This is a genomic window from Streptomyces sp. NPDC059785, assembly GCF_042732375.1.
Classification (GTDB): Bacteria; Actinomycetota; Actinomycetes; order Streptomycetales; family Streptomycetaceae; genus Streptomyces.
This window is the reverse complement of the sequence record NZ_JBHWHV010000017.1, coordinates 1-57671: the sequence shown is the minus strand read 5'-3', so window position 1 is coordinate 57671 and position 57671 is coordinate 1. Positions and strand designations below refer to the sequence as shown.

42 protein-coding genes and 3 tRNA genes (1 of these 45 running past the window's edge) are annotated in these 57671 nt (G+C 73.7%); 17 read left to right on the top strand and 28 right to left on the bottom strand.

Annotated elements, in window-relative coordinates:
• Positions 1 to 756 carry the 3' portion of an aldo/keto reductase gene (locus tag ACFV6E_RS15740; RefSeq protein WP_385159235.1) on the top strand. 249 nt of this gene lie to the left of the window's left edge, so 756 of the gene's 1005 nt are visible here — the last part of the coding sequence; its start codon lies beyond the left edge, outside the window; the stop codon is at positions 754 to 756.
• Positions 757 to 782: 26 nt separating this feature from the next.
• On the top strand, positions 783 to 1370 hold the full coding sequence (locus tag ACFV6E_RS15735; protein WP_385159233.1) for a TetR family transcriptional regulator: 588 nt from the start codon (positions 783 to 785) through the stop codon (positions 1368 to 1370).
• A 99-nt stretch (positions 1371 to 1469) separates the two neighbouring features.
• Here the strand turns inward: ACFV6E_RS15735 and ACFV6E_RS15730 are convergent, their stop codons facing one another.
• Positions 1470 to 1676, bottom strand: a complete 207-nt coding sequence (locus ACFV6E_RS15730) for a hypothetical protein (RefSeq protein WP_385159231.1) — start codon at positions 1674 to 1676, stop codon at positions 1470 to 1472.
• Positions 1677 to 1809: 133 nt separating this feature from the next.
• Positions 1810 to 3255, bottom strand: coding sequence for an MFS transporter (locus ACFV6E_RS15725; RefSeq protein ID WP_385159229.1), 1446 nt, complete (start codon positions 3253 to 3255; stop codon positions 1810 to 1812).
• 117 nt (positions 3256 to 3372) lie between these two features.
• Here ACFV6E_RS15725 and dusB point away from each other — a divergent pair, with 117 nt between their 5' ends.
• A complete protein-coding gene (gene dusB, locus ACFV6E_RS15720) occupies positions 3373 to 4527 on the top strand; it encodes a tRNA dihydrouridine synthase DusB (protein WP_385462051.1) in 1155 nt (384 codons plus the stop codon).
• A 61-nt stretch (positions 4528 to 4588) separates the two neighbouring features.
• On the opposite strand, the gene ACFV6E_RS15715 is transcribed toward dusB, so the two are convergent.
• From ACFV6E_RS15715 to ACFV6E_RS15705, 3 genes are all read right to left on the bottom strand, one after another.
• Positions 4589 to 5020 carry a spore-associated protein A gene (locus tag ACFV6E_RS15715; RefSeq protein ID WP_385159225.1) on the bottom strand — a complete coding sequence of 144 codons (432 nt, stop codon included), beginning with the start codon at positions 5018 to 5020 and terminating at the stop codon, positions 4589 to 4591.
• Positions 5021 to 5175: 155 nt separating this feature from the next.
• Complete coding sequence (locus ACFV6E_RS15710) at positions 5176 to 7113, bottom strand: glycogen debranching N-terminal domain-containing protein (protein ID WP_385159223.1); 1938 nt, start codon at positions 7111 to 7113, stop codon at positions 5176 to 5178.
• Positions 7110 to 8624: a hypothetical protein gene (locus ACFV6E_RS15705; protein WP_385462048.1), complete on the bottom strand. Its 1515-nt coding sequence runs from the start codon at positions 8622 to 8624 to the stop codon at positions 7110 to 7112. The genes ACFV6E_RS15710 and ACFV6E_RS15705 overlap by 4 nt, the downstream gene beginning before the upstream one ends.
• Positions 8625 to 8770: 146 nt before the next feature.
• Between ACFV6E_RS15705 and ACFV6E_RS15700 the strand changes: the two genes are divergently transcribed.
• The 3 genes from ACFV6E_RS15700 (at position 8771) to ACFV6E_RS15690 (ending at position 14336) form a co-directional block, all read left to right on the top strand.
• Positions 8771 to 9982, top strand: coding sequence for an ROK family protein (locus tag ACFV6E_RS15700; RefSeq protein WP_385159219.1), 1212 nt, complete (start codon positions 8771 to 8773; stop codon positions 9980 to 9982).
• 441 nt (positions 9983 to 10423) lie between these two features.
• Entirely contained in the window at positions 10424 to 13165 is a 2742-nt protein-coding gene (gene ppdK / locus ACFV6E_RS15695; protein WP_385159217.1) for a pyruvate, phosphate dikinase, read from the top strand.
• 229 nt (positions 13166 to 13394) lie between these two features.
• The gene (locus tag ACFV6E_RS15690; RefSeq protein WP_385159215.1) at positions 13395 to 14336 is read left to right on the top strand and encodes an oxidoreductase; all 942 of its coding nucleotides are present in this window, start codon (positions 13395 to 13397) and stop codon (positions 14334 to 14336) included.
• A 34-nt stretch (positions 14337 to 14370) separates the two neighbouring features.
• Here the strand turns inward: ACFV6E_RS15690 and nirD are convergent, their stop codons facing one another.
• From nirD to ACFV6E_RS15675, 3 genes are read right to left on the bottom strand one after another with little or no spacing between them, the layout of a single operon-like run.
• Positions 14371 to 14751, bottom strand: coding sequence for a nitrite reductase small subunit NirD (gene nirD / locus ACFV6E_RS15685; protein WP_385462045.1), 381 nt, complete (start codon positions 14749 to 14751; stop codon positions 14371 to 14373).
• Entirely contained in the window at positions 14748 to 17390 is a 2643-nt protein-coding gene (gene nirB, locus ACFV6E_RS15680) for a nitrite reductase large subunit NirB (RefSeq protein WP_385462043.1), read from the bottom strand. Before nirB ends, nirD begins: the two co-directional genes overlap by 4 nt.
• On the bottom strand, positions 17390 to 18634 hold the full coding sequence (locus ACFV6E_RS15675) for an NAD(P)/FAD-dependent oxidoreductase (RefSeq protein ID WP_385462040.1): 1245 nt from the start codon (positions 18632 to 18634) through the stop codon (positions 17390 to 17392). Before ACFV6E_RS15675 ends, nirB begins: the two co-directional genes overlap by 1 nt.
• Positions 18635 to 18773: 139 nt before the next feature.
• On the opposite strand from ACFV6E_RS15675, the gene ACFV6E_RS15670 reads away from it, so the two are divergent.
• The gene (locus tag ACFV6E_RS15670) at positions 18774 to 19556 is read left to right on the top strand and encodes a sulfite exporter TauE/SafE family protein (protein WP_385159207.1); all 783 of its coding nucleotides are present in this window, start codon (positions 18774 to 18776) and stop codon (positions 19554 to 19556) included.
• Positions 19557 to 19575: 19 nt separating this feature from the next.
• Here ACFV6E_RS15670 and ACFV6E_RS15665 read toward each other — a convergent pair whose 3' ends face one another.
• On the bottom strand, positions 19576 to 20208 hold the full coding sequence (locus ACFV6E_RS15665; protein ID WP_385159205.1) for a class F sortase: 633 nt from the start codon (positions 20206 to 20208) through the stop codon (positions 19576 to 19578).
• A 133-nt stretch (positions 20209 to 20341) separates the two neighbouring features.
• Complete coding sequence (locus ACFV6E_RS15660) at positions 20342 to 20884, bottom strand: hypothetical protein (protein WP_385462037.1); 543 nt, start codon at positions 20882 to 20884, stop codon at positions 20342 to 20344.
• Between the two features lie 331 nt (positions 20885 to 21215).
• On the opposite strand from ACFV6E_RS15660, the gene ACFV6E_RS15655 reads away from it, so the two are divergent.
• Positions 21216 to 21833, top strand: coding sequence for an NADPH-dependent FMN reductase (locus ACFV6E_RS15655; RefSeq protein ID WP_385462035.1), 618 nt, complete (start codon positions 21216 to 21218; stop codon positions 21831 to 21833).
• Positions 21834 to 21893: 60 nt separating this feature from the next.
• Here ACFV6E_RS15655 and ACFV6E_RS15650 read toward each other — a convergent pair whose 3' ends face one another.
• The 3 genes from ACFV6E_RS15650 to ACFV6E_RS15640 form a co-directional block, all read right to left on the bottom strand.
• Complete coding sequence (locus ACFV6E_RS15650) at positions 21894 to 23561, bottom strand: M4 family metallopeptidase (RefSeq protein ID WP_385462032.1); 1668 nt, start codon at positions 23559 to 23561, stop codon at positions 21894 to 21896.
• Positions 23562 to 23692: 131 nt separating this feature from the next.
• Entirely contained in the window at positions 23693 to 25864 is a 2172-nt protein-coding gene (locus ACFV6E_RS15645; protein WP_385462030.1) for a molybdopterin oxidoreductase family protein, read from the bottom strand.
• A gap of 99 nt (positions 25865 to 25963) precedes the next feature.
• Positions 25964 to 26575 carry a vancomycin high temperature exclusion protein gene (locus tag ACFV6E_RS15640; RefSeq protein ID WP_385462122.1) on the bottom strand — a complete coding sequence of 204 codons (612 nt, stop codon included), beginning with the start codon at positions 26573 to 26575 and terminating at the stop codon, positions 25964 to 25966.
• Between the two features lie 589 nt (positions 26576 to 27164).
• On the opposite strand from ACFV6E_RS15640, the gene ACFV6E_RS15635 reads away from it, so the two are divergent.
• From ACFV6E_RS15635 to ACFV6E_RS15615, 5 genes are all read left to right on the top strand, one after another.
• Entirely contained in the window at positions 27165 to 27959 is a 795-nt protein-coding gene (locus ACFV6E_RS15635; RefSeq protein ID WP_385159186.1) for a sirohydrochlorin chelatase, read from the top strand.
• A gap of 135 nt (positions 27960 to 28094) precedes the next feature.
• Positions 28095 to 29498, top strand: coding sequence for a deoxyguanosinetriphosphate triphosphohydrolase (locus tag ACFV6E_RS15630; RefSeq protein WP_385462027.1), 1404 nt, complete (start codon positions 28095 to 28097; stop codon positions 29496 to 29498).
• 94 nt (positions 29499 to 29592) lie between these two features.
• Positions 29593 to 30861, top strand: coding sequence for an NAD(P)/FAD-dependent oxidoreductase (locus ACFV6E_RS15625; RefSeq protein ID WP_385159182.1), 1269 nt, complete (start codon positions 29593 to 29595; stop codon positions 30859 to 30861).
• Positions 30862 to 30996: 135 nt separating this feature from the next.
• A complete protein-coding gene (dnaG, locus tag ACFV6E_RS15620) occupies positions 30997 to 32907 on the top strand; it encodes a DNA primase (protein WP_385462024.1) in 1911 nt (636 codons plus the stop codon).
• Positions 32908 to 33134: 227 nt separating this feature from the next.
• Positions 33135 to 34439: a sigma-70 family RNA polymerase sigma factor gene (locus ACFV6E_RS15615; protein WP_385462021.1), complete on the top strand. Its 1305-nt coding sequence runs from the start codon at positions 33135 to 33137 to the stop codon at positions 34437 to 34439.
• A 34-nt stretch (positions 34440 to 34473) separates the two neighbouring features.
• Here ACFV6E_RS15615 and ACFV6E_RS15610 read toward each other — a convergent pair whose 3' ends face one another.
• The 4 genes from ACFV6E_RS15610 to ACFV6E_RS15595 form a co-directional block, all read right to left on the bottom strand.
• Positions 34474 to 36402, bottom strand: a complete 1929-nt coding sequence (locus ACFV6E_RS15610) for an ABC transporter ATP-binding protein (protein ID WP_385462018.1) — start codon at positions 36400 to 36402, stop codon at positions 34474 to 34476.
• A complete protein-coding gene (locus tag ACFV6E_RS15605; protein ID WP_385159174.1) occupies positions 36402 to 38135 on the bottom strand; it encodes an ABC transporter ATP-binding protein in 1734 nt (577 codons plus the stop codon). Before ACFV6E_RS15605 ends, ACFV6E_RS15610 begins: the two co-directional genes overlap by 1 nt.
• A gap of 186 nt (positions 38136 to 38321) precedes the next feature.
• On the bottom strand, positions 38322 to 39776 hold the full coding sequence (locus ACFV6E_RS15600; protein ID WP_385462016.1) for an FGGY family carbohydrate kinase: 1455 nt from the start codon (positions 39774 to 39776) through the stop codon (positions 38322 to 38324).
• Between the two features lie 98 nt (positions 39777 to 39874).
• Positions 39875 to 40189, bottom strand: coding sequence for a YtxH domain-containing protein (locus ACFV6E_RS15595; protein WP_385159170.1), 315 nt, complete (start codon positions 40187 to 40189; stop codon positions 39875 to 39877).
• Positions 40190 to 40328: 139 nt separating this feature from the next.
• On the opposite strand from ACFV6E_RS15595, the gene ACFV6E_RS15590 reads away from it, so the two are divergent.
• From ACFV6E_RS15590 to ACFV6E_RS15580, 3 genes are all read left to right on the top strand, one after another.
• Positions 40329 to 40401 (top strand) — tRNA-Asn (locus ACFV6E_RS15590).
• A gap of 6 nt (positions 40402 to 40407) precedes the next feature.
• Positions 40408 to 40480: transfer RNA gene (locus ACFV6E_RS15585), tRNA-Asn, on the top strand.
• Between the two features lie 167 nt (positions 40481 to 40647).
• A tRNA-Ile gene (locus ACFV6E_RS15580) sits at positions 40648 to 40721 on the top strand.
• Between the two features lie 80 nt (positions 40722 to 40801).
• Here ACFV6E_RS15580 and ACFV6E_RS15575 read toward each other — a convergent pair.
• The 3 genes from ACFV6E_RS15575 to ACFV6E_RS15565 all read right to left on the bottom strand — a co-directional run bounded on the left by ACFV6E_RS15575 (position 40802) and on the right by ACFV6E_RS15565 (position 42925).
• Positions 40802 to 40987 (bottom strand): 4-oxalocrotonate tautomerase family protein, encoded by a 186-nt coding sequence (locus tag ACFV6E_RS15575; RefSeq protein WP_385462013.1) that lies wholly within the window; start codon positions 40985 to 40987, stop codon positions 40802 to 40804.
• 108 nt (positions 40988 to 41095) lie between these two features.
• A complete protein-coding gene (locus ACFV6E_RS15570) occupies positions 41096 to 42052 on the bottom strand; it encodes a LysR family transcriptional regulator (protein WP_385159167.1) in 957 nt (318 codons plus the stop codon).
• A 54-nt stretch (positions 42053 to 42106) separates the two neighbouring features.
• The gene (locus tag ACFV6E_RS15565; protein WP_385462011.1) at positions 42107 to 42925 is read right to left on the bottom strand and encodes an aminoglycoside N(3)-acetyltransferase; all 819 of its coding nucleotides are present in this window, start codon (positions 42923 to 42925) and stop codon (positions 42107 to 42109) included.
• A 327-nt stretch (positions 42926 to 43252) separates the two neighbouring features.
• Here ACFV6E_RS15565 and ACFV6E_RS15560 point away from each other — a divergent pair, with 327 nt between their 5' ends.
• On the top strand, positions 43253 to 44107 hold the full coding sequence (locus tag ACFV6E_RS15560) for a DUF4231 domain-containing protein (RefSeq protein WP_385159163.1): 855 nt from the start codon (positions 43253 to 43255) through the stop codon (positions 44105 to 44107).
• Positions 44108 to 44198: 91 nt separating this feature from the next.
• Here the strand turns inward: ACFV6E_RS15560 and ACFV6E_RS15555 are convergent, their stop codons facing one another.
• The 8 genes from ACFV6E_RS15555 to ACFV6E_RS15520 all read right to left on the bottom strand — a co-directional run bounded on the left by ACFV6E_RS15555 (position 44199) and on the right by ACFV6E_RS15520 (position 57537).
• Positions 44199 to 44675 (bottom strand): hypothetical protein, encoded by a 477-nt coding sequence (locus ACFV6E_RS15555; protein ID WP_385159162.1) that lies wholly within the window; start codon positions 44673 to 44675, stop codon positions 44199 to 44201.
• A 116-nt stretch (positions 44676 to 44791) separates the two neighbouring features.
• Positions 44792 to 45829 (bottom strand): rod shape-determining protein, encoded by a 1038-nt coding sequence (locus tag ACFV6E_RS15550; protein ID WP_385159160.1) that lies wholly within the window; start codon positions 45827 to 45829, stop codon positions 44792 to 44794.
• A gap of 159 nt (positions 45830 to 45988) precedes the next feature.
• Entirely contained in the window at positions 45989 to 50833 is a 4845-nt protein-coding gene (locus ACFV6E_RS15545) for an SAV_2336 N-terminal domain-related protein (RefSeq protein ID WP_385462008.1), read from the bottom strand.
• Positions 50833 to 51849 carry an AAA family ATPase gene (locus ACFV6E_RS15540; RefSeq protein WP_385159156.1) on the bottom strand — a complete coding sequence of 339 codons (1017 nt, stop codon included), beginning with the start codon at positions 51847 to 51849 and terminating at the stop codon, positions 50833 to 50835. The genes ACFV6E_RS15545 and ACFV6E_RS15540 overlap by 1 nt, the downstream gene beginning before the upstream one ends.
• 21 nt (positions 51850 to 51870) lie before the next feature.
• Positions 51871 to 53610 carry a trypsin-like peptidase domain-containing protein gene (locus ACFV6E_RS15535; RefSeq protein ID WP_385159154.1) on the bottom strand — a complete coding sequence of 580 codons (1740 nt, stop codon included), beginning with the start codon at positions 53608 to 53610 and terminating at the stop codon, positions 51871 to 51873.
• Positions 53607 to 53954 (bottom strand): CU044_2847 family protein, encoded by a 348-nt coding sequence (locus ACFV6E_RS15530; RefSeq protein WP_385159152.1) that lies wholly within the window; start codon positions 53952 to 53954, stop codon positions 53607 to 53609. Before ACFV6E_RS15530 ends, ACFV6E_RS15535 begins: the two co-directional genes overlap by 4 nt.
• Before the next feature lie 684 nt (positions 53955 to 54638).
• Positions 54639 to 55985 carry a carboxyl transferase domain-containing protein gene (locus tag ACFV6E_RS15525; RefSeq protein WP_385462005.1) on the bottom strand — a complete coding sequence of 449 codons (1347 nt, stop codon included), beginning with the start codon at positions 55983 to 55985 and terminating at the stop codon, positions 54639 to 54641.
• Positions 55978 to 57537 carry an acyl-CoA synthetase gene (locus ACFV6E_RS15520; RefSeq protein ID WP_385462002.1) on the bottom strand — a complete coding sequence of 520 codons (1560 nt, stop codon included), beginning with the start codon at positions 57535 to 57537 and terminating at the stop codon, positions 55978 to 55980. Before ACFV6E_RS15520 ends, ACFV6E_RS15525 begins: the two co-directional genes overlap by 8 nt.
• Between the last annotated feature and the right edge of the window lie 134 nt (positions 57538 to 57671).

The window sequence follows — 57671 nt, the reverse complement described above, 5'->3', positions numbered from 1 at the left end:
GTGAAGTTCGGCGCCCTGCGCGACCCGGACGGCGGCTGGTCCGGCTACGACGGCCGCCCGGCGGCGGTGAAGAACTTCGCGGCGTACTCGCTCCAGCGGCTCGGCGTGGACCACATCGACGTCTACCGGATCGCCCGCGTCGACCCCGGCGTGCCGATCGAGGAGACGGTCGGCGCCATCACGGAGCTGGTCGAGGCCGGACACGTGCGGCACATCGGCCTGAGCGAGGTCGGCGCGGAGACCATCCGCCGGGCCGCGTCCGTCGCCCCGGTCTCCGACCTCCAGATCGAGTACTCCCTCATCTCCCGGGGCATCGAGGACAAGATCCTGCCGGTCACCCGGGAACTCGGCATCGCCGTCACCGCGTACGGCGTGCTGTCGCGCGGGCTGATCTCCGGTCACTTCACACCGGACCGGCAGCTGGGGGCGGGCGACTTCCGCGCCTTCAGCCCCCGCTTCCAGGGCGAGAACCTGCGGCACAACCTCACCCTCGTCGAGGCGCTGCGCAAGATCGCCGAACAGAAGGGCGTCAGCGTCGCGCAGATCGCCATCGCCTGGGTGCTCTCGCGCGGCGACGACATCGTGCCGCTGGTGGGCGCCCGTACCCGGGAGCGGCTCGGCGAGGCGCTCGGCGCCCTGGACGTCACGCTGGACGCGGCCGACCTGGCGGCGATCGAGGAGGCGGTGCCCGCGGACGCGGCGGCCGGGGAGCGCTACCCCGAGGCGCAGATGGCACACCTCGACAGCGAGCGCTGACCGCGCCGCCGGGTACGGTTTCGGACATGGCACCGACCACCGAGACCCTGACCGCCGAGCGCATCCTCGAAGCGACCGAGGAGGTGCTGCGCCGGCACGGCCCGGCGAAGGCGACCGTGGTCGACGTGGCCCGCGCGCTCGGCGTCAGCCACGGCAGCGTCTACCGCCACTTCCGTACCAAGGCGGCGCTGCGGGAGGCGGTCACCGAGCGCTGGCTGCACCGTACGTCGGAGCGGCTGGCCGGGATCGTCGCCGAGGACCGGGGCCCGGAGGACCGGCTGCGGGACTGGCTGGCGGCGCTGTTCGCCGCCAAGCGGCACAAGGCGGGCGACGACCCCGAACTGTTCGCCACCTACCAGGTGCTGATCGGTGAGACGAGCGAGGTCGTCGACCGGCACATAGCCGACCTCACCGGACAGCTCGCCCGCGTCATCGGCGACGGCGTCGCCGACGGCACGTTCGCCGCCGGTGACGTCCCGGCCGCGGCGCGCGCCGTCTTCGACGCCACCAGCCGCTTCCACGACCCCTGTTACGTCCGCGACTGGCGGCAGCCCGGCATCGACGAGGCGTTCACCGCGGTAGTGGAGCTGACGCTGCGCGGCCTGCGCGCGTAGGCACCCCCGGGGCCCGCGCCCGCCTCAGGGGGCGCAGGACGCGCGCCCGCCGGGCCGAGGGCGCTCGACCGGTACCGGGGAGAACCGGTCCACAGGCTCTCAGGTCTCCGCCGGGTCCACCGTCGCCTGGTGGGCGTCGGCGAGGTGTTCCTCCGCCTTCAGCCAGGGCAGGAACTGCGCCGCCTTCCGCCAGCCGCACGTGTCGCATCTGATGGTCCGCTGCACGCCCGTGCGCTGCACCCGGACCACGTGCTCGCGCCCGTGCTGGTCCCAGCGGCTCACCTTGCTCGTGTTGATCTGCACCATGACGCCCGACTGCCCCCTCCGCACGCGACCGCTCGGCCCGCGCAGCAAGGAGTGTGCAGCAGAACCAACATCAACGGGGCGGTTTGCGCGGAGGCCGGTCCGGCCGGTGGTGGCGGGGGAGCGCCGGCGCGGTCTACGCCTGGACCTTCGCCGCCTCGCGCACGTCCGTCGCCCGGAGGCGCTGCGCCGTGTGCTCGGCGGTGCGGCGGGCCCACGTGCCGCTCGTCAGGATGCCGAGGACCAGGACCAGCAGACCGCAGCCGGTCAGGATCCACCAGCCGGGACGGGACGCGGAGACGAAGGCGTCCCGGTACGAGGAGGAGCCGACGCCCGAGGCGATGACCGCCCCGATCACCGCGACGCCGAGCGTCTGGCCGATCTGCCGGCTGGTCGAGGCGACCGCGGCGGCGACCCCGGCCTGGGTGCGGGGCATGCCGGAGACCGCGGTGTTGGTGATCGGGGCGTTCACGAACCCGAAGCCCAGGCCGAACAGGACGTAGCCGATGACGAGCGTGACGTTCGACGTCTCCGCCTCGAAGGCGGCGAACAGCACCCCGCTGACGGTCATCGTGACCCCGGCGATCAGCAGCGGCAGGCGCGGCCCCCGGCTGCCGACCAGGCGGCCCGACAGCGGCGCGGACAGGAAGCACATGAGGGCCATCGGCAGCATCCACAGGCCCGCGTGCAGCGCGTCGAGTCCGCGTACGTTCTGGAGGTAGAGCGAGGAGAGGAAGAGGAAGCCGGCGAGCGCCGAGAACGCGCTGACCGCGATCACCGTGGCCCCGCTGAACGGTGCCGAGCGGAAGAAACGCAGCTCGATGAGGGGTTCGGCGCGGCGCGGCTCGTAGCGCAGGAGGGCCAGCAGGGCGGCCAGGGCGACGGCGCCGAGCAGGCAGGTGCGGGCCGCGGGGGAGTTCGGCGCCTCGATGATGGCGTAGGTCAGGGAGCCGAGGAGGACGATGACCAGGACCTGGCCGACCGGGTCGGGGCGGCGGGCCTTCGGCGCGCGGGACTCGGGCACGAAGCGCAGGGTGAGCAGCAGCGCGGCCAGGCCGACCGGGAGGTTGAGCCAGAAGATCGAGCGCCAGCCGACCGACTCCACCAGCAGTCCGCCGACCACCGGGCCCGCGGCCATGGCTATGCCGACGACGGCGCCCCACACGCCGATCGCGCGGGCGCGCTCGCGGGGGTCGGTGAAGGTGTTGGTGATGATCGACATCGCGACCGGGTTCAGCATCGAGCCGCCGACCGCCTGCACCATGCGGAAGACGACCAGCGAGCTCAGGTCCGGGGCCAGCGAGCACAGGACCGAGCCGAGGGTGAACAGCACCAGGCCCGCCGAGAAGACCTTGCGGCGGCCGATCCGGTCGGCGGTCGAACCGGCGAGCATCAGCAGCGAGGCCAGCACGAGCGTGTACGCGTCGATCGTCCACTGGAGGCCGGACACATCGGCGTCCAGGTCCTTCTGCATGGAGGGGAGGGCGACGTTCAGAACCGTGTTGTCCAGGCTCACGATCAGCAGGCTCATACAGCAGATCGCGAGCACCAGCATGCGGCGGCGGTGACTCAGCTCGGGCATCTCCCCAGCCTACGCCGCTTTCGGTAGTGCGCCTAACTAATGACTGCTACACGATCTTCCCCCGGGCTCCGCCCGCCTCGCGTACGAGCACCCGCCGCCGTACGCGACAATGGAGAAATGTCCGCGCCCACCCTCGCCCCCGCGTCCCCGCTGTCGATCGGCCCCCACGTGGTGCAGCCGCCCGTGGTCCTCGCGCCCATGGCCGGGATCACCAACGCGCCCTTCCGCACCCTCTGCCGGGAGTTCTCCGGCGGCAAGGGCCTCTTCGTCAGCGAGATGATCACGACCCGGGCGCTGGTCGAGCGCAACGAGAAGACCATGCAGCTCATTCGCTTCGACGCGAGCGAGCGGCCGCGCTCGATCCAGCTCTACGGCGTGGACCCGGTCACCGTCGGCAAGGCCGTCCGCATGATCGCGGAGGAGGACCTCGCCGACCACATCGACCTGAATTTCGGCTGCCCCGTCCCCAAGGTCACGCGCAAGGGCGGCGGCTCCGCCCTGCCGTACAAGCGCAACCTGCTCCGCGCCATCCTGCGCGAGGCCGTCGGCGGCGCCGGGGACCTGCCCGTCACCATGAAGATGCGCATCGGCATCGACGACGACCACATCACCTACCTCGACGCCGGGCGGATCGCCGTCGAGGAGGGCGTGACGGCCATCGCGCTGCACGGCCGCACGGCCGCCCAGCACTACGGCGGCACCGCCGACTGGGACGCCATCGCCCGCCTCAAGGAGCACGTGCCGGAGATCCCGGTCCTCGGCAACGGCGACATCTGGTCGGCGGAGGACGCGCTGCGGATGGTGCGCGAGACCGGCTGCGACGGAGTGGTCGTGGGCCGCGGCTGCCTGGGCCGCCCGTGGCTCTTCGCCGACCTGGTCGCCGCCTTCGAGGGGCGTACGGACGAATTCGCGCGGCCGGCGCTGCGCGAGGTCGCCGCCGTCATGGTGCGCCATGCCACGCTGCTCGGCGAGTGGCTCGGCGACGAGGCGCGCGGCGTCATCGACTTCCGCAAGCACGTCGCCTGGTACCTCAAGGGCTTCGCGGTCGGCTCCGAGATGCGCAAGCGGCTCGCGATCACCTCGTCCCTGGCCGAGCTGGCAGCGGGCCTCGCCGAACTGGACCAGGACCAGCCCTGGCCGGCCGGCGCCGACGGCCCCCGCGGCCGCACCTCCGGCAACAACCGGGTGGTCCTGCCGGACGGCTGGCTGAAGGACCCCTACGACTGCGCGGGCGTCGGTGAGGACGCGGAACTGGACACGTCCGGCGGCTGAGCCTTTCCTGCTGCGAGCCCGCCGCCGGACGCGCGGAGCATCGAGCCTGTCCCGCAGGCTCTCAGCCGCAGTGCCCGTGCCCGCTGCCCAGCGCCCCGTCGATCGAGCCGAGCCAGAGGATGCACTCGCCGCGCGCGTCCAGGTACACCGGACCCGCGTACGTCGTGTACACGTCGTTGTCCATGACGTACGGGGCGCCGCGGCCCGCGTCGATGCCCAGGGTGATGGCCATCCGCACCGGCTCGCCGGGCGCGTTGCGGACGGTGACCGCGCAGTTCTTGCCGGTCGACTTGTTGTAGGTGACGTAGACCGTGCCCTTGTCCTCGACCGGCGTGGAGTCGATGACGGTGTAGCCGGTGCCGCAGACGCCGTTGTACTCGGCCTGGGCGGCGGCGACGGGCGCCGCGGAGGCCGGTCCGGCGACGGCGACGGCTCCGCCGAGCGCGGCGGCGGTCAGGACGGCGGCCGTGGTGAGACGACGCGAAGACTTCATGGTGTTCCCCCGTGATTGCGGTCAACTGGTGTGCGCACAGCGGTGTTTGCCGTGCACACGAGATGAGACCCGTCGCCCCCGGGGGAAGTTGTGGCCCCTTTCGTCACTGTTCTGTCACCACGCACCGGCCGCGCACCGCACGTGCGGCAGCCGGATCAGGCGCCGCCCACCGCCGTCAGCAGCGCCAGCGGGGCCGCCGCCGAGCGGGACTCGCGGACGCACGCGTGCGGGTACGGCACCGGCTCCGCGTACAGCCCGCGGCCGTAGCCCGCGATCACCTCGGGCAGCCGGTGCCCGGTCGTCGCCGCCGCGTCGACCAGCGCGTGCGCGACCGTACGGGCCTCGTCGTGCAGCCCGTAGCGGGAGAGCCCGAGGGTGATCAGCGCGTTGTCGTGCGGCCAGACCGAACCGCGGTGGTACGAGAGCGGGTGGTAGGCGGGCTGCCCGGCGGCCAGCGTGCGCACGCCCCAGCCGGAGAAGAAGTCGGGTTCGAGCAGCCGGCGGCCGACCAGTTCCCCGTACTCCTTGTCCAGCAGCCCGGACCAGAGCAGATGGCCCGCGTCCGAGGCCAGGGCGTCGACATGGCGGCCGTCGCCGTCCAGGGCGAGGGCGGGGAAGGAGTGCTCGGCCATCCAGAAGTCCCGCTGGAACCGGTCGCGCAGATCGCCCGCCGCCTGCTCCAGGAGGGCCGCGTACACCTCGTCGTCCCAGACGGTGCGGGACAGGTGGGCGGTGCGGCGCAGCGCGTCGTACGCGTAGCCCTGCGCGCCCGCCGCCATCACCGGCCCGGTGGGGCGGCTGCCGTCGGCGGAGCAGATCGCGCCGGGGGAGTCCTTCCAGTTCTGGTTGGCGAGCCCGCCCTCGTCGGCGCGGTAGACGAGGTAGCCGCGCGAGGTCAGACCGCCGTGGTCGAGCATCCAGCCGACCGCGGCCCTGGCGTGCGGCTGGAGACGGCGGGCCAGGCCCGGGTCGCCGGTGTGCTCCGTGTACGCGCCGAGCAGCACCAGGAACAGCGGGGTGGCGTCCACCGAGCCGTAATAGCGCCCGAACGGCACCTGCCCGAAGTGCGCCAGCTCGCCGTGGCGCACCTCGTGCACGATCTTGCCGGGCTGGGCGACCGGGCCCGTGCCGGTCTCCGTCGCCTGCGTCGCGGCGAGCGCGGCCAGCGTCGCGGCGGCCGGCTCGGGCCGGTAGGGGAGCGCGAACAGCGAGGTGAGCAGGGCGTCGCGGCCGAGAAGGGTCAGGAACCAGGGGACGCCGGCCGCCGGGACCCGCAGTTCCTCACCGTCCGGGCCGTACGCCGGGACCTGGAGCGCCGCCAGGTCCGCTAGGCCGCGCGCGCAGGCCGCCGCCAGCTCGGGCCAGCCGGTCGGGAAGGGCACGCCCTCGGCGAACTCGGCCTCGACCGCGCCCAGTTGCTCGCGGGCGGCGGTGGGGGTGAGCGGTACCGCGGGCTCCGCGGCCGTGCCGTGCGGGCGGGCGGTGACCCGCAGCGCCAGCTCCGCCGTGCCGTGCGGGTCCAGCTCCAGCGTCCAGACGAGCCGGCGGGCGCCCGTGCCCGTCTCCTCCACGCCGTCCGGGGCGGGCTCGGAGGTGACCCTCGTACAGGACCGCCATTCGCCGCGCTGGTAGCCGAACTCCACGCCGTCGTCGAGGGCTTCGCGCGAGCGCACCGCGCCGGTCTTGGCGTAGGTGCGGTAGTCCGAGCGCAGTTCGAACTGGTCGGTGAAGTCGGCGTCCGCCGTCACCGCGACGCGCACCGTCAGCGGTGTCGGACGGTTGCTGACGACCCGCACCGACTCCACGAACGCGCCTTCTGCGACGGCCTGTTCGCGCAGCAGCGTGAAGGCAGGCGGCTCCTGCCGGCCGCCGCGCGGTACGAGCACGCAGCGCGCGGTGTCGCCGTCGGCGACCGGGGTGAGCACCTCGGGCACCGCGCCGTCGACCGTGAGCTGCCAGCGGCTGAGATGGCGCGCGTCCCGGACGAACAGGCCGTCGGGCGCGCTGCCGCCGCGCACCCCGCTGATGTCCCCTCCGTCCCCCACGGCGGCGAACGTGCCGCCGCGCACGAGCAGATGATGCCGCTCCGTCATGCCCGGACCCCTCCCATTACCGTCTCGTTCTCCTCGGACGCGCCGGACGTGCCGGTCGTCGCCGGGTACGCGGACCCGCCCGGTCCGCAGGGTTCGTGCAGCAGGTCCAGGGTCAGCGCGGCCGTCCAGCCGAAGCCGGCCGCACCGCAGCCCGCCCCGGTGCACGGGTCCACGTACTCGGCGAACTCCGACTCGCCCGCCGTGGTGAGCAGCGCGGCCCGCAGCCGGTCCGCCCGGGCCCGTTCGCCGTGCAGCCGCAGCCCGCGCTCGATCAGCCAGTTGGTGTTGAACCAGGCGGGCCCGCGCCAGTAGCGGTGCGGGTCGAAGGCCTCGCCGGTGAGGTCGTAGCTGGGGACGAGCCGGGTTCTCGCGCCCAGGCCGAAGTGCGGGCCGTGCACGGTGCGCACCAGGGCGGTGACGACCTCGTGCGGCAGGCCGGGCAGCACGAGCGGCAGCAGGCCCGTCACGCCGCGCTCGGGGATCGGGCCCGTGTGCACGTCGCGGCAGAGGAACATGCCGAGCGCCGGGTCCCACAGCCGCTCCACCAGGGCGGCCGTGAGCCGTTCGGCGCGGGCGTGCCGGGCGGTGCCGGTGGCGCCCAGCTCGCGGGCGATCCGGGCCAGGGCGTGTTCGGAGGCGATCAGCAGGGCGTTGAACGCCGGGTCCTCGACGGCGAACCCGCCGGGCCCGTCCGCGTATCCGCCGTCCCGGTAGTCGGCGGCGAGCCGCACGTACCGCCCGTAGTCCAGGTCCGTCGGCCGGTCCTCGGCGGCCGAGTGGTCGAGGTCGGCCCGGCGGAAGGAGCGGGGCGGGGCGGGCGCGACCCGGCTCAGCGGCGCGTCCCAGCAGGGGCTGTTGTCCATGCCCTGCTCCCAGGGGTGGATCACCGAGACGAGCCCGCCGCCGCCGTGGTCCCGGCGGTGCAGGAGGTAACGGTGCCAGGCCGCGAGCCGCGGGTAGACCCGGGTGAGGAAACCGCGGGTCCGTGACAGGACCGGGTCGGCGCAGTGCACCAGCCAGGCGGCGAGCGCGTGCACCGGCGGCTGCACGATGCCGGACGTCTGCACGGTGCGCGGGGCTCCGGCGGCGCGGCCCGCGGTGGACGAGCGCCAGAAGTCCGGGCTCGGGAAGTACGCGTCCAGCGGGACGGCGGGGTTGAAGACGATGTGCGGGATCCGTCCGTCGGCCCACTGGGCGGCGAGCAGCGTCTCCAGCTCCGACTGAGCGCGCAGCGGCGACAGATGACGCAGGCCGATCGCGATGAACGCGGAGTCCCACGACCACTGGTGCGGATACAGGCCCTGGGAGGGCACGGTGGACGACCCGGTCCAGTTGCCATCGAGGACCCGGGCCGCCCTGACACGCAGGGAACCGACGGGGTCGGCCGGGTCGTATACGGAGTACCCGGGCGGTCCCGCCTCGGTGGGGCCCGCCCCCGGAGGCGGGCCCGAGGTCCGTACGGGCGTGCTGATGTCCGTGCGATGGACGGTGAGCTGGGTTGTGCGGTCCACTCAGGTCTCCCCGAAGACGTCCAGCCGGGCCGGTTCGGCAGTTGCTACCGCGAGGTTACGTCTAGGCAACACGCAAAACCCAATATGTAAGGCAGAGTTGGTGAACGCAAGAGGGTGTGTGCGACCGAGAGGGCGAGGGGAACGCCATGAGGGCCGGTAACCAGGCAAGCGCCGGAGATCTGCTCGAACTGGTGCGCAGTGGCCGGGCGACCACGCGCGGCGCGCTCCAGCAGGCCACCGGCCTGTCCCGGGCCACCGTCGGCCAGCGCCTCGACCGGCTGTTCCGGGCCGGCTGGCTGCGCGAGGGCGCCGGCGGCCCGGTGGACTCGCCGCTGGGCGGCCGGCCCTCCATCACCCTGGAGTTCGACGACGCGCACGCCGTCGTCCTCGCCGCGGACCTGGACACCCGGCACGCGCGCGCGGCCGTCCTCACCCTGACCGGCGAGATCCTGGCCGAGCACACGGGGGTCCTCGTCATCGAGGAGGGCCCGGAGAAGGTACTGGGCGAACTGGCGCGCCGCTTCGCCGAGTTGCTGGCCGCGGCGGGCCAGGAGGCCGGCGCGGTCTGCGGCATCGGGCTCGCCGTGCCGGGCCCTGTGGACAGCGAGACCGGCCGGGTGGTGCAGCCGCCGATCATGCCGGGCTGGGACGGCTACGACATAAGAGGCCGCCTCGCCCGCGCCTTCGCCGAGCACACCGGGAGCGACGTCGAACCCCGGCTGCCGGTCCTGGTCGACAACGACGCCAACCTGATGGCGTACGGGGAACAGCGCACCGCCTACCCGGACTGCTCCGCCTTCGCGCTGGTCAAGGTCTCCACCGGAATAGGCGCCGGCGTCGTGGTCGGCGGTTCGGTCTACCGGGGCATCGACGGCGGCGCCGGGGACATCGGGCACATCCGGGTCCCGGCGGGCGCCGAGGCGCTGTGCCGGTGCGGCTCCTACGGCTGTCTCGCCGCCGTGGCGAGCGGCGGCGCGGTGGCCCGGCGGCTGACCGCGGCCGGGGTGCCCGCCGCCTCCGGCTCCGACGTCCGCGCGCTGCTGACGGCGGGCCACCCGGAGGCGGTCGCCCTCGCCCGCGAGGCGGGGCGGCACGTCGGCGACGTCCTGGCGACCGTGGTGACGCTGCTGAATCCGGGCGTTCTGATGATCGCCGGGGATTTGGCCGGAACCCCGTTCCTCACGGGCGTGCGGGAGCTGCTGTACCAGCGGGCGCTGCCGCGTTCCACCGCGCACCTGGAGGTGGTGACCTCGCGGCTGGGGGAGCGGGCCGGGCTGATCGGGGCGGGCGCGCTGGTCGTGGAGCACCTGTACGCGCCCCGGCGGGCCGAGGAACGGCTCGCTGCGCTCGGGGTGTGACGGCCCGCCCCGCGCCGCCGCGTCCCGGCCGTATGACGTCCGCGTGTCGTGACCGCGTCGCGGTCCGCATGGTGATATCCGGCCCGCCTCGCGGCGTGATTCTCGCCACCCCTGATAGGGGTGGTGCTCAGATGAGCGGATCTTGCCCGGCTGCACTTCCCTAAGGGGTGGCACTCAGTGCCACCCTCTCGTTGTTCACCGACTGAACTCAAGCGTAGGTAACGGTGCTCATGTGAGCGTTCAAGCAGGTCTACGGGTGTTGATTCATTCAACAAGTGAAAACATCCGGTCCTCGGCGCTTGCCAAGGCTTGACTTTCGATGTGCTGGCGGACGATCGGTTACGGGCACATGACACGCAAGTAGACGTACCCAGGCGCCTTCGATCTGGGTATGTTCCTCGCCGTCAGGGCAGCCACCGCGACGTCGAGGAGTCGAGAGTCGTGTCGGAAAACAAAGATCCTCTTGTAGCCGGAGACGGCGTCGAATCCGCGAAGTTCGTTTATGACTTCACGGAGGGCAACAAGGACCTCAAGGACCTCCTCGGGGGCAAGGGCGCGAACCTCGCCGAGATGACCAACCTGGGGCTTCCCGTCCCGCCCGGCTTCACCATCACCACCGAGGCGTGCAAGACCTACCTCGGCAGCGGCGAGGAGCCGGCGGCACTGCGTGACGAGGTGAGTGCGCACCTCGACGCCCTCGAGAAGAAGATGGGCAAAAAGCTCGGACAGGCCGACGACCCCCTCCTCGTGTCGGTCCGTTCCGGGGCGAAGTTCTCCATGCCCGGCATGATGGACACCGTCCTGAACATCGGTCTCTCCGACAAATCGGTGCAGGGCCTCGCCAAGCAGGCCGGTGACGACCGCTTCGCCTGGGACTCCTACCGCCGGCTCATCCAGATGTTCGGCAAGACGGTCCTCGGCGTCGACGGCGACCTCTTCGAGGACGCGCTGGAGGCGGCGAAGGCGGCGAAGAAGGTCGCGGTCGACACCGACCTGGAGGCCGCCGACCTCAAGAAGCTCGTCACCAAGTTCAAGAAGATCGTCAAGACCGAGGCCGGCCGGGACTTCCCGCAGGACCCGCGCGAGCAGATGGACCTCGCCATCCACGCGGTCTTCGACTCCTGGAACACCGACCGCGCCAAGCTCTACCGCCGCCAGGAACGCATCCCGCACGACCTCGGCACGGCCGTCAACGTCTGCTCGATGGTCTTCGGCAACCTCGGCCCCGACTCCGGCACCGGCGTCGCCTTCACCCGCGACCCCGCCTCGGGCCACCAGGGCGTCTACGGCGACTACCTCCAGAACGCGCAGGGCGAGGACGTCGTCGCGGGCATCCGCAACACCGTCCCGCTCGCCGATCTTGAGCAGATCGACAAGAAGTCGTACGACCAGCTCATGCAGATCATGGAGACCCTGGAGAACCACTACAAGGATCTCTGCGACATCGAGTTCACCATCGAGCGCGGGCAGCTCTGGATGCTCCAGACCCGCGTCGGCAAGCGGACGGCCGGTGCCGCCTTCCGCATCGCCACCCAGCTCGTGGACCAGGGCCTGATCGACGAGGCAGAGGCGCTCCAGCGCGTCACCGGCGCCCAGCTCGCCCAGCTCATGTTCCCCCGCTTCGACGAGCAGGCGAAGGCCGAGCAGCTCGGCCGGGGCATCGCCGCCTCGCCGGGCGCGGCCGTCGGCAAGGCCGTCTTCGACTCGTACACCGCCATCAAGTGGTCGCGCTCCGGCGAGAAGGTCATCCTGATCCGCCGCGAGACCAACCCCGACGACCTCGACGGCATGATCGCGGCGGAGGGCATCCTCACCTCCCGCGGCGGCAAGACCTCGCACGCCGCCGTGGTGGCGCGCGGCATGGGCAAGACGTGCGTCTGCGGCGCCGAGGAGTTGGAGGTCGACACCAAGAAGCGGTGTCTGTCCGCGCCGGGCGGCATCGTGGTGGAGGAGGGCGACACCGTCTCCATCGACGGCTCCACCGGCAAGGTGTACCTCGGCGAGGTGCCCGTCGTGCCCTCCCCGGTCGTGGAGTACTTCGAGGGCCGGATGCACGCGGGCGCCGACGACGCCGACGAGCTGGTCGAGGCGGTCCACCGGATCATGGCCTTCGCCGACCGCAAGCGCCGGCTGCGGGTGCGCGCCAACGCCGACAACGCCGAGGACGCGCTGCGCGCCCGCCGCTTCGGCGCCCAGGGCATCGGCCTGTGCCGCACCGAGCACATGTTCCTCGGCGACCGGCGCGAACTGGTCGAGCGGCTGATCCTGGCGGACACCGACGCCGAGCGCGAGAAGTCCCTCAAGCAGCTCCTGCCGCTCCAGAAGCAGGACTTCGTGGAACTCTTCGAGGCGATGGACGGGCTCCCCGTCACCATCCGCCTCCTCGACCCGCCGCTGCACGAGTTCCTGCCCGACATCACCGAGCTGTCGGTCCGCGTCGCCCTCGCCGAGTCCCGCAAGGACCCGCACGAGAACGACCTGCGGCTGCTCCAGGCGGTGCACCGGCTGCACGAGCAGAACCCGATGCTGGGCCTGCGCGGCGTCCGCCTGGGCCTGGTCATCCCCGGCCTGTTCACCATGCAGGTACGGGCCATCGCGGAGGCCGCCGCCGAGCGGAAGGCGCACAAGGCCGACCCGCGCGCCGAGATCATGATCCCGCTCGTCGGCACGGTGCAGGAGCTGGAGATCGTCCGCGAGGAGGCCGACCAGGTCATCGCCGAGGTCCAGGAGGCCACCGGCACGGACCTGAAGCTGGCCATCGGCACCATGATCGAGCTGCCCCGCGCCGCGCTGACGGCTGGTCAGATCGCGGAGGCCGCCGAGTTCTTCTCGTTCGGCACCAACGACCTCACGCAGACGGTCTGGGGCTTCTCCCGCGACGACGTGGAGGCCAGCTTCTTCACCGCCTACCTGGAGAAGGGCATCTTCGGCGTCTCGCCGTTCGAGACGATCGACAAGGACGGCGTCGGCTCCCTGGTGCAGGCCGCCGCCAAGGCGGGCCGCGAGACCCGCCCCGGGCTCAAGCTCGGCGTCTGCGGCGAGCACGGCGGCGACCCGGAGTCGGTGCACTTCTTCCACGAGGTCGGCCTCGACTACGTCTCCTGCTCCCCGTTCCGCATCCCGGTCGCCCGCCTCGAAGCGGGCCGCGCGGCCTCCCGCTCCACGGGCAGCGACCACCGCTAGCCCCGCACCACCTCCGGGACCGCCGCCCGCCACCTCACGACCCTCAACCGGCCCGGCGGCGGCCCCGGTGCACCGAAGGAGGGCGGCACCCCTGTGCGGGGGGTGCCGCCCTCCCTGGCGTCCGCGCCGGTTCCGTACGGCGGATCCGTGCCGGTTTCGGACGGCGGCACCGGCCCGGGTACGGCGTACGGTGAAGCACGGCCGACGCCGAGAGGGCAGGGGTGGCGACATGACCGGCTGGAACGCGAGTGACATCCCGGACCTGAGCGGACGCACCGCCGTCGTCACCGGGGCCAACAGCGGGATCGGCTACATCGCCGCACGCGAGCTGGCGCGCAAGGGGGCCCGGACCGTGCTCGCCTGCCGCAGCGAGCGGCGCGGGACCGAAGCCCGCGACCGGCTGGCGGCCGAAGTGCCGGGCGCGGACGCGGAGTTCCTGTCCCTGGACCTCGGGGACCTGGACTCCGTAGAGCGGTTCGCCGCCGCCTGCCACAAGGAGTACGACCGCCTCGATCTGCTGCTCAACAACGCCGGGGTCATGGCACTGCCCTTCGGGCGCACCGCCGACGGCTTCGAGACGCAGTTCGGCGTCAACCACCTCGGGCACTTCGCGCTCACCGGGCGCCTGCTCCCCCTGCTGCGCGCCGCCCCGGACGCCCGGGTGGTGACCGTGTCGAGCTTCATGCACCTCCTGGCCAACATCGACCCGCGCGACCTCAACAGCGAGCACCACCGCTACCGGCGCTGGCTCGCCTACTCCCGGTCGAAGACCGCCAACCTGCTGTTCACGCACGAACTGGCGCGCCGGCTCGGCGCGGCGGGCTCGAACGTCGTGGCCGCCGCCGCGCACCCCGGGTACGCCACCACCAACCTCCAGACCGCCGGGCCGCGGATGGAGGGCCGCCGGGGCGTCGAGCGCTTCATGGAGACCGGCAACCGGTTCTTCGGACAGAGCGCCGAGACGGGCGCGCTGCCCCTGCTGTACGCGGCCACCGCGCCCGGCGTACGGCCCGACTCGTTCACCGGACCGAGGTTCGCCATGTGGCGCGGCGCCCCGGCGAGGTCCTGGCGGGCGCCGTGGACCCTGGACGACGCCGCGGGCGAGCGGCTGTGGGCCGCCTCCGAACGGCTGACGGACGTGACGTACGACGTGCCGGCGGCCAAGTCCTGAGCGCCCCGCCGGGCCGCGCCCGCGGTCGGGCCGGCTACGCGGCCCGCACCTCGTACACCGTCACCGCGACCTCCGGATCGTCCAGGCACCGCCCCGACTCCAGGTCGAAGCGCTGCTTGAGCAGCGGCGAGGCGACGTACGGGCGGCCCTGGTGGGTGCCGGTCAGGCCGCGGGAGAGGACGGCGGCGCCGCTGAACGGGTCGCGGTTGTCGACGGCGTACGTGTGTCCCGCCCGGTCGCGGAAGAGCGCGGCCTGGCGGCCGTCGGGCAGCAGCGCGGCCACGCCGCGGCCCGGCGTCAGCAGGGACAGGTCGCAGACGGTCAGCCAGCCGTCGGCCAGCAGCAGCTGCACCTTGAGGTCCGTGGCAGTGCCTTCAGTGCTTCCGGTAGCTGTGGTCTCCGGGGCGATCGTCATCGTTGGGCGCTTCCTTCCAGGTCCAGGGCTTGCAGGGGCCGCGTGCCGATGGACAGCAGCGGCAGGTCGGGCTTGATCTGGTCGCGCTCGGGGACGAAGCCGACGACCGGGTCGGGGGTGTCGGGCGCGTTCACGAAGGAGACGAACCGGGCCAGCTTCTCCGGGTCGTTGATGGTCTCGGCCCACTCGTCGCGGTAGGCGTCCACGTGCGCGGCCATCAGGGACTCCAGCTCCTCGCAGATGCCGAGGGAGTCCTCCACCACCACGTCCCGTACGTGGTCCAGGCCGCCGGGGATCCGCTCCAGCCAGACACTCGTCCGCTCCAGACGGTCGGCGGTGCGGATGTAGAACATCAGGAACCGGTCGATCAGGCGGATCAGCTCGGCGTCCGACAGATCCTGGGCGAGCAGGTCCGCGTGGCGCGGGGTGGCGCCGCCGTTGCCGCCCACGTACAGGTTCCAGCCGTTGGCCGTGGCGATGACGCCGAAGTCCTTCGACTGGGCCTCGGCGCACTCGCGGGCGCAGCCGGAGACCGCCGACTTCAGCTTGTGCGGGGACCTGAGCCCCCGGTAGCGCAGCTCCAGGTCGATCGCCATGCGGACGGAGTCCTGGACGCCGTAGCGGCACCAGGTCTGTCCGACGCAGGACTTCACCGTGCGCAGCGACTTGCCGTACGCGTGCCCCGACTCGAAGCCCGCGTCGACCAACCGGGCCCAGATCAGCGGTAGTTGCTCGACCCGCGCGCCGAACATGTCGATGCGCTGGCCGCCCGTGATCTTCGTGTAGAGGCCGAAGTCCCGGGCCACCTCGCCGATGACGATCAGCTTCTCCGGGGTGATCTCGCCGCCGGGGATGCGCGGCACGATCGAGTAGGAGCCGTTCTTCTGGAGGTTGGCGAGGAAGTGGTCGTTGGTCTCCTGGAGCGCGGCCTGCTCGCCGTCCAGGACGTAGCCGCTGGCGCCGATGGCCGGTGCGAGGGAGGCGATGACCGAGGCCACGGCGGGCTTGCAGACGTCGCAGCCGTCGCCGCCGCGGGCGTCCTCGCGGCCGTACCGGTCGAGCAGGTCCTGGTACGTGGTGACGCGCAGGGCGAGGACGATCTCGTACAGCTCCTCGCGGGTCTGGGCGAAGCAGCCGCACAGGCCCTTGTCGACCTCGACGCCGCTCGCCTCCAGTTCGGTGGTGACGAGCTGGCCGAGCACCTTGACGCAACTGCCGCAGCCGGTACCGGCCTTGGTGCACTTCTTGACCTCGGGCACGGTGGTGCAGGAGTGCTCCGTGACCGCGCCGCGGATCGTGCCCTTGGTGACGTTGTGGCAGGAGCAGACGACCGCGTCGTCGGGGAGGGCGGAGGGGCCGAGCTGGGCGGGGGCGCCCGCGCCCGCGGGCAGCACCAGGGACTCCGGCGCGACCGGCGGGACGGAACCGGTGAAGGCCCGCAGTGTCCCGTACGCCTCCGCGTCGCCGACCAGGATGCCGCCGAGCAGGGTGCCGTCGCGGCCGATGACCAGCTTCTTGTACAGGCCCGCGCGGGAGTCGGAGTAGACCACGTCGAGGCAGTCCTCGGCGGTGCCGTGCGCGTCGCCGAAGGACGCCACGTCCACGCCGAGCAGCTTGAGCTTGGTGGACACGTCCGCGCCCGTGAAGGCCGCTTCGTCCGACGCGATCGTCGCGGCCGCGGTCTCCGCCTGCTCGTAACCGGGCGCCACCAGGCCGTACACCCGGCCGTCGGCGGCCAGCGCGCACTCGCCGATGGCGAACACGTGCGGGTCGGCGACCGTACGGCACTGCTCGTCGACGCTGATGCCGCCGCGCTCGCCGACGGTGAGGCCGCAGTCCCGGGCGAGCTGGTCGCGGGGCCGGACACCGGCGCTGAACACCACCAGGTCGGTGGCGAGTTCGCTGCCGTCGGAGAGCTTCATGCCGGTGACCGCGCCGTCCTCACCGGCCACAATCTCCTGCGTGCCCACGCCCGTGTGCACCGAAAGGCCCATGTCCTCGATGGTGCGCAGCAGCGCGGCGCCGCCGCCCTCGTCCACCTGGACGGGCATCAGCCGGGGCGCGAACTCCACGATGTGCGAGGTGAGGCCGAGCCCCTTGAGCGCGCCGGCCGCCTCAAGGCCGAGCAGCCCGCCGCCGACCACGGCGCCGGTCGTCGCCCGCGTCTTCGCGTACGCCTCGATCGCGAGCAGGTCCTCGATCGTGCGGTAGACGAAGCAGCCCTCGGCGTCCTTGCCCGGGACCGGCGGCACGAACGGGTAGGAGCCGGTGGCCAGGACGAGCGTGTCGTAGCCGACGACCAGACCGGAGCGTGCGGTCACCGTCCGGGCCGCGCGGTCGACGCTCTCCGCCGGATCGCCGACGTACAGCTCGATCCCGTGCGTATCGATGAACCGGGCGTCCGTCAGGGAGAGTTCCTCAGGAGTCGTCCCCGAGAAATAGGACGTGAGCTGGACCCGGTCGTACGCCGGGCGGGGCTCCTCGCACAGGACGACCACGCGGTGCGTGGCGGTCAGACCGCGCTCGGCGAGCGCTTCGAGGAAGCGCTGGCCGACCATGCCGTGCCCGACGAGCACGATCGTGGGCCGGTCGGCCGCGGGGCGGCCGTTCGTGGGGATGGCCCCCGGGGTGGCTGTCATCAGGAGCCTCCGTCGTTGGTGAGCAGGTGCAGCAGCGGGGCGCCGGCGGCGGGGAGCGGTTCGGCTCCCTCCCAGGCGCGGGCGAGCGCGCCGACCGTGCCGAGCTCACCGACGAGCACGCCGCCGACCAGCCGGTCACCGCGGACGACGACCTTGCGGTACGTGCCACGGGTGGCGTCGGCGAGCTGGACGACGTCGTCGCCGGGGAGCGGGTCGGGGTCGCCGAAGGCGGCGAGGTCGAAGGGGGCGGGACCGGCGGGGGCGTCACTGGTAAGGGCCTGGCCGGTGAGGGTCAGGCGGGTCAGGGCGCGGGTGCCGGTGTAGCGGGCGCGGGTGTCGCCCGCGAGCAGGCCGGCGAGCGCGTCGGCCTGGTCGAGGGCGGGCGCGGCCAGGCCGTACACCGTGCCCGCGTGCTGGGCGCAGTCGCCGATCGCCCGGACGTGCGGGTCACAGGTGCGCAGCTCGTCGTCGACGAGCACGCCCTTGCCGACGTCGAGCCCGGCGTCCACCGCCAGACCCGTACGGGGGCGTACTCCGCAGGCCAGGACGACGAGATCGGCGTCGAGCGCGTAGCCGTCGGCCAGCTCCACCGCGCGGACCGCGCCGCCCGCGCAGCGCACGTCCCGCACCCGGCACTCGGTATGTACCTCGACGCCGAGGTCCGTGAGGTGCCGGTGCACGAGCCGGGAGGCGGCCGGGTCGAGCTGGCGCTCCATGAGCCGCTCGGCCTGCTGGGCCAGGACGACCTGCGCACCGCGCGCCGCGAGCGCCCGCGCGGCGGACACCCCGAGCAGCCCGCCGCCGATGACGACGGCACGGACGCCGGGCCGTACGGACTTCGACAGGCCGAGGCAGTCGTCCATGGTGCGGAAGGCGTGCACACCCTCGGGCAGCACGTGGTCAGGCGTGAACAGCCCGCGCAGCGAAGGCAGTACGGGGTTGGAGCCGGTCGCCAGGACCAGCGTGCCGTACGCGATCGCCGAGCCGTCCGCGCAGCGCACGGTGCGGGCGGCGCGGTCGATGCCGGTGACCCGGGCCCGGACCAGCTCGCCCGCCGCCGGCAGCGCGGCGACCTCGGGCCCGTACCGCCCGGCCAGCACCTCGGCGAGCAGCACCCGGTTGTAGGGCCGGTGCTCCTCCTCGCCGATGAGCAGCGCGGGCACGCCCAGCTCGCCGAGCCGCTGGGCGAGCCGCACGCCCGCGAGCCCGGCGCCGATCACCACCACACGCTGCTTCGAGGTCATGCCCCGAGCCTGCGGGGCGGGTGTTACCCGGCCGCATCACGACTGTTTCCCGGGGGGAACGCTGCCCTCAGCGGGGGAGGGCGCGGCGTGTGAGGGCCCGGACGGGGTGCGGCCGTGCGCAGCCGTTAGGGTCGCGATCATGCCCGACATATCGCTGACCACGGTCGTTCTCCTGTGTCTGGCCGCCCTGGTGGCCGGCTGGATCGACGCCGTGGTGGGCGGTGGGGGACTGCTTCTGCTGCCCGCGCTGCTGCTCGGTCTGCCGGCCGGTACGCCCGCCGCGTACGCGCTCGGCACCAACAAGGCGGTGGCGATCGTCGGCACCTCGGGCGCCGCGGTGACGTACGCCCGCAAGGCGCCCGTCGACGTGAAGCTCGCCGTACGGATCGGGCTCGCGGCGCTCGCCGGGTCGACGGCGGGCGCGTCCGTCGCGGCCGGGATGAGCACCGCCGTGCTCAAGCCGGTCGTCATGGTGGTCCTGCTCGCCGTCGGCACCTTCGTGATCCTCAGGCCCGCCTTCGGCACGGCGCCCACGCCCGGACCCGTCTCCGCGCGCCGCGTCCTCGCCGCGATCGGGCTCGCGGGCCTCGGCATCGGCTTCTACGACGGCCTGATCGGCCCCGGCACCGGCACGTTCCTCGTGCTCGCGCTCACCGCGCTGCTCCACCTCGACCTGGTGACCGCCTCCGCCACCGCGAAGATCGTCAACTGCTGCACCAACGCGGGCGCCCTCGCCACCTTCGCCTGGCAGGGCACGGTGCACTGGCGCCTGGCGGGCCTGATGGCCGTTTTCAACCTGCTGGGCGGCACGGTCGGCGCGCACACCGCGCTCAAGAAGGGCAGCGGTTTCGTCCGGGTGGTCCTGCTGACGGTCGTCTTCGCGCTGGTCGCGAACCTGGCGTACGAGCAGTGGCTGGCGTGACCGGTAGACCCTCGCGGTCTCAGCGGCTGCCGGTCAGGTGGGCGAAGACGACGACGTTGCCCTGGTATCCGGTCGCCTCGGAGTAGCCGCCGCCGCAGGTGATGACGCGCAGCTCGGGGCGGCGGGCGGGGCCGTAGACCTTCTTGTCGGGGAAGGCGCGGGTGTCGTACATCTCGACCGCGTCCACGGAGAAGACGGCGACCGTGCCGTCCCGGCGCTCGACCTCGACGGGACTGCCCTTCTCCAGGGCGCCCAGGTCGTAGAAGACGGCCGGGCCCTCGGTGTTGTCGACGTGCCCGGCGACGATCGCGGTGCCCCGCTCACCGGGGGTGGTGCCGGCCTCGTACCAGCCGGCGAGGTTCTTCCGCCGGGCGGGCGGTACGTCCAGGCTGCCCTGCGGGGTGAGGCCGAGGCCCATGAGCGGGGCGTCCACCTTGATCGCGGGGACGCGGATGCGGTCGGGCGGGGAGGGCGGCAGTGCGGGCGCCGCGGGTGCGGCGGACACGGCGGAGTGGCTGCCGCCGGGGGCGGCGGCCTGGGCGGCCGAGGGCTGCGGCGGCGGGTGCGGCTCGGCGCCGCGCAGCAGCCAGGCGCCCGAGCACAGGGCGAGCAGGGTGACGGACGCTATGGAGATGTTGGTCGGCCTGCGCACATGAGCCTCCTGGCGGGCTGACGGACAGCGACAGCGGTCGGTGGGTCCGCCACCCCCTCCGGGCCGCGAGGGGCGGCGGACCCGGAGGGGGAGGGGACGGCGGTACCGGCGGACGGACAGCGGAGGGTGTCCGTCAGATCCCGTCGCCTCTCGCCCGGCGATGCAGGAGCCAGGTACCGCCCGCGGCGGCGACGGCCAGTGCCGCCACACCCGCCGCGGTCTGCACGGGGTCGGGGCCGAGCGCGCCGCCGACCCCCGTCTTCACACTTCCTCGCGGGGGCACCTGCGCCTCGGTGACCGCCAGCGCGACCTTCAGGTCACCGGTCACGCGCCGGCCGCCGGAACACTTCACGACCAGCTCGTACGTCCCCGGCTGGGCGCCCGGCGGCACCCGGAACCGGCCGACCGACTCCCGCTCGTGACTGCTGGGCGCGAGGGCGAACCGGTCCGCGCCCACCGCGCTGGCGTCGCCGTCGGCCGTACCGTCCCGGCCGCAGGCCGCCGTGTTCACCGTGACCCGGCCGCCCGGCTCGGCGGTGGACGGATACACCTCCAGTACGCCGGAGTCGCCGGTATCTCCGCTGTCCCCGCCGTCTGCGCCGTACGCGGGCGCGGCGGCGAGCCCCGCGGCGGCGACGGCGAGCGCGGTACCGGTCAGCAGGCGGGGTGTGCGCATGCGCATCGATGCTCCCTCGAGAGGGCACGGCCCGCGGCACCCCCGGTGCCGCTGCGTCGGTCGCGCCCTTGCCCTACCGAGGTAAGTGGCACTCGGCCGCGCCCGCTCGCCGAGGAGACGCCGGATGCACGGGGTACGGGTGCCGGGCGGGGGGCGTCAGGGTCCGGCTCCCGGTACGTTCCAGCAGGTCACCGCCGTGCCGCCGAACCATTCCCCCGGGGTTGCGGGAAGGCCCGGGGCGGCGGGTGTGAACGGGTGACGGACCCGGCGCCGCGGCTCCCCACCCCTCCCACTTGACCTCAACATTGCTTGAGGTATGAGGCTGTGCCCCATGACTACCGAAGCCGTCACTTCTCCCGTCACCCCTCCCGCCGCGCCCCTCCGGGTGGCCGTGATCATCGGCAGCAACCGCGAGGGCCGGTTCGGCCCCGTGGTGGCCGGCTGGCTCCTCGACCGGCTGCGCGAACGTACGGACCTGGCCTTCGACGTGACCGACGCCGCCGAGATCCCGCTGCCGACCGCGCTCTCCCACTCGCCTGCCCCGGAGGTGGCCGCCGAACTGGCCAAGGTCACTCCCAGGCTGGCCGAAGCTGAAGCGTTCATCGTCCTCACCCCCGAGTACAACCACTCCTTCCCGGCCTCGCTCAAGGCGCTCATCGACTGGCACTACGGCGAGTGGCGCGCCAAGCCCGTCGCCTTCGTCTCGTACGGCGGCCTCGCGGGCGGCCTGCGCGCGGTCGAACAGCTCCGCCAGGTCTTCGCCGAACTCCACGCGGTCACGGTCCGCGACACGGTCTCCTTCCACAACGCGGGCGCGTCCTTCGACGAGGACGGACGACACCGGGACCCGTCCGGGGCGAACGCGGCGGCGAAGGCGATGCTGGAGCAGCTGGTGTGGTGGGGGCTGGCACTGCGGGAGGCGAAGTCGGCGCGGCCGTACGGGGGCTGAGACGGCCGTGGCCGCCCCGGATCCGGTCCGGGACGGCCACGGCACGACCGCTGTCGTGGCTCAGCCCACGGACACCGCGCTCCACGCCGCCGCCACCGCGTTGTATTCCGTGCTGCCGGACCCGTACAGGTCCTTCGCCGCGTTCAGCGTCGCGGTGCGGGCGCCCGCGTAGTTGGTCGAGGACGTCATGTAGACCGTCAGCGCCCGGTACCAGATCGCGCCGAGCTTGTCCTTGCCGATGCCCGTGACCGACGCCCCGTTGCAGGTGGTGCCGTTGTGCTGGACGCCGCCGATGACCTTGGCGCCGCTGCCCTCGGCGAGCAGGTACGCGAAGTGGTTGGCGACGCCGGACGAGTAGTGCACGTCCAGGTTGCCGACCGAGCTGCTCCAGCAGTCGGCGGAGCTGCCGTCCTTTGAGGGCTGGTCCATGTAGCGCAGGGCCGTCTTGCCGAAGCCGGAACGGACGATCTTCTCGCCGATCAGGTAGTCGCCCGGGTCGGAGGCGTTGGCGGCGTAGAACTCCACCAGCGTGCCGAAGATGTCGGAGGTCGCCTCGTTCAGCCCGCCGGGCTCGCCGGAGTACGTCAGCGCCGCCGTCTTCGACGTCACGCCGTGGGACATCTCGTGCCCGGCGACGTCGAGCGCGACGAGCGGCCCGAAGGTCGTCCCGTCACCGTCCCCGTACGTCATGCAGAAGCAACTGTCGTCCCAGAAGGCGTTGTTGTAGTTGTTGCCGTAGTGCACGCGGTTGTACGAGCCCTTGCCGTCCCCGGCGATGCCGTTGCGGCCGTGGACGTTCTTGTAGTAGTCCCAGGTCTCGTCCGTGCCGTACTGGGCGTCGACGGCGGCCGTCGAGCGGTCCGCCGTGGTTCCCGTACCCCAGTGGTTGTCGGCGTCCGTGAAGAGCGTCGCGGGCGCCCGGCTGAAGCAGATGCCGAGGATGCACAGGTCCGTCTTGTTCGCGGCGTCGCCCGTGTACGTGTTCCCGCGCGTCGGATCCTTGAGCTGGTACGTGGAGCCGGACTGCGTGGTCTCCAGCGGGACCGTGCCGCCGTAGAGCGAACTGCCGTCGCCCGACGCCGTCTCGATGGCGTCCCAGGCGTCGATCTGCTTGCCCGACCTCGCGTCCGTGAGCACCGTACGGGCGACGGGGTTGCCCAGCGAGTCCTGGCCGACGGCGTTGGTGCGCCAGGCCAGCTTCGGCGTCCCGTGCAGCGCGTCGACCACCAGCTCGGGCTTGGCGGTGACCTTCTTGAGGGTCTCGCCCGCGTTCGCGGCGCGCAGCGCGGCGGCGGCCAGGTCCGCGGCCTTCGGGCCGGAGAGGGACGGGGTGACGGTGGCGAGGGAGATGGCGCGGGTGGTGGCGCGGTCGGCGTCGCGGTAGTCGCCGTTCGGCGCCAGGTGGACCACGAAGTCGCCGCCCAGGACCGGGAGATCGCGGTACGTGCGGTCGTAGCGGACGTGCTGCTCGCCGTCGGCGTCCACGACCACGTCACGGACGGTGGTGTCCTGCGCGGAGGTCAGCCCGAGGCGGGCCGCCTCGTCGGCGAGGACGGCCGCGGCGTTGCCGATCGCGGTGGCCCGGGTGGGTCTGTCGGCGGCACCGGCGGCCGGGGTGAGCGCGGTGGCCAGCAGTCCGGCGGCGACCGCGGCGGTTCCGGCGGCGGCGAGACGGGACCGCCGGACGTGCCGTGCCGGTGTGCGTGCCGGTATGCGTATGCGACTCATCTGTCTCCTCGAAAGGGCGCCTTGAGGGGGCGCGTGGGGGGCGTACGCGCTGAGACTGACTCAGATTTAAGGGGTCATGACATGGCATGTCCATAGCGCGTACCGGTGTCCACCGGAGGGCCCCCCGGGGGTCAGCGCGTCGCGGGCGCCTCTCCGACCGTCTCCAGGCGGACGGCGCACGCCTTGAACTCCGGCATGCGCGAGGTGGGATCGAGCGCCGGATTGGTCAGCGTGTTGGCCCGGCCCTCGCCCGGCCAGTGGAAGGGCATGAAGACGGTGTCGGGCCGGATCGTGCTCGTGACGCGGGCCGGTGCGACGACCCGGCCCCGCCGCGAGACGACGGCCACGGTGTCCCCGTCGGCCGCGCCGAGGCGTTCCGCGAGCCGCGGGTGCATCTCCACGAACGGCCCCGGCGCGGCGGCGTTCAGCTCGGCCACCCGGCGCGTCTGCGCCCCCGACTGGTACTGCGCCACCACCCGCCCGGTGGTGAGCAGCACCGGATACTCGGCGTCCGGTTCCTCGGCCACCGCCCGGTGCGACACGGCCACGAACCGGGCCCGCCCGTCCTCGGTGGCGAAACGGTCGAGGAAGAGCCGGGGGGTGCCGGGGTGGGGGGTGGCGGGGGAGCCGGTGGGCGTGGCGGAGCCGGTCGGCTCGGCGGGCTCGGCACGGGTGTCCGCCGCGCCGGTCGTCGGGCAAGGCCAGAACACCCCCTCCCCCCGCGCCAGTCGCCCGTACGTGATCCCCGAGTAGTCGGCCGGGCCGCCCGCGCTCGCCCGGCGCAGCTCCTCGAAGACCTCCTCCGGGTCCGTCGGGAAGCCCTTCGCCGAACCGCTCTCCGCCCCCAGCCGGTCGGCGAGTCCGTGCAGCACCTCCAGGTCGCTGCGGACGCCCGGCGGCGGGGTGAGGGCGCGGCGGCGCAGCAGCACCCTGCCCTCCAGGTTCGTCGTCGTGCCGGTCTCCTCCGCCCACTGGGTCACCGGCAGCACCACGTCGGCCAGTCCGGCCGTCTCGGACAGCACGACGTCCGCGACCGCGAGGAAGTCCAGCGCGCGCAGCCGCTCCTCGACGTGCGCGGCGCGGGGCGCGGACACCACCGGGTTCGACCCCATCAGCAGCAGCGCGCGGATGTCCGTACCCAGGGCGTCGAGGAGTTCGTACGCGCTGCGGCCGGGGCCCGGCAGGGTGTCCGGGTCGACGCCCCACACCTCGGCGACGTGCCGCCTCGCCGCCGGGTCCGTCAGCTTGCGGTAGCCGGGCAACTGGTCCGCCTTCTGGCCGTGTTCGCGCCCGCCCTGCCCGTTGCCCTGCCCGGTCAGGCAGCCGTACCCGGACAGCGGGCGCCCGGCCCGCCCGGTCGCCAGGCACAGGTTGATCCACGCGCTGACCGTGTCCGTGCCCTTGGCCTGCTGCTCGGGCCCCCGGGCGGTCAGCACCATGGCGTTCGGCGGCGCGCAGAACAGCCGGACCGCCTCCCGGAGCAGCGGCACGGGCACGCCGGTGATCCGCTCCACGTACTCGGGCCAGTGCGCCATCGCCGCCGCCCGCGCCTCCTCCCAGCCGCTCGTCCGGGCGTCGATGAACGCGTCGTCCGTGCGGCCCTCGGCCACCACCAGGTGCAGCAGACCGAGCGCGAGCGCTAGGTCGGTGCCGGGGCGCGGGGCCAGGTGCAGATCGGCCTGCTCGGCGGTCCGGGTCCGGCGCGGGTCGATCACGATCAGCGTGCCGCCGTTCTCCTTCAGCTCGGTGAGGTAGCGCAGCGCGGGCGGCATGGTCTCGGCGAGGTTGGAGCCGACGAGGATCACGCAGCCGGTGCGCGGGATGTCCGCCAGCGGGAAGGGCAGCCCCCGGTCCAGGCCGAACGCCCTGATCCCGCCCGCCGCCGCCGACGACATGCAGAACCGCCCGTTGTAGTCGATCTGCGAGGTGCCGAGGACGACCCGGGCGAACTTCCCGAGCGCGTACGCCTTCTCGTTCGTCAGACCGCCCCCGCCGAACACCCCGCACGCGTCGGGCCCGTACCCGGCGCGCGCCTGCGACAGCCCCTCGGCGATCCGGTCCAGTGCCTCGTCCCAGCCGGCCGGTTCCAGGACGCCCGCCCGGCGCACCAGCGGCGACGTCAGCCGGACCCCGGGCGCGAGGAGCGCGGGCGCGGTCCGTCCCTTCCCGCACAGCGCGCCCCGGTTCACCGGGAAGTCCGCGCGCTCGGACACCTCGGCACCGCCGCCGGGCGCGGGCGTCAGGTTCATCCCGCACTGCAACGCGCAGTACGGGCAGTGCGTGGGCGTCGCGGAGGTCTGCATACCGGTCAGCGTGCGGCGGCCGTGTTACGCACCGGAACGCGCCCCGTTACGCGAGCGGGACGGGGGCCTCCCCGATTCCGCCCCGCTGGTGTGAGAACGTCAGCGCGCGTCGGCCAGCGCCCGCGCCACCCCGGTCTCGCGCTCGCCGAGGAAGTGCGGATCGGGCTCGAACAGCGCGTCCAGGGCGGCCTTGCCCGCCGCGAACACCTCCCGGGCGCCCCCGTAGTACCAGGTGACGTCGTGCCGGTCGTCGACCCCGACCCCGTACGAGGCCACCCCCGCCGCCTCGCACAGCGCGACGGCCCGCCGGATGTGGAAGCCCTGGCTGATCAGCACGGCCCGGTCGACGCCGAAGACCTTCCTCGCCCGGACGCAGGAGTCCCAGGTGTCGAAACCGGCGTAGTCGCTGACGATCCGCCGGTCCGGCACCCCGTGCCGGGTCAGATACGCCCGCATGGCGTCGGGCTCGTCGTAGTCCTCGCGGCTGTTGTCCCCGGTGACGAGCACGGCCTCGATCCGGCCCGCCCGGTACAGGCGCGCCGCCGCGTCGAGCCGGTGCGCCAGGTACGGCGACGGCTCGCCGTCCCACAGCCCGGCGCCGAAGACCACGGCGACGTCGGTACGGGGCACGTCGGCCTCGGCGCGCAGCCGGTCGCCGGTGGACACGAACAGCCAGGCCGCCGGCAGCAGCGCCAGCACGCAGACCCCCATCACGGCCTGCACGAGCCGCCGCTGCCCGGCCCGGGTACGCGGCAGCCGGGGACGGCGCAGGCGACCCAGGCGGTGCAGGCGACGCAGGCGACGCAGGCGACGCAGGAAACCAGCTCTGCCCAGTCTCGGACGACGCAACGGACAACTCCCTCCCCGGACGGCCCCCGCCTCGCGGCCGACTCCCGACAGTCAGGGACGTGCCACCGGCCCGCCTGGTTCGCCGTAGCGGCGTGACCAGCCTCACGCGAACGGAACTCAACCGCAGGCCGGACCGCCTGTGACCGCAGGCTGAGCCGCCTGTGACCGCAGGCCGGGCCGCCTGTCACCGCAGGCCGGGCCGCCTGTCACCGCAGGCCGGAGCGCCTGTGACCGCAGGCCGGGCCGCCTGTGACCGCAGGCCGGACCGCCTCGCACCGCAGGCCGGACCGCCTCGCACCGCAGGCCGGACCGCCTCGCACCGCAGGCCGGACCGCCTCGCACCGCAGGCCGGGCCGCCTCACACCACCCGCACCCCGCGCCGTGAACCACCGGAAAAGACCCGTGATGCCCGTGCAACGGGACGGCAACCTGCCTCCGCGAGGATCGCCGTATGACGACGAACCTCCTCACCGGCCCGCCCTCCGGCACGGCGTCCCCCGACGGCCGGACCCGCCCTCCGGCCCTGGTCGTCGTCGCCCACGGCAGCCGCGACCCGCGCGCGCTGGACACCGTACGGGCCCTCCTGGACCGGATCCGGGCGCTGCGCCCGGAGCTGCCCGTGCACCTGGGCCACATCGAGCTGAACGCGCCCCTGCTCCCCGACACCCTCGACACCCTGGCCGGACTCGGCACCGCCTCCGCCGTGCTGGTCCCGCTGCTGCTCAGCCGCGGCTACCACGTCAAGCGCGACATCCCGGAGATGGCCGCCGCGTCCGGGATCCGTACCCGGGTGGCCGCCCCGCTCGGCCCGCACCCGCTGCTGGTCCGGGCCCTGCACGACCGGCTCACCGAGGCCGGCTGGGACGGCGCCGACCGCGCGGCGGGCGGCGTGGTGCTGGCCGCCGCCGGTTCCCGCGACCCGCAGTCGGCGGCCGACACCGGCCGCACCGCCCGGATGCTGGCACGGCGCCTCGGCGTACCCGTACTCCCCGCCTACGCCTCCGCCGCCGCGCCCACCGTCCCCGAGGCCGTACGCGCGCTGACCGCGCGCGGCCGCCACCGGATCGCGGTGGCCTCCTACTTCACCGCACCCGGCCGCTTCGCCACCGAGTGCGCCACCGCCGCACCCGCAACCGCCGCGGCCCCACTGGGCACCCACCCGGCAATGGCCCGCCTACTCCTGCACCGCTACGACGAGGCCGCCACACCCCGGAGCCCGAGGCTGTTCAGCCTGTCCGGAGTTTGAGGACGAGGCCGTCCAGGCCGGCAGCGGGGGCCCGGGGGCGGCAGCCCCCAGAACCAAGGGACGGGAAGGGGCGGAGGGGGCGAACAACTCGGAGCCGCCGCCCCCGCAACCACGACCTGCGTCTACTGTCAGGGCATGGAAGGCACCGCACCCCAGACGCCGCCCACCACCGACGGCCAAGCCCCCAGGGAACCCGAGGACCGCACGACCCCCCAGGGCTACGACGACCCCGCGGTCGAACGCTGGGCCCCGGAGCCCGACAAACGCGCCGGCCGCACCGCCTTCCAACGCGACCGAGCCCGCATCCTGCACTCCGCCGCCCTGCGCAGACTCGCGGGAAAGACCCAGGTAGTCACGCCAGGCACCCTCCCCCACTCTCAGCTCCGTTCGAGCGGGGGGACCCCCGTCCAGGCCTGGGACGCCAGCCCCCGCACCCGCCTCACCCACTCCCTGGAGTGCGCCCAGGTAGGCCGCGAGCTGGGCGCCGCCCTCGGCTGCGACCCCGACCTGGTCGAGGCGGCCTGCCTCTCGCACGACCTCGGCCATCCGCCCTTCGGGCACAACGGCGAACAGGCGCTGAACGAGTTCGCCGAGGACTGCGGCGGCTTCGAGGGCAACGCCCAGTCGCTGCGGCTGCTCACCCGGATCGAGCCCAAGCGCTTCACCGCCGACCCGGAGACCGGCGAACCGCTCAGCGTCGGCCTCAACCTCACCCGCGCCGCCCTGGACGCCGCCGCCAAGTACCCCTGGCCGCGCGGCGCCCACCCCACCGACCCCGGCTCGGTGAAGTTCGGCGTGTACGACGACGACCGGCCGGTCTTCGACTGGATCCGCGCGGGCGCCCCCGACACCCGTACCTGCTTCGAGGCGCAGGTCATGGACTGGTCCGACGACGTGGCGTACTCGGTGCACGACGTCGAGGACGGGCTGCACGCCGGGCACATCGATCCGAACTGCCTGCACGCCGAACCGGAACGGCAGGCGGTCTTCGAGGTCGCCATCGGCCGCTACGTGCCCGCGGACACCGACCCCGAGGAGCTGGCCGAAGCCCTCGACCGCCTCCGCGACCAGGAGTGGTGGCCGCACGGCTACGACGGCTCGGCCGTCGCGCAGGCCCGCCTCAAGGACGCCACCAGCCAGCTCATCGGCCGGTTCTGCCTGGCCGCCGAGACCGCCACCCGCGCGGCGTACGGCGGCGGACGGCTCACCCGGTACGCCGCCGAACTCGTCGTGCCGACGGCGGCCCGCCACGAGTGCGCGGTCCTCAAGGCGATGGCCGACCGGTACGTGATGCAGCGCGCCGAGCAGGAGCGGCTCCGGGCCGATCAGCGGGTCGTCGTCGCCGAGCTGGCCGAGGCGCTCACCACCCGCGCCCCCGAAGGGCTCGACCCGCAGTTCCGTGCGCTGTTCGACACGGCCGGTGACGACCGCGCCCGCAAGCGGGTGATCGTCGACCAGATCGCCTCGCTCACGGATGCCTCGGCACGATCCCTGCACCTCAGGCTCACCACGCGACCCGAAATCAGCGGCCGTAGGTGACTCTGCGTGGCCTGATCGGGCCACTCCCTCTTCCCGCACCACCGCTGCGTGCGGGACGCTCGCATGTGGCGACATCCTTACGAGGAGGCATCAAGTGGTCGACGCGGATCAGACATTCGTCATCGTCGGAGGAGGTCTGGCAGGTGCGAAGGCGGCCGAGACGCTCCGCACGGAGGGTTTCACCGGCCGGGTGATACTGATCTGTGACGAGCGAGACCACCCCTATGAGCGCCCGCCGCTGTCCAAGGGCCACCTGCTCGGCAAGGAGGAGCGCGACAGCGTCTTCGTCCACGAACCCGGCTGGTACGCGCGCAGCGACATCGAGCTGCACCTCGGCCAGACCGTCGACGCGATCGACCGGACGGCGAAGACGGTCCGCTTCGGCGACGACGGCACCCTCGTCCACTACGACAAGCTGCTCCTGGTCACCGGCGCCGAGCCGCGCCGCCTCGACGTCCCGGGCACCGGCCTGGCCGGCGTCCACCACCTGCGCCGGCTCGCCCACGCCGAGCGGCTCAAGGGGGTGCTGGCCGCGCTCGGCCGGGACAACGGGCACATCGTGATCGCGGGCGCCGGCTGGATCGGCCTGGAGGTCGCGGCGGCGGCCCGCGAGTACGGCGCCGAGGTCACCGTCGTCGAGCCCGAGCCGACCCCGCTGCACGGCGTCCTCGGCCCCGAGCTGGGCCAGCTCTTCGCCGAGCTGCACCGCGAGCACGGCGTCCGCTTCCACTTCGGCGCCCGCCTCACCGAGATCGTCGGGCAGGACGGCATGGTCCTCGCGGCCCGCACCGACGACGGCGAGGAGCACCCCGCGCACGACGTGCTCGCCGCGATCGGCGCCGCCCCGCGCACCGGCCTCGCCGAGGCGGCGGGCCTGGTCCTGGCCGACCGGGCGCACGGCGGCGGCATCGCGGTCGACGAGCGGCTGCGCACCTCCGACCCGGACATCTACGCGGCCGGCGACGTCGCCTCCTTCCCGCACCCGCTCTTCGGCACCCGGCTGCGGGTCGAGCACTGGGCCAACGCCCTCAACGGCGGCCCCGCCGCCGCCCGCGCCATGCTGGACCGCGGGACGGTCTACGACCGGGTGCCCTACTTCTTCTCCGACCAGTACGACATCGGCCTGGAGTACTCGGGCTGGGCCCCGCCGGGCAGTTACGACCAGGTGGTGATCCGCGGCGACGCGGGCAAGCGCCAGTTCATCGCGTTCTGGGTGAAGGACGCCCGCGTCCTGGCCGGAATGAACGTGAACGTGTGGGACGTCACCGACCAGATCCAGACACTGATCCGCTCGACAGAACAGATCGACCCGGAGGCACTGGCGGACCCGAGGGTGCCCTTGGAGACCCTGGTGCCCCGTTAGGGGCGCGGGGAACTGCGCGCCCAGCCACGACGACGCCGCAGCCGCCGGACAGCGGCTGCGGCACGTCGGCGGGCGCACGCACAGACGGCACCACCACACGCCGGAGGTGTCAGTGCGGCGCCGTAGACTGCCTCCGTGGCAGGCAGGATCAACGACGAGGACGTGAAGGCGGTTCGGGACGCGGTCTCGATCGACGCCGTGGTCGCGGAGTACCTCCAGCTACGGAACGCGGGCGGCGGCAACCTCAAGGGCCTGTGCCCCTTCCACGACGAGAAGTCGCCGTCGTTCCAGGTCAGCCCGGCCAAGGGCCTCTTCCACTGCTTCGGCTGCCAGGAGGGCGGCGACACCATCACCTTCGTGATGAAGGTGGACCACCTCACGTTCTCCGAGGCGGTCGAGCGCCTGGCGGGCCAGGCCGGCATCACCCTGCGCTACGAGGAGGGCGGGTACAACCCGGCCCACCAGCGCGGCGAGCGCATCCGCCTGGTCGAGGCGCACAAGATCGCCGCCCAGTTCTACGTGGAACAGCTCGACAGCAGCCCCGAGGCCGACACCGGCCGCCAGTTCCTCGCCGAGCGCGGCTTCGACCAGGCCGCCGCCGCGCACTTCGGCGTCGGCTACAGCCCGCAGGGCTGGGACCACCTCACCCGCTATCTGCGCGGCAAGGGCTTCAGCGACAAGGAGCTGGTCCTCTCCGGGCTCTCCCAGGAGGGCCGCCGCGGCCCCATCGACCGCTTCCGGGGCCGGCTGATGTGGCCGATCCGCGACATCGGCGGCGACGTCGTCGGCTTCGGCGCCCGCAAGCTCTACGAGTCGGACAACGGCCCGAAGTACCTGAACACCCCCGAGACGGCGCTCTACAAGAAGTCCCAGGTCCTGTACGGCATCGACCTCGCGAAGAAGGAGATCGCCAAGTCCAGCCGGGCGGTCGTGGTCGAGGGCTACACGGACGTCATGGCCTGTCACCTCGCCGGGGTCCCCACCGCCATCGCCACCTGCGGCACCGCCTTCGGCGGCGACCACATCAAGATCCTCCGCCGGCTCCTGATGGACAACGGCTCGGCCCGGGTGATCTTCACCTTCGACGGCGACGCGGCCGGCCAGAAGGCCGCCCTGCGCGCCTTCGAGGACGACCAGAAGTTCGCCGCCGAGACGTACATCGCCATCGCCCCCGACGGCATGGACCCCTGCGACCTGCGACTGGCCAAGGGTGACGACGCGGTCGCCGACCTGGTCCAGCCGCGTACACCGCTGTTCGAGTTCGCGCTGCGGCAGATCGTCTCGCGCTACGACCTGGAGACCCCCGCGGGCCGGGCCGCCGCGCTCGACGAGGCCGCCCCCGTCGTCGCCCGCATCAAGAACAGCGGCGCCCAGCACGAGGTCGCCGTCCAGCTCGCGGGCATGCTCGGCATCCTCGACACCCAGTTCGTGGTCAAGCGGGTCGCCCAGCTCGCCCGCTGGGCCCGCGACCGCGGCGGCCGGGGCCAGGCACCGGCCCCGCAGCAGCGCGGCCCGCAGCCGTCGTACGGCGGGGACCGGGCCCCCGCCCCGTCGGGCCCCGCGCTCACCCTGCGCAATCCGGTGTACGCCACCGAGCGCGAACTGCTCAAGCTCGCCCTCCAGCGCCCGGAGCTGGTCTCCCCGGCCTTCGACGCGTACGGCACCGACGAGTTCACCGCCCCGCCGTACGCGGCCGTCCGCGAGGCGATCATCGAGGCGGGCGGCGCCGAGTACGGCGTGCAGGACTCGCAGGAGTATCTGGTCCGGGTCCGCGACGCCGCCCCGGACGACCAGGTTCGCGCCATGGTCACCGAGCTGGCCGTCGAGGCGATCATGCGCCGCACCGTCGACGAGGCGTACGCGGGCGACCAGCTCGTCATGGTCAGACGGCGCGCCGTCGACCGCCGTATCCAGCAGGTCCAGTCCACCCTGACCCGGCTCGGCACGCACGGCGACCCGGCCCATCTCGCCGCCGTGCAGAACGAGTTGTGGGTGCTCCAGCAGTACGGGCAGGCGCTGCGCGAGCGGGGCGCCGCCGCGCTCTGAGCCGTCGCCGACGCCCGCGCACCGGCCCCGGCCGGGCGTGCCCGACCGGCCCGGGCGACCCGCCGCGCTCCGGCACACGCGTCCGGCACGTGACGCTTTCCCGCTGTTTCGGGCCCTCTGGGCTGCGCACTCGTGGGCCGAGGTAACCGCGCGGTCACGGGCCGGACGCAAAAAGTCACCGCACGCCCCTCGTGGCGGCGATGTGTCGTACTCCACACTGGGTTGCGGTGCCTGAGTCCTCGGAGCGCGGCCAGCCCGTCCACGGGTCCCCCATCCCCGCGGTTCCGCCAATCGACTACGGGATGGACAGCGGCAAGGCCGTCGTCCCCATCCCCGACGAACCGCTGCCGCTCGTCTCAGCAGCGACATTCCTGGAGGTCGCCCCCGTGCAGACCCAGACCCTGACCCAGACCGACAACGCCACGGACACGGAGGCCGGCGTCGTCCCGGCGGTCCCGTCGCAGAGCCGTGTCGCGCACCACCCCGAGACGGAAACCGGGGGCTCCCCGGAACCGCAGGAGCCGCCCGCCGAAGCACTCGACACCCGCGAGACCGGGCCCGCGGAGGCCACCGAGCCCGAGCCCGCCGAACCGCCGCGCGGGCGCGCCGCGGATACCACCGGCCCGTCCTCCGACCTGTTCCGCCAGTACCTGCGCGAGATCGGCCGCATCCCGCTGCTCACCGCAGCCGAGGAGGTGGAGCTCGCCCGCCGCGTCGAGGCCGGCCTGTTCGCCGAGGAGAAGCTGCGGCTCACCCCCGACCTGGACAGCCAGCTCGCCGTCGACCTGGACAAGCTGGTCGTCATGGGCCGGATGGCCAAGCGCCGCCTGATCGAGGCGAACCTGCGCCTGGTGGTCTCCGTCGCCAAGCGGTACGTCGGCCGCGGCCTGACCATGCTCGACCTGGTCCAGGAGGGCAACCTCGGCCTGATCAGGGCGGTGGAGAAGTTCGACTACGCCCGCGGCTACAAGTTCTCGACGTACGCGACCTGGTGGATCCGGCAGGCCATGTCCCGGGCCCTCGCCGACCAGGCCCGCACCATCCGGGTCCCCGTCCACGTCGTCGAGCTGATCAACCGGGTCGTCCGCGTCCAGCGCCGCATGCTCCAGGAGCGGGGCTACGAGCCGACGCCCGAAGAGGTCGCCGCCCACCTCGACCTGCCCGGCGAACGCGTCAGCGAAGTGTTACGCCTGGCCCAGGAGCCGGTCTCCCTGCACGCCCCGGTGGGCGAGGAGGACGACGTGGCCCTCGGCGACCTGATCGAGGACGGCGACGCCACCTCACCCGTGGAGTCCGCGGCCTTCCTGCTGCTGCGCGAGCACCTGGAAGCGGTGCTGTCCACCCTCGGCGAGCGCGAACGCAAGGTCGTCCAGCTCCGCTACGGACTTGCCGACGGCCGCCCGCGCACCCTCGAGGAGATCGGCCGCATCTTCGGCGTCACCCGCGAACGCATCCGGCAGATAGAGTCCAAGACCCTCAACAAGCTCCGCGACCACGCCTTCGCCGACCAGCTCCGCGGCTACCTGGACTGACGGGGGCCGCGCGCACGCGGCCCCCGCGGCGCGGCTAGTCGACCTCCGCCACGGCCTGCGCGAACTGCGCCTTGTACAGCCGCGCGTACGCCCCGTCCGCGGCGAGCAGTTCCGCGTGCGCGCCCTGCTCGACGATGGAACCGTTCTCCATCACCAGGATCGTGTCGGCGTCGCGGATCGTGGACAGCCGGTGCGCGATGACGAACGACGTCCGCCCGTGCGCCAGCTTCGCCATCGCCTTCTGGATCAGCACCTCGGTACGGGTGTCGACGGAGCTCGTCGCCTCGTCGAGGACCAGGATCACCGGGTCCGACAGGAACGCCCGGGCGATCGTGATGAGCTGCTTCTCGCCCGCGCTGACCCCGCTGCCCTCGTCGTCGATGACGGTGTCGTACCCCTCGGGCAGGGTCCGGACGAACCGGTCCGCGTGTGCGGCCCTGGCCGCCTCCTCGATCTCCTCGCGGGTCACGTCCCGGGTCGCGCCGTAGGCGATGTTCTCCGCGATGGTGCCGCCGAACAGCCAGGTGTCCTGGAGCACCATGCCGATCCCGGCGCGCAGTTCGTCCCGTGACATGCGCGCGATGTCGACCCCGTCGAGGGTGATCCGTCCGCCGGTGACGTCGTAGAAGCGCATGAGCAGGTTCACGAGCGTGGTCTTGCCCGCGCCCGTCGGGCCGACGATCGCGACCGTGTGCCCGGGCTCCACCTTCAGCGAGAGGTCCTCGATGAGCGGCTTCTCCGGGTCGTAGCGGAAGGACACGTTCTCCAGCGCCACCCGGCCGCGCAGCTCCACCGGCCGCTCGGCGTGCTCGGGGTCGGGCTCCTGCTCGTCCGCGTCGAGCAGCTCGAAGATCCGCTCGGCGGAGGCGGCCCCGGACTGCACCAGGTTCGCCATGGACGCGACCTGCGTCAGCGGCATCGAGAACTGCCGCGAGTACTGGATGAACGCCTGTACGTCGCCGATGGACAGCGCGCCCGAGGCGACCCGGAGCCCGCCGACCACGGCCACCAGCACATAGTTCAGGTTCGAGACGAACATCATCAGCGGCTGCATGATCCCGCTGTTGAACTGCGCCTTGAACCCGGCCTCGTACAGCTTGTCGTTCTGCTCGGCGAACTGCGCCGCCGACTCCTCCTGCCGCCCGAACACCTTCACCAGGGTGTGCCCGGTGTACATCTCCTCGATGTGCGCGTTGAGCTTGCCGGTGGTCCGCCACTGCTGCACGAAGTGCGGCTGCGACCGCTTGCCCACCCGGGTGGCGACGACGAACGACAGCGGCACCGTCACCAGCGCCACCAGTGCGAGCAGCCAGGACACCCAGAACATCACCACGAGCACGCCGACGATGGTCAGCAGCGAGTTGATGAGCTGGCCCATCGACTGCTGGAGCGTCTGCCCGATGTTGTCGATGTCGTTCGTCGCCCGGCTGAGCACCTCACCGCGCTGCCGCTTGTCGAAGTACGACAGCGGCAGCCGCGACAGCTTCGCCTGTACGTCCTCGCGGATCCGGTACACGGTCTTGTTGATCGCCCGGTTCGACAGCCGGGTGGAGACCGCCATCAGCAGACCGGCGGCCAGGAACGTACACAGCGCCAGCAGCAGCACATGGCCCACGGCCGTGAAGTCGATGCCCTTGCCCGGCGTGAAGTCCGTGCCGCCGAGCATGTCCGCGACCCCGCCCTGGCCGCGCTCGCGCAGCGAGTCCAGGGCCTGCTCCTTGGTGGCGCCCGCCGGCATCTGCCGGCCGACGATCCCCGCGAAGACCAGGTCGGTCGCCCGGCCCAGGATCTTCGGGCCCACCACGGACAGCGCCACGCTCAGCACACCGCAGGCCAGCATCACGAACATCGTGTTGCGCTCGGGCCTGAAGTGCGACAGGAGCCGCTTGCCGGACCCCTTGAAGTCCATCGAGCGCTGGTCGGGACCGGCCCCGGCCATCATCCGCCCCATCGGCCCCGCCATCAGGCAGCCTCCGCTTCCGTCAGCTGGGAGAGCACGATCTCCCGGTAGGTCTCGTTGTCCGCCATCAGTTCGTGGTGCCTGCCGGTGCCCACCACGCGGCCCTCGTCCAGGACCACGATCCGGTCGGCGTCCCGGATGGTCGACACCCGCTGGGCGACGATCACGACGGTCGCCTCGGCGGTCTCCTCCGCGAGCGCCGCCCGCAGCGCCGCGTCGGTGGCGTAGTCGAGCGCCGAGAACGAGTCGTCGAAGAGGTAGATCTCCGGGCGCTGCACCAGCGTCCTGGCGATCGCGAGCCGCTGCCGCTGCCCGCCGGAGACATTGCCGCCGCCCTGCGCGATCGGCGAGTCCAGCCCGTTCTCCAGGCGCTCCACGAAGTCCCTGGCCTGCGCCACCTCCAGCGCGTGCCACAGCTCCTCGTCGCTCGCGTCCGGATTGCCGTAGCGCAGGTTCGTGGCGACGGTGCCCGCGAACAGGTACGGCTTCTGCGGGACCAGGCCGACGGTCCTCGCGAGCAGTTCGGGGGCGATCGTGCGCACGTCCACGCCGTCGACCAGCACCTCGCCGTCGGTGACGTCGAAGAGCCGGGGTACGAGGCCCAGCAGGGTGGACTTGCCGCTGCCGGTCGAGCCGATCACGGCCGTCACCTCGCCGGGCCGGGCCACCAGGTCGATGCTCTTGAGCACGGGCTCCTCGGCGCCCGGGTAGCGGAACCCGGCGGCGCGCAGCTCCAGGTGCCCGTGCCGGCGCAGCTCCACGACGGGCGCGGCGGGCGGCTCGACACTGCCGGTGGTCCCCAGGACCTCCTGGATGCGCTCGGCGCAGACCTCCGCGCGCGGCACCATCATGAACATGAAGGTGGCCATCATCACGGACATCACGATCTGCATCAGATAGGCGAGGAACGCGGTCAGGTCGCCGATCTGCATCCCGCCGCTGTCGATGCGGTGCGCGCCGAACCAGACCACGGCGATCGACGACAGGTTCACCACGGTCATCACGATCGGGAACATCAGCGCCAGGTACCGCCCGGTACCGAGCGACACCTCGGTGAGGTCGGCGTTGGCGCCCCCGAAGCGGCCCTTCTCGTAGTCGTCGCGCACGAAGGCGCGGATCACGCGGTTGCCGGTGATCTGCTCGCGCAGCACCCGGTTCACGGTGTCCAGGCGCTCCTGCATGGACCGGAACAGCGGGCGCAGCCGGCGCACGATCAGCGTCACGGAGATGCCCAGCACCGGCACCACCGCGACCAGTACCCCGGACAGCGGCACGTCGAGCCCGAGCGCGAGGACGATGCCGCCCACGCACATGATCGGCGCCGACGCCATCAGCGTGAACGTCATCAGGGCGAGCATCTGCACCTGCTGCACGTCATTGGTGGTGCGGGTGATCAGCGACGGTGCGCCGAAGCGGCCGACCTCCCGCGCGGAGAACGACTGCACCCGGTCGAAGACGGCCGCCCGGACGTCCCGGCCGACCGCCGACGCCGTACGGGCGCCGTAGTACACCGCTCCGATGTTGCAGACGACCTGCGCCAGCGAGATCCCGATCATCAGGGCGCCGTAGGACAGGATGTAGCCCGTGTCCCCGGCCACCACGCCGTTGTCGATGATGTCCGCGTTCAGTGTCGGCAGATAGAGCGTGGCGCACGTCTGCAGGAACTGCAGCAGCACCAGCAGGGCTATGGGTTTCTTGTACGGACCGAGGTGGGTCCGAAGCAGTCGTATGAGCACGCGTGGTCTCTCGGAGTCGGCGGCAGGGGGAGTGGTGGTGCACCACCCCCTATCGTCGGACACTCCACCCGCGTTACCTCAACTGATTAACCCAACAGCGGTCCAAGGTCCGATCAAACCTCGTTCCGGGGACGTAGTCGGCGCCGCCGCCGCAGGTGAGCACGGGCGCCGCCCATCCGGGCCCCGCTACGGCCGGAACGCCCCGGGATGCGTCTGTTCCCGTACGGACACGTACTGCTGCCGTACGGCCTGGCCCACCGCCAGCTCCTCGCCCGGTTCCAGGACCTGCGCCACCGCGCCCTGCCAGACGGGCGGCAGCCGCGGGTCGAGCGTGCCCTGCGAGGCGCCGAGCGCCCAGGCCGCCTGCCGGGCCGCGCCGAGCGCCGCGTAGTCCGCCGGCTGCACCACCACCACCTGCGCCCCGAACAGCGCCGGAGCCACCGCCTGCACGGCGGGCAGCTCGGCCGCCGCGCCCAGCAGGAACACCCGCCGGACCTCCACACCCCGGCCGCGCAGCACGTCGAGGGCGTCGGCGAGCCCGCACAGCATGCCCTCGAAGGCGGCCCGCGCCAGATGCTCGGGTCTCATCGACTCCCGCCGCAGCCCGGCCAGCGTCCCCGCCGTGTGCGGCAGGTTCGGCGTCCGCTCGCCCTCCAGGTACGGCAGCAGCACCAGGCCGTGCGAGCCGGGCGTCGACTTCATCGCCAGCTCGGACAGGCTCTCCAGATCGGGTGTCCCCAGCAGCTCGGCCGCCCCGCGCAGCGCCCGTACGGCGTTGAGCGTGGTGACGACCGGCAGGTGCATGCCCGTCGCGTCCGCGAGCGAGGTGATCATCCCGGACGGGTCCACCAGCGCCTCGGGGTGCACGGCCATCACGGAACCGGACGCGCCGAGGGAGACCACCGCGTCCCCGAGCCCGATGCCGAGCCCGAACGCCGCCGCCATCGTCTCGCCCGTACCCGCCGAGATCAGCAGCCCCTCGGGCGTGGTCCCCGCGGCCTCGGCCGGGCCGATCACCTCGGGCAGCACGGCCTGGTGCCCGAGCGCCAGCTCGACCAGATCGGGCCGGTAGGAGCCGGTCGCCGCCGACCAGTACCCGGTGCCCGAGGCGCCGCCCCGGTCCGTGGTCCGCCGCACCGGCCGCCCGAGGAGCTGCCACACCAGCCAGTCGTGCGCCTGGAGCAGCGCGCCGGTGCGCAGCGCCGCCTCCGGTTCGCTCCTGGCCAGCCAGCGCAGCTTCGTCACCGGCTGGGCGGCCTGCGGCACAGTGCCCACGGACTGCGCCCACGCCTCCCGGCCGCCGAGGGCGTCGATCAGGTCGGCCGCCGCGACCTGGGCCCGCTTGTCGCCGCCGACCATCGCCGGGCGCACCGTGTTGCCCTGCCCGTCCAGCGGGACCAGCGCGTTGGCCTGCGCGGAGACGCCGATCGCCTGCACGCCTTCGAGGAGCCCGCCGCCGGCCGCCTCACCCAGGGACAGCAGCCACGCCTGCGGGTCGACGTCCGAGGGACGGCCGCCCCCTTCCGCGCTCTCGACCGGGTGCGGCGCGTACCCCTGCCTGAGCACGGCGCCCGTGTCCGAGTCGCAGACGACGATACGAGTGAAATCGGGCGAACTGTCCAACCCGGCGACTATCCCCATGGCAGAAATTCTGCCGTATGCCAAGGGGTGTGCGCGCCGGACCGTCGGGGGCCGTGCGGCCCCCGGCGGTCTCGGGATCCTCTGCCGGGTGTGTGACGTCAGGTGTTGGTGGTGCCCCAGTCGTCCTGGCCGCTCTGGCCGCTGTTGCGGTCGCGTAGCGAGCGCACCCGGTCGGCCACCGAGTCGGGGACGCGGTCACCGACCTTCTCGCTCACCGCGTGGAAGGCCTTGCCGGCGAACTGCCGCCCCTGGTGCGCGGCGGTCTCGGCGGTGTTCCGCACCGCCGGGTTCTGCGCCACCTGACGTGCGGTCTTCCTCAACTGCTCGTAGCGCTCTCGACCGGCCTTCGTACCCAGTACGTAACCGAGAGCCAGTCCGGCGATGAACACGAGCCGGTAGCGCATGGCAGCCATCCTTCCCTTGCGTCGGCATCGGTAGCGGAGGAGTACCGATTGGCGGAGCACCCCCCTGCTTGCGCTAATGTATGTGTCGCAGCGAGCGCGCGCCCCCTGGCGAATACCCAGGTAGGTACGTTCGATGCAACCGAGGCGATCCTCCGTAGCTCAATTGGCAGAGCAGCCGGCTGTTAACCGGCAGGTTACTGGTTCGAGTCCAGTCGGGGGAGCTTCGATCTCCTGTAGCTCAATTGGCAGAGCAGCCGGCTGTTAACCGGCAGGTTACTGGTTCGAGTCCAGTCGGGAGAGCAACCGGAAGAGGACCCCTCAGGGGTCCTTTTTCATGTCCGGTGGAACCGCGCAGGCCGCGGCGGGGTCCTCATGGTCGTGCGATGCCGACCACCCGAAGCAGGAGATCGTATGAGCGGCTATGCTGCGGCAGACGGCGCGCACACTTGTACGCGACGCGCCGTAACGGGGCGGTAGCTCAGCCGGTTAGAGCAGCGGACTCATAATCCGTCGGCCGTGGGTTCGAGTCCCACCCGCCCCACTCATGCCCCCGGGCAGAAACGATCTGATCTGCGAAGACGGATCAGTGCCGCGGAGAGCGCGGGGATCACGCGTCGGCGGTCAGCCGGCCCGCCTTTCCCCAGCTCTCCGGTTTCCCCAGCTCTCCGGCGCGACTTCGTGGATCCACACCTGTACGGCCTCGGGCGGCATGCCGTACGCCTTGACGAACGCCTCGGTGATGAGCGCCACGAGTTCGCGCTTGCGCTCGGTCGGCTGCTTTCCCGGCTGGACGGTGACGACGGGCATGACGGAACTCCTCGGTCGGGTCGGCGGCGCGTACCGCGCCTGGTGGTGACTCCTCGATTCCAGCCGAAGGGGGACCGGCGTCCCTGAAGCGTCCGGCGAAACCAGCGATCAGTTCTCGTGATGGCGCCCGGACGGGACGGTGCCGCCGGAAGGCGGTGCCGCCGGGGTGCGGGGCCCCTCCGCGGCGGTCAGCCCGGCGCACAGGCCCAGCAGCCGCCGTACGGCCGCGTTCGTGTCGTCCTCGCGGGCGAGCACGGAGGTCTCCATCCACAGCCCGGAGCCGGACAGCGGGCGGAACGTGACGCGCGGCGTGTGCAACTGGCGGGCCTGGGAGGCGTAGACGACCGTCCAGGACGGCGGTCCGCCGCCGACGGCCGCGAGCGTGTCGTGCAGTGATCCGGGGGCGGGAGCGGTGACCGGCTCGAAGCCGTGGGCGCGACAGGCGCCGGTGACCAGGTCGACCAGCGCGGGATGGCTGCGACGGGTGGTCAGGCGCAGGGGCAGCGTGGCCAGCCGGGCCGGGTCGAGCGTGTCGTCCGCGGCCGCCGGATGTGCGGCGGGCAGCGCCGCGAGCACCTCGTCGTGCCACACGGGCACGGCGGTGAGTCCCTGGACGGGCCGGGCGGCGCGTACGAACGCGGCGTCCAGCCGTCCGGTGAACAGGGCCCGCACCCGGGCCTGTACGGGCAGGGAGACCAGCTCGGTGCGGATACCGGCCCCGTCCCGGGAGGCCAGGGCGTCGAGGAGGAGGTCGAGGCGGTCGCCCATCCCCGAACTGGTGCCGAGCCGCAGCACCGCCGCGCCGGACCCGACGGCCGCCACGGCGGACCTGGCCCGCTCCTCGGCGAGCAGCATCCCGCGGGCGTGGGGCAGCAGCGCGAGCCCCTCGGGGGAGAGACGGACCTGGCGGGCGGACCGGTCGAAGAGCGCACAGCCGAGATCGCGCTCCAGCCGCCGCACCTGCTGGCTCACCGCGGATTGGACGATGTGCAACCGCTCGGCCGCCCGGCCGAAGTGCAGCTCTTCGGCGACCGTGAGGAAGTAGCGCAGCTGGCGTAGCTCCACCAGGGACCGTCGCTCCTCACCGCCGCCGGGGCGTGCCGTACATGATGCCGCCGGTCACCCTGTCGGCCCCGGCAGGGACGTCCGGTCCGGACGGGACGCGGAGAGCAGTTCGCGCGCCCGGTCGACCGTCTCGCGCAGTGGCAGCAGCCGTACCGGGCGGCCCGCCGCCGCACGCTCGGTGAACAGGGAGCGAGGCAGGCGCGCGCCGACGGTGCCGAAGTCGCCGTCGTGCAGCTCGATGTCCTGGTACGAGATCCACCGGCTCTTCGCCGTGCCGTCCGCCCGGGTGTCCTGCACCACGCAGCGGTACGTCCGCGGCGGCGGGGGCGGTGTCATCCGGTACTCGGCGAGGTGGAACGCGCTGCACACCTCGAAGCCGACCCGGAAGAGCAGGATCTGCGCGTCCGCCGCGTACAGCCGGGCCAGCGGGGAGCGCTCGCCGAGATGGCAGTGCGGGTCGTGGCCGTCCAGCAGCTCCCCGGCGCGCGGGCCGAGCGCGGCGAACGACGTCTGCGGGTGGACGCTGCGCACGGCGCCCGGCGAGACGCGCACCCGCTCGGCGAGCGCCCCCATGGACGGGCACGGAGTGGTCTCCGGCACGAAGGGCGGCATCGACGCCCGGAAGGCCGCGCGGTCCGGCCCCGACAGGCCCTGTACGTGGCGGCGGTACAAGGGCGAGGTGTCGGAGTTCTCCGGGGTGAAGGCCGGGACGACCAGGGTGCCCGCCGGGCCGAGCGCGTCGAGCAGCGCGTCCCGCACCGCACGCGCCCTGAGACCGGTGCCGCCCAGCGCCGCGTGCACCAGCAGCACGCCACCGCGCCGCACCCCCAACTCACGTAATAAAGACCGAAGTTGGCTCAGCTCCAGTGGCATCGTGGGCCCTCGCTCCCTCCGCGGGCCGACCAGTATGGCACCGGCCGGTATGAGTTCAAGGTGCTCAACCGCCAAGCGGACGGGCGGGTTTCGGCTATTTCCGTGAGTGTCGCGACAGCGCTTGCCCCTGGCATTGCCACTGGCAAGCGCGGCGACGCGGCGACGGGCGTCAACGGAGCGGTGAACCGGTTTTGCCGGGGTTCACTGGTGGTCGTCCGCGTTCGGCGCGACGATGGCCTGTCCACACCTTCACCTACCGGGGGGCCGGCCATGGGGGACGGGTTACAGACGCCGAGCACGACCTTCAGAGCCACTGATCTGCCGCCGTTGTTCCACGAGAGCGACCGCCGGGCGCTGACCCGCCAGAGCGAGTCGTTCTTCGCCGTCCGCGCCCAGCTCGTCGTCCTGCTGCTCGCCACCTTCTCGGCCACCCTGGCCGAACGCGTGGACAGCCACGCCGCCGCCGGGGTCGCCGCCGCGCTCTACGCGCTCACCGTCTACATCGGCCTGCACGCCTCCCGGCGGCGCGCGCGGGCGCACTGGCAGGCGCACCGGGCCGTCGCCGAGACCGTGAAGTCACTGGCCTGGCAGTACATGGTGCACGGGGGCCCGTTCCGCAGCGGGCTCGCCGACGCCGAGGGGCTGTTCGCGGAACGCCTCGCGGACCGGCTGCGGGAGCTGCGCAAGGTCGGCTGGGAGGACGACCGGCCCGAGGTGGACACCGGCACCGGACAGATCACCCCGGCCATGCGCGCGGTCCGCGCCAAGCCCTTCGAGGTGCGCCGGGACATCTACCTGCGCGACCGGGTCCTCGAACAGCTCGTCTGGTACGGGGCCAAGGCGTCCCAGGCGCGCCGGGCCGCCGCGCGCTGGTCCACCGTCACCGCCCTGCTGACCCTGCTCGCACTGCTCGCCGCCGTGCTGCGGGCGATGGGCGCGCTGGGCGGCTGGGACCTCACCGGCGTGCTCAGCGCCTCCGCCGCGGCCGGCGTGGCCTGGCAGGAGATGCGCCGCCACCGCCCGCTGACGTACGCGCACTCACTGATCGAGCAGGACCTCGACACCGCGCGCATCGGCATGGGCACGACGCTCACCGAGGACGGCTGGGCCGACGCGGTGGCCGACGCCGAACGCCTGGTCAGCCCCCAGCACACGGACTGGCTCGTACGCTTCGGCAGCTAGGCGCCGGGACGGGCTGGTGCGCTTGGCCAGTCAGGCGCCCGGACGGGCCCGTGCGCTTCGGCAGCCGGGGGTCCCGGACCGGCGCGGGTGGTCAGCGGCGGATCGCGCCCGGGCGCCACAGCACCCGCACGGGCACGCCGGTGCGCCGCGCGTACGCCACGATGTCGCCCGTGCCGCCCAGACCCCGGGCCGGACAGCCGTCCCACACGGCCACCAGCCGGTCGGCGTGGTCCACGATCCAGCGGCCCGCCGCGTAGTACGCCTCGTCGTGCGTCGGTTCCAGCGGCAGTTCGACGCGGGAGGAGGCCGACTTCAGCAGCCGCCGGTAGGCGGCCCGCACCTCGTCGCCGCCTATGTGGGCCTCGTAGTCCATGCCGGGGATCACCGCGGTGAGCGGGACGCCGCAGTCCAGGGCCAGCTCCGCGAAGAGCTGGTCGGCGCCGGCCGCCAGGCTGCTCAGCGCCTCCAGGGCCTGCCCGGTGCGAAGTTCCGCTTCCATTCGCGAGCGGACGGACGGCAGTACGGCGGCGGGGATCTCACGGTGCCCGGTGACGCCGATCCTGGTCACGAGAACCACCTTCGCAGTCGGGGCGATCCCTTCACAGTAGCGTCGGGGGCACCGGTGGGCGACGGCCGTTCACGGCACGTTCCGGCCGCTCACAGGGGTGAGCGCCGGTACAAGGGTCAGTCGGACGTCGGGTTCAGGGCCAGCGGTTCGATCCGGCCCTCCATCATGTGGCCGAGACCCTGCACCGCGCACACGTCGGGCCGCTCCGCGATGTGCACCGGCATGCCGGTCGCCTGCCGCAGCATCTGGTCCAGGCCCGGCAGCAGCGCGCTCCCGCCGACCAGCATGATCCCGCGGTCGGCGAGATCGGCCACCAGGTCCGGCGGGCAGGCGCGCAGCACCCTGCCGATCCCGTCGAGCACGGCCGTCAGCGGCGTGTGGATGGCGTCGCGCACGGCGGCCGTGTCCACCCGCACGGTACGGGCGAGACCGGTGGCGACATCCCGGCCGTGGATCTCCGTGAGGGCGGGGCCCTGCGTGGTCAGGCCGTTGCCGGACAGGGCGAGCTGGAGCGGCCGTACGGACTGGCTGGGCAGCATCAGCTCGTGCTGGTGGCGCAGGTGCTGCACGATCGCGTTGTCGACCGCCTCGCCGCCCACCGGGATGCGCTGCGCGGTGACGATCGAGCCCAGCGACAACACCGCGACCTGGGTGGCGGCGGCACCGCACACCATGACCATGGTCGCCTCCGGCTGCTCGACCGGCAGCCCGCAGCCCACGGCGGCGGCGAGCAGGGTGTCGACCAGCTCCACCCGCCGCGCCCCGAGGCCGACCAGCGTCTCGATCGCCGCGCGCCGGGCCAGCGGGTCCGCGCCGTGCGGGGTGCAGGCGGCGGCCCGCAGCCGCGGCTTGCGGCGCAGCGTGCGGCGGACCTTGTCACCGAGGAGCTGGCGCAGCATGCGCTGGGCCATCTCGATGTCGACGACCGTGCCGCCGGAGACCGGCCGGACGACCCGGATGTAGTCGGGCGTACGGCCCTTCATCTTCTCGGCGAACTCGCCCACCGCGATCAGGGCGCCGGTCCTGGTGTTGATCGCGGCGGCGCTCGGCTGGTCGACGACCAGTCCGGAGCCCTTCACGTAGACCCGGGTCCGCGCCGCCCCCAGATCGACGGCGAAGTGACAGCGGCGGAGCTGTTCCAGACTGCCGGTCATGGCGGTTCCTCCCGAGAGCACGGACCGTGAGGCACACCGGCCGGCGGGCCTCTTAGGCATCGTGCGACGGCTGACGGGGTGTCGCATACCGGGGTGGTCCGGGCGAGGCGCGGCCGAACGGGCGGTATTCGGACAAGGCGAGGCGGGACGGACGGGACGTCAGGTCGGCAGGGCGTTCACGGCGTCCACCAGGGACATCAGGGAACGGACCGTCACGGTGCAGCCGGCGCCGCGCAGGTGGTCCGCGTCGGCGAGGGTATCCGCGTACCCGATGAAGGGCAGGTCGAGGGCCTGGGCTGCGCCCAGCTCGGCGGCCGAGGAACCGATCACGACGGCATTGCCGGACGGCGTGTCCAGGGACGCGAGGGCCCGGCGGAGGCAGTCGGGGTCGGGCATCAGCGAGGCGGGGTCCTCGCTCCGGGCGTGGACGTGGATGCCCAGGGCTCCCGACAGCGTGTGCCGGTTCAGGTGCCGGTGCACGGCGCCTTCTGACACGTCCGTGACCACCCGGTGGCAGCGGTGCAGGCGCGACGCCTGGAGGGCGGCGACGAGTGAGGTGGCGTAGCGGGTCTGCCGGCTGCGGGCCGCGGCCTGGAGCTCCAACTGGTCGAGCCGGTTCCGCAGCGGCGGCCCGAGCCGCCGGTCGTGGGCGAAGGCGCGGAGAACGTCGAGCGGGTGGACGGCGGCGTGCGCGGTGCCGGCCGTCCCGGCGAGGGGGCGTCCCGTCAGCGCGTCCTCGGGGTCGCGCTCCTCGACCACCAACGCGAGCAGCTCGCCGGCCGCCCGGCGTGCGGCCGTGTGGGAGAAGAGCTTGGCCAGCGGTCCGTCGAAGCCGAGGAGCACCGCGTCGGCATCGTGCAGCAGGCCTCGCAGCGTCGGGTCGGCGCCGCTCCACAGGTCGGAGCCCGACTTCCGCCGCCGGTCGGCGTCCGGGGCCGCCGGTCCCACCAAGCACGTCACGGACAACCCCGGCACCGGCCACCGGCGCAGACCGGTGCGGACGGCCTCCACCGCGGCGCCCGCACGTTGCAGCGGGTGGCGGCGGGTGATGCGGGACGCCTCCTCGGTGAAGTGATCGAGCAGCAGCCGGGAGACGTTCTCGCTCTCACCGCGCACGAAGGCGGCCGGGTCGTCGACGCGCCAGGACAGTTCGACCGAGGCGGCAAAGGTGCCGCTGCCCGAGCTGGGCAGCGACACCTCGTGCTCGGCCCGATGGGTGGTCAGGTCGACCTCGTAGTACGTGAAGGTACGGTCCGGACGCCTCCCCCGCGGCTCGGCCGGGTTGTACGGGGCCAGGGTGCCGTCCGGGTGGACCCGCACGACCGCGGTACGGCTCTGGTCGACCCGCCCGAGCCGGCCGAGGTCGGTCGTCGTGAACGGGCCGCGTACCAGGTCCCGGGTCACGGCCGGCGGGCGCGCGGGGCGCAAGGGCAGCGAGCGGTACCAGGCGGCGGGCGGTGCGGCCGGTGCGCCGGGGCGCAGCGGGCGGAAGGCTTCGGCGTCCGCGCCGGCCGGCCCGGTCACGAACTCCTCGTAGAGCGCCGGGGAGAGCACCACCATGACGTCGGACTCCTGGACCTCCGGTCCGGTGAGGGCCGCGAGCGCGGCGGGCCGGTCGGCGGGCGCGAACCACGGGTGGTGCCAGAACGTCACCGTGACCCGTGGCGGGTCCTCCGGCGCGGCCAGCAGTCCGGGCAGCACGCGCAGCACGGCGGCCAGTACGGGCAGCACGTCGGCGTCGGGTTCGGTGAGTACGGCGTAGCCGTTGTCGCGGGCCAGCACCTCGTACTGCTCGGCGGGCAGGTCGCCGTCGGCCAGCAGTTGGGTGACCGCGCGGCCGAGAACGTCCCGGGGCCGCGGATTCTCGGACGGCTCCACCTCGAAGACGATCGTGGGCCGCGGCCGTTCCGGCGCGGCGCGCAGCTCGCGGTACAGCTCCTGGAAGGTGGTGTCGAGCGGTTCCTGCGACTGCTGCTGCCAGTGGTCCTCGTACGCCTCGTACGCCTCGATGGCCTCCGTGACGCGGCCCTGGTCGCGCAGGGCCAGGATGTGCAGCCGGCGGAAGTCCTGGTGCTCGGGGTGCTCCGCGACGAGCGCTCGCAGGTCGGCCTCGGCGTGCTCGGACCTGCCCAGCTCCAGGTCGAGTTCGGCGCGGGTGGCGCAGAGGGTGAGACGCAGGGCTTGCAGCCGGGTGCGGGTCGCCCTGGCGGCGGGGCCCGGGACGCCGTCCAAGGGAGTGCCGCGGAAGAGGTGCAGGGCCCGTTCGACCAGGGCGAGCTGAACGCCGGCGTCCGCGCCGGGGTCGCGGCGGGCGAGCAGTTCCTCGCAGTGCAGTACGTCGGTCCGGGCGTCGGGCACGTGCAGGGCGTAGCCGTCCGCGAGGGCGGCCAGGGTGCCGGGGCCGAGGTGCGGGGCTAGTTCGGTGGCCAGGTCGTGCATGCGGTCGGTCGTCTGCTGGTCCGCGGTCACCCGGCCCCACAGGCCCTGGGTGATCTCACCGAAGGTGGCGGACCGTCCCTGGCGCAGGAGCAGCAGGCACAGCAGTGCTTGCGCCTCGGGCGAGAACGGACCGGCCATCGGCACGCCGTGGCGGTGCACCCGCAGCGGTCCGAGCAGGTCGAAGCGGAACTCGTCGGTGTCGGGGGGCGTGGCGAGGACACCGGCCGCGTACTCGGCGGCCCCGGGCAGGTCCCCTCCCGCGATCAAGGGAAGGAGCTGTGTGTGTTCCGCGGGGAAGGACACGTTCGCGGCCAGCTGCTGAAGCAGGCCGTTGAACCGGGCGACGTCCCAGGCCGGCTTCATGTACACGTCCGTCTCGCCCAGCTCGAACCGGCTGAACACCACGGAGCCGTCCGGCCGCAGCAGCACCCCCTTGCCCCCCGTCTGCCCGCGCACCACGCCGCGCGCGTGCAGCGCCGCGAGGCCCGCCGCTCCCTGGGCCACGAGCCGGGCGAACTGCCGGAAGGGCAGGCCGGGCCCGCTGCCCTGTTTCAGCTCGGTGAGGGTGACGCCCTCAAGGAACTCCGTGACGAGGTACGGGGTCAGGTCCTCCACGCCGTGGTCGAGCACGGGCACCAGGGAGGAGACGTCCCGCAGTTCGGCCAGTTCCCGGGCCTGGGCCAGGAACCGCGCGGCGGCGCCCGCGGACTGCCGCGGATACAGGTGGACGACCACCTTGCGGCCGGTCTCCTGATCCACCGCCTCCCACAGCCGGTTGCCCGGCCTGCGCCGCCCGGCCAGCATGTAGCGTCCGCCGACCAGATCCCCGGCCGGTTCCCCGTCCCGTACCCCGGCCGGTTCCCCGTCCCGTACCCCGGCCGGCTTCCCGTCCGGCTCCGGGCCGACCCCGGCGGCGTACGGCGGGCCCCCGCCCAGCCGCCGTACGCTCACCTCCCGTACCGCCGCGATCGGTTCGCCGGCGGCCGTGGCCTCGCCGGGGCCCGGGGCCACCACCTCGAAGTCGCCCGCCCTCAGGCCGGCGTGGGCGTCGATGACCTGGCCGGCGCGGGCGAGGAGTTCCGTCGTGCGGGAGCGGGCCGTGCGGGGCAGGGTGCGCAGCAGCACCTCGCGCACCCCGGGCCGGAAGACGTACGAGCCCGGCGGTCCCGGGGCCGTGGCCAGGATGCCGCTGAGGACGACCTCGGCGAGGTGCTGCGGGCGCGGGTCCCGCTCGACGGCCGCCTGCACCAGCCGCATCACCGGCAGCTCGGGGCGGCCGACCGCCAGGTGTCCGGCCAGCCGGAAGGCCTCCGGCGAGGCGATGGAGCGGAAGCGCAGGACCAGTTCCTCCGGCGACAGGCGGGCCACGTCGCCGCGGCCCTCGGCGTCGAGCGGTGCGGGCGGCGGCGCGGCGCCCACCAGGCCGACGCAGCCGGGGATCCGGCCCTCGGGCCCGCCCGCGACGAGGTCCGCCCAGTGCGCCAGCCAGGGCGCCGCCGCCTCCAGGACCGGCAGCGGGAGCACCCCGTCCGCGAGGCCGTCCGCCAGGTCCTCGGTGACGGACGAGTCCACCGTGTACGCCGCGTTGGGCGCCGCCCGCCACGGCGCCGCGAGCCGGGCCGTCGCGGTGGGCAGCGCCGTCGTCCGCCACAGCCGTTCCGGCAGCGGCTGGATCACCGCCACGGGCATGGTCGCCGCCCAGCGGCGCAGGGTCCGGTACCAGCGGGCGCCCGCGGGACCCGCCCGCCACTGCGGGCCCATGCAGTCGCTGATCAGCAGGGTGACGCCGCGCCCGTCGGCGTACGGCTGCCGTCCGGCGTCCTGCCCGACCCGGCCCCCGGCGGACAGCCGGTGCGTCTCCACGGTGCGGAAGATGCCGGACTGGGCCAGGGAGACGCCGAGTTCGCGGACCAGTGGGCGCCAGACGGGCATGGTCGGGCCGGCGTCGTGCACCAGGTGCAGGGTCAGCCAGCGTTCGGTGGCCGGGCGCAGGACGGGCAGCCACCAGCGGGGCGCCGCGCCGAGCCGGGCGATGCGGTGGGCGGTCGCCTCCTCGTCCAGCTCCCGGCCGACGGGGGCCGGGACCCGGCGCTTGAGGGGCCGCAGGGCGCGTTGCAGGGACAGCGGGTGGGCGAGCATCGGGGGAGCGGGGGCGAGCAGCGAGGCCCCGCCGCCGCGCCGACCGGCCGTGTCCGCACCGTCCGGGGTGTCCGGCTCCGGCCGCTCCGGCAGGTGCAGGGGGACCCGCTGGTCGTCGGGCGGCGGCGGAGGCGGCCGGTCCGGGTCCGCGTCCGGCCCCGGCGGCATGGTCCGCGCGGGCGTGGCGGGCGGCGGGTCACGGCCGTCGGACGGGTCCGGCACCGAGTCCGGAGCCGGGGCCGGTACGGAGTCCGGGTCCGGGGCCGCGTCCGGTCCCGGCGCACCGGCCGGGCCCGCCAAGTGCTGTGCCAGCCACAGCACTTCCGCCAGTTCCACGCTCGTCGGCCGGGCCCCGCCGCTCGCCTCGGCCAGCAGCCGGGCGAGCCGGGCCACCTCCGTCGGCCGGGTGCCGTGGTCGGCAGGCATCAGAAGGCGTCCGGGTCGTCGCGGGTGCGGCTCAGGTGCGGCATGAGCTGGGCGGCGAGCTCGTCGCGCGAGTCCGCGTCGATGCCCGCCGCGCCGGTCAGGTAGATGGCGTTCAGGAGCTGATCGGTGGCGAGCTCGCCCTGCCGGCCGCGGGCCACGAAGCGCCGGATGAGCTCACGGGCGTACGCGTCCGGCTCGCCCAGGTGGGCGCGGACGATGTCCTCCAGGTGGGAGTCGCGCGGCTGGCGCAGTTCGAGCCGGACGCAGCGGCGCAGGAACGCGGCCGGGAACTCGCGCTCCCCGTTGCTGGTCAGGACGGTGAAGGGGAACGCGCGGCAGCGTACCCGGCCGCGCTCCACGGTCACCCGGTCGTCCGTGCCGTCGACCATCACCTCCGCCTCGGGGGTGTGCCGGGCGGCGCGCACCAGCTCCGGGATCTCGTACTGGCCCTCCTCCAGGACGTTCAGCAGGTCGTTCGGCAGGTCCAGGTCGCTCTTGTCGATCTCGTCGATGAGCAGCGCGCGCGGCCGGCCGTAGGGGAGCAGGGCGGTGCCGAGCGGGCCGAGGCGCAGGTGGTCCTGGAGCCCGCCGTCCGGCGGCAGGTCGCGGGCGGCGGCCCGGCCCGCGGCGTACAGCCGGGACAGCGGGTCGTACTGGTAGAGGCCGTCGTGCAGGGTGGCGCGGCTGGTGATGTTCCAGCGCAGTACGGGCCCGAGGCCCAGCTCCCGGGCGACCGCGTACGCCAGGCTCGACTTGCCGCTGCCCGGCGGGCCCGTCACCAGCAGCGGGCGGCGCAGGCAGAGCGCGGCGTTGACGAGCTGCACCGCCTCGTCGGTGGCGCGGTAGGTGCGGGCGCGGTGCCTGCGGTCCGGGGAGGTGGCCGAGGTGTCGCCCTCCTCGGCGGGGGTGGGCAGCACCGGGCCGCCGTCGAAGGCGCGCCAGGGCGGCGGCGCGGGCAGCCGGTCGACGCCGTCGTGCGGCTCACTGGTGCCGGTGTAGACGGGCCACAGGGACATGGGGACGCTCTCCTCGGATGGTCAGCCGACGGGCGAGTGCTGGTAGCCGACGGGTTCCGGCAGGTATCGGGGGTCCTCCCAGAGCAGCGCCAGGTCGTGGGCCCATTGCCGCTCGGGGTCCGCGGAGGCGTACGCGGACTCCCGCAGCTCGTGCACGCGCTGCGGCAGTTCGGACGGCGGCAGCTCCGCGAGGTGTTCGGCGAGACGGTCCAGGAAGCGCGTACCGCGGCAGTCGTCGTGCGAGGGGCCGCCCTTGCAGCCCCGGTGCGGCCAGACCAGTACGGGCACGGCGGCGTTCAGCCCGGCCCGGAACAGCTCCCGGGTGCCGCTGGCCCGCGGCGGCGCCCCGAAGCCGACCACGTCGGCGCCGCGCCGCAGCCCCACGGTCAGCTGCACCGGGTCCTGCCCGGTGGCGCCGCAGTCGATACGGTGCAGCCGCGCCGTCGTCCGGCCGTCCAGGTGCTGCCACTTGCGGATCAGCTTGTGCTGGAGGGCGCCGCTGCGCCGCCGCTCCAGGTCGAGCACGACGACCGGGGCGAAGCAGCCGAGCGGGCTGTCGTCGTCGGCGCTGCGCTGCCAGTGCGCGACGCCCGTGTTCAGCCAGCGCCGGGGCAGCACGAAGGCGATCAGCTCGCGGGCGTCCGGGTCGAGTTCGCGGTACGCCTCGTCGATCCGCTCCAGGGCGTAGCCGCGCACCCCGTTGCCGGGCAGGGTGCGGGAGCCGATCACGCGGCGGTGCCGGCCGTCGTAGACGGACACCTCCACCACGAAGCGGTCGTCGCCCGAGCCGCTGGGCGCGATCTCCACGAGGATCGGCGACCAGGCGGGCGGTGCGGCCCGGCGGCGCGCCGCGGCCTGCGGGCCGCGGTGGGCGTGCGGCCAGGAGCGCAGGGCGGCCCGCGCGGGCGCGTCCTCGGTGAAGTCGGCGAGCCGCGCGGCGAACCGCGCCACGGCCGCGGTGTCGGGCACCTCGGACAGCAGGAACCAGGCCGCGTCCCACAGCGAGCGGAAACCCCGCGGCGGCAGCGCGGGGGCGAGGCGGCCGACCGCGTCCCGGTAGAGCCGCTCGGGACCGCACTCGGGGCCGCCCTGCCGGGACACCGTCTCGATCAGCCGCCGCAGCCGCTCCTTGTCCTCGCGGCCGTACTCGGGGGTCGGGATCAGCTCGCCCAGGCGCGGCCAGTAGCGGGCCATGACGTGGGCGGGCAGCATGCGGCCGTTGCGGATGCCGGGGTCCCGGGCGGCGGCGGAGACCATGCCCACCACCCGCCCGCTGTCCGCCAGTGTCACGGCCGCGCCGCTGAACCCGGGCGCCAGCGGCTGGCCGTGCGCGGCCCACGCCTCCAGCTGCACCCACTCGCCCGCGATGAGCTGGTCGGTCGTCGCCCGGTACTCGGCGAGGGTGCCCTCGTCGTACCGCTTGGGGAAGCCGTACGCGAGCAGCCGGCGCGGCGGGCTGCCGTAGGCGTCGGACGGGGCGGCGAACTCGGCGGGCTTCACGTGCACGGCGCGGTCGAGCTCCAGGACCGCGAGGTCGCCGGGGTCGACCGCGCGCCCGGCCCAGCCGCCCTGCCGCACCACGCGGGCCGGGATCCGCTCGGGGCGGTCGGCGAAGGCGTGCGCGAAGGTCACGGCGACCGTGTCCGGGTCGCCGTGCGCCACCACGTGGGCGCAGGTCAGCACATGCCGGTCGGTGACCAGGAAACCGGCGCCCACCTCGCGGCCGCAGTCGATACGGACGTGCCAGGAGGCGCTGGTCATGAGGTGGTCGCGGACTCCCGGGCGTCGGTGGGTCCGGGTGCCCAGGAGAGCTTGACGACGAGATGGCCCTCGACGGTGCTGCGCGCGATCAGCGCGCCGGCCTCCGCGCTGAGCTTGACCCCGAACTCGATCTCCACCGCGTCCGGTTTCAGCGAACCGTCCCGGAAGACCCGCAGCGCGGACTCGGCGGCGGCGCGCACCGGGTCGAGGGCGCCCTCGAAGGTGCGGGTCGCCCGGACCGTGCCGTCGTCGCGGGCGACGAGCCGGGAGCCGGCCCCGTCGTCGGCGGCCTCGACCGCGATCACCGCGCCGTCGTCCGTTTCGAACTCGACCAGGCCGTCCATCGTCTCCCCGTTCCCCCGTACTGCCCTGCCGCGGTCGTCCGAGCCCTCCCATTGTCGGCGACGGGCCCGATAGTTGTCCTGCTTTCCGGCGTCCGCACCGAACCGTCCCTGGCGGGAAGCCGCCGGGGCAGCTATCCGCCACGTCCGGGCAACTCCTCGGCCCCTCAGGGCCCCTGACACTGCTCGCAGCACCGGGCACGACAGCACTCGACCGCAGTACCTGACGAAAAGGGACATGGATGAGCACAGGAGCAGTCGGACGCGGAGCGGCCCTGGCGGCGGCCGGGCTGGTGGCCCTGTCGCTGCCGCCGTCCGGGCGGGCGGTCGCGCAGGGCGGCGGCCAGGACCCGGCGCGCACGGCGGCCACCGCCACCACTGCCGCTGTCACCGCCCGCACCGTCACCCCCGTCACCGGCGACAAAGGGACCGTGACCGACCTCGCGGGCGGCCGGACCAGTGGCATCGTCGAGCGGCCCGCCGGCGCCACCGGGGCCGTCCGCCGGTCCGGCGGCGCGCTCATCGAGGGGCGGAACAGGCCGCGGCTGGTACGACGACGAAGAGACCCGGCGGTCCGTGCGGCTGACCGGCGGGGACGGCGAGGCGTCCCGGACGGGGACGCTGGACGCACCGCGCGGTGCACCGTCTGTCTGATCCCGTGTCTGATTCCGTCGGGCGTGCGCCCCGTCAGGTGCCCGCCGCGCCGACCACGCCCCGGATCACGCCCAGCTCCGCCAGATCCTGCGGCCGGATGCGGAGCTGGGCCGCTGTCTCCGCCACCGCCTCCGGCGGCCGTTTGAGGATCGCCGCGGCCAGTTCGGGCGCGATGACGGAGAAGTAACTGTCCGGCGCGGCCCAGGTGTTGTCGGGCGCGGCGAGCGCCAGGGCGCCGCCCGAGCCGCCCTCGCCGATCACCAGCGTGGTGACCGGCGTCTTCGCGGCGGCCACCGCCGCGAACAGGTCGGCGATCGCGGGCCCCGCGCCCTGCCGCTCCGCCTCCGCGTCGTTGGCCGCCCCCGGGGTGTCCACCAGCGTCAGGACCGGGATGCCGAGCCGGTCGGCGAGCCGGACGAGCCGCGCGGCCGTGCGGTAACCGGCGGGCCGGGTCGCCGTCCCGCACTGGGCCGCGTACGCGACGGTCCGCCCGTCGTGCGCGCGCCCGAACCCGCACAGCATCCCGTCGTCCATCCCGCCGCACCGGTCACCGAAGAGCGCCGCGCGGTGCGTGAAGTACGCGTCCAGGTACGCGTGCGCCCGCGGCCGGCCGGGCGCGCGGGCCCGCCGGACCGCGTCCTCGCCGGTGGCGGGCAGATCGCGGGCGCCGAGCGCGGACGGCGGCGGTACGGGCCGCGCGGACGGCCGGGTGAGCAGCGACAGGTACAGGGCCAGCGTCCCGGGCAGCTCCGCGGGCGGTACGACGGCGTCCACCGCGCCCGCCGCGAGCTGCGCCTCGGCCGTGTACGCCGCCGGGTCCGCGTCCGGCGGGCGCACCCGGGAGCCCGCGAAGCCCACCTGGACGCCCGGCAGCGCCAGCGTCACGTCGGCGCCCGCGCCCAGCGTCGCCCAGCCGCCGCCCGTCGTCGGGTCCCGCAGGACGGCGAGCTGCAAAAGGCCCGCATCCCGGGTGAGTCCCGACTGCCGGGCCACCCGCTGGAGCTGGGTGAGCGCGAGCATGCCCTCCTGCATCCGGCTGCCGCCGGTCGCGACCAGGGTGACGACCGGCAGGCGGTGCGCGCGGGCGTAGGTGTGCGCCGCCCGGAGCCGGTCGCCGGTGCGTTCGCCGAGCGAGCCGCCGAGGAAGCCGAACTCGAAGGAGACGAGGACGGCCTCCGTGCCGCCGACGGACGCGTGCCCGCAGACGACGGACTCCGTCTCGCCGGTGCGCCCGGCGGCGCGGGCGCGCGAGGCGTCGTACCCCTGCCAGCCGAGCGGACCGTCGGGGCCCGACTCACGCTCGGGGGAGGTGATTTCCTCGAAGCCGGCGCCCCCGGTGAGCCGGGCGAGGGCCGCGCGGGCCGAGAGCCGGTCAGCCATGCCCCAGCGCCCGCTTCATGATCTTCCCCATGTCGTTGCGCGGCAGCTCCCCGAGGAAGCGCACGGTACGGGGCCGCTTGTGCGGGGCGAGCCGGCCGGCCACGTGGTCGGCCAGCTCGGCGCCGAGGCCGGGGCGTTCCTCCCCCTCCGGCACCACCCAGGCCACGATCCGCTCGCCCAGGTCGGCGTCCGGCTCGCCGGTGACCGCGGCCTCCCGCACCGCCGGATGCTCAAGCAGCGCGTTCTCGATCTCCCCGGCGCCGATCTTGTAACCGCCGCTCTTGATCAGGTCGGTGGCCTTGCGGCCGACGATGCGGACGTAGCCGTCGGGGTCCCGCACCGCCATGTCGCCGGTACGGAACCAGCCGTCCTCCGTGAACGCGGCGGCGGTCGCGTCGGGCCGGTTCAGATACCCGGTGAACAGGTTGGGCCCCCGCACCTGGATCTCGCCGACGTGTTCCGGGCCGTGCGCCCCGGTGAGCCCGCCGCCGTCCTCCTCGGCGTAGCCGCCGATGACCGTGCCGTCCTCCTCGACCAGCCGGACCCCGACGCCCGGCAGCGGCAGCCCCACGGTCCCGGCGCGCGGCTCGCCGTCCACCCGGACGCTCGTGATCATCAGGGTCTCCGTCATCCCGTACCGCTCGACGACCCGCTGCCCGGTGGCGGCCGTGATCCGCTCGTGGTCGTGCACGGGCAGGGCGGCCGAACCGGACACCAGGAGCCGGGCCCGGCCGAGCGCGTCGGCGAGGGCGGGGTCGCCGGGCAGCGCCTGAGCGATCCGGTGGTACATCGTCGGCACCCCGAACAGCATGGTCGCGCCGGACCGCAGCTCGCGGGCCACGCCCTCGGCGGAGAACCGGCCCAGATGCCGCACGGTGCCGCCGCGGCGCAGCGGTCCGAGGACGCCCAGGATCAGCCCGTGGACGTGGAACAGCGGCAGCCCGTGCACGAGCACGTCGTCGCCCGTCCAGCGCCAGGCCCCGGCCAGCGCGTCCAGGGTCGAGGCGATCGCGCGCCGGGGGACGACGGCGCCCTTGGGCGGCCCGGTGGTCCCGGAGGTGTAGACGATCAGGGCGGGGGCGTCCGGGTCCTCCGGCGCGGGCGGCAGGGCGCCGTCCCCTCGTGCGTCGACGTCTACGTCGATCCGGGCCAGCGTGCCGAGAACGGCCGGAAGTCGATCGTCCGGGGCGGCCAGCACCACGGAGGGCGCGCTGTCGGTCAGGATGTGCCCCAGTTCGCCGTCGCCCGACTTGGGGTTGAGCGGCACGGCGGGCACCCCCGCCAGCAGGGCGGCCACGACGGCGACGGCGGTCTCCAGGGTCGGGGTCGCCCAGACGGCGACCCGCCCCGCGGCACGGACCGACGGGGCCAGGGCCCCGGCCGCGGCGGCGAGTTCGGGGTACGTCAGACGGCGGTCGCCGAAACTCAGCGCGGTCCGCGGGGCGGCGGCCGGGCCGTCACCCGCCGGGGCCGGGCCGTCACCCGCCGGGGCGGGACCATCGCCCGCCAGGGCCGGGCTGTCACCTGTCAGGGCCGGGAAGAGGGACGACACGCGGCGTACTCCTTGTTCGCAGGGCTGTGGGCGGGGCCGGTGGACGGAGGCTGCGGGCAGCGACCGTCCACGGAGACCGCTCGCAGTGAGAGCCTGTGTCTAAACCCCGGCCAGGCGTCGCGCGCCCGGCCGGG

Coding starts and splice junctions, on each gene's coding strand:
- ACFV6E_RS15735 (WP_385159233.1), top strand. CDS start 783: ATGGCACCGACCACCGAGACCCTGACCGCCGAGCGCATCCTCGAAGCG.
- ACFV6E_RS15730 (WP_385159231.1), bottom strand. CDS start 1,676: ATGGTGCAGATCAACACGAGCAAGGTGAGCCGCTGGGACCAGCACGGG.
- ACFV6E_RS15725 (WP_385159229.1), bottom strand. CDS start 3,255: ATGCCCGAGCTGAGTCACCGCCGCCGCATGCTGGTGCTCGCGATCTGC.
- dusB (WP_385462051.1), top strand. CDS start 3,373: ATGTCCGCGCCCACCCTCGCCCCCGCGTCCCCGCTGTCGATCGGCCCC.
- ACFV6E_RS15715 (WP_385159225.1), bottom strand. CDS start 5,020: ATGAAGTCTTCGCGTCGTCTCACCACGGCCGCCGTCCTGACCGCCGCC.
- ACFV6E_RS15710 (WP_385159223.1), bottom strand. CDS start 7,113: ATGACGGAGCGGCATCATCTGCTCGTGCGCGGCGGCACGTTCGCCGCC.
- ACFV6E_RS15700 (WP_385159219.1), top strand. CDS start 8,771: ATGAGGGCCGGTAACCAGGCAAGCGCCGGAGATCTGCTCGAACTGGTG.
- ACFV6E_RS15690 (WP_385159215.1), top strand. CDS start 13,395: ATGACCGGCTGGAACGCGAGTGACATCCCGGACCTGAGCGGACGCACC.
- nirD (WP_385462045.1), bottom strand. CDS start 14,751: ATGACGATCGCCCCGGAGACCACAGCTACCGGAAGCACTGAAGGCACT.
- nirB (WP_385462043.1), bottom strand. CDS start 17,390: ATGACAGCCACCCCGGGGGCCATCCCCACGAACGGCCGCCCCGCGGCC.
- ACFV6E_RS15675 (WP_385462040.1), bottom strand. CDS start 18,634: ATGACCTCGAAGCAGCGTGTGGTGGTGATCGGCGCCGGGCTCGCGGGC.
- ACFV6E_RS15670 (WP_385159207.1), top strand. CDS start 18,774: ATGCCCGACATATCGCTGACCACGGTCGTTCTCCTGTGTCTGGCCGCC.
- ACFV6E_RS15660 (WP_385462037.1), bottom strand. CDS start 20,884: ATGCGCACACCCCGCCTGCTGACCGGTACCGCGCTCGCCGTCGCCGCC.
- ACFV6E_RS15655 (WP_385462035.1), top strand. CDS start 21,216: ATGACTACCGAAGCCGTCACTTCTCCCGTCACCCCTCCCGCCGCGCCC.
- ACFV6E_RS15650 (WP_385462032.1), bottom strand. CDS start 23,561: ATGAGTCGCATACGCATACCGGCACGCACACCGGCACGGCACGTCCGG.
- ACFV6E_RS15645 (WP_385462030.1), bottom strand. CDS start 25,864: ATGCAGACCTCCGCGACGCCCACGCACTGCCCGTACTGCGCGTTGCAG.
- ACFV6E_RS15640 (WP_385462122.1), bottom strand. CDS start 26,575: ATGGGGGTCTGCGTGCTGGCGCTGCTGCCGGCGGCCTGGCTGTTCGTG.
- ACFV6E_RS15635 (WP_385159186.1), top strand. CDS start 27,165: ATGACGACGAACCTCCTCACCGGCCCGCCCTCCGGCACGGCGTCCCCC.
- ACFV6E_RS15630 (WP_385462027.1), top strand. CDS start 28,095: ATGGAAGGCACCGCACCCCAGACGCCGCCCACCACCGACGGCCAAGCC.
- ACFV6E_RS15610 (WP_385462018.1), bottom strand. CDS start 36,402: ATGGCGGGGCCGATGGGGCGGATGATGGCCGGGGCCGGTCCCGACCAG.
- ACFV6E_RS15600 (WP_385462016.1), bottom strand. CDS start 39,776: ATGGGGATAGTCGCCGGGTTGGACAGTTCGCCCGATTTCACTCGTATC.
- ACFV6E_RS15595 (WP_385159170.1), bottom strand. CDS start 40,189: ATGGCTGCCATGCGCTACCGGCTCGTGTTCATCGCCGGACTGGCTCTC.
- ACFV6E_RS15575 (WP_385462013.1), bottom strand. CDS start 40,987: ATGCCCGTCGTCACCGTCCAGCCGGGAAAGCAGCCGACCGAGCGCAAG.
- ACFV6E_RS15565 (WP_385462011.1), bottom strand. CDS start 42,925: ATGCCACTGGAGCTGAGCCAACTTCGGTCTTTATTACGTGAGTTGGGG.
- ACFV6E_RS15550 (WP_385159160.1), bottom strand. CDS start 45,829: ATGACCGGCAGTCTGGAACAGCTCCGCCGCTGTCACTTCGCCGTCGAT.
- ACFV6E_RS15545 (WP_385462008.1), bottom strand. CDS start 50,833: ATGCCTGCCGACCACGGCACCCGGCCGACGGAGGTGGCCCGGCTCGCC.
- ACFV6E_RS15540 (WP_385159156.1), bottom strand. CDS start 51,849: ATGTCCCTGTGGCCCGTCTACACCGGCACCAGTGAGCCGCACGACGGC.
- ACFV6E_RS15535 (WP_385159154.1), bottom strand. CDS start 53,610: ATGACCAGCGCCTCCTGGCACGTCCGTATCGACTGCGGCCGCGAGGTG.
- ACFV6E_RS15530 (WP_385159152.1), bottom strand. CDS start 53,954: ATGGACGGCCTGGTCGAGTTCGAAACGGACGACGGCGCGGTGATCGCG.
- ACFV6E_RS15525 (WP_385462005.1), bottom strand. CDS start 55,985: ATGGCTGACCGGCTCTCGGCCCGCGCGGCCCTCGCCCGGCTCACCGGG.